49 protein-coding genes (1 of these 49 cut by a window edge) are annotated in these 56,907 nt (G+C 63.6%); 14 read left to right on the top strand and 35 right to left on the bottom strand.

Going from position 1 to position 56,907, the window contains the following annotated elements; genetic code table 11:
- Positions 1 to 37 precede the first annotated feature (37 nt).
- Positions 38 to 604, top strand: a complete 567-nt coding sequence (locus tag FJV83_RS10850; RefSeq protein WP_095773913.1) for an isoprenylcysteine carboxylmethyltransferase family protein — start codon at positions 38 to 40, stop codon at positions 602 to 604.
- A 27-nt stretch (positions 605 to 631) separates the two neighbouring features.
- Here the strand turns inward: FJV83_RS10850 and FJV83_RS10845 are convergent, their stop codons facing one another.
- From FJV83_RS10845 to ettA, 5 genes are all read right to left on the bottom strand, one after another.
- The gene (locus FJV83_RS10845; protein WP_142885093.1) at positions 632 to 1,048 is read right to left on the bottom strand and encodes a GFA family protein; all 417 of its coding nucleotides are present in this window, start codon (positions 1,046 to 1,048) and stop codon (positions 632 to 634) included.
- Between the two features lie 289 nt (positions 1,049 to 1,337).
- Positions 1,338 to 2,459 carry a beta-ketoacyl-ACP synthase III gene (locus FJV83_RS10840; protein ID WP_095790792.1) on the bottom strand — a complete coding sequence of 374 codons (1,122 nt, stop codon included), beginning with the start codon at positions 2,457 to 2,459 and terminating at the stop codon, positions 1,338 to 1,340.
- A gap of 131 nt (positions 2,460 to 2,590) precedes the next feature.
- Entirely contained in the window at positions 2,591 to 2,926 is a 336-nt protein-coding gene (locus FJV83_RS10835; RefSeq protein ID WP_095774030.1) for a hypothetical protein, read from the bottom strand.
- Between the two features lie 104 nt (positions 2,927 to 3,030).
- Positions 3,031 to 3,801 carry a trans-aconitate 2-methyltransferase gene (gene tam, locus FJV83_RS10830; protein WP_095790791.1) on the bottom strand — a complete coding sequence of 257 codons (771 nt, stop codon included), beginning with the start codon at positions 3,799 to 3,801 and terminating at the stop codon, positions 3,031 to 3,033.
- A gap of 46 nt (positions 3,802 to 3,847) precedes the next feature.
- Entirely contained in the window at positions 3,848 to 5,497 is a 1,650-nt protein-coding gene (gene ettA / locus FJV83_RS10825; RefSeq protein ID WP_142885092.1) for an energy-dependent translational throttle protein EttA, read from the bottom strand.
- Between the two features lie 255 nt (positions 5,498 to 5,752).
- Here ettA and FJV83_RS10820 point away from each other — a divergent pair, with 255 nt between their 5' ends.
- Entirely contained in the window at positions 5,753 to 7,039 is a 1,287-nt protein-coding gene (locus FJV83_RS10820; protein ID WP_095790789.1) for a GGDEF domain-containing protein, read from the top strand.
- A 43-nt stretch (positions 7,040 to 7,082) separates the two neighbouring features.
- Here FJV83_RS10820 and FJV83_RS10815 read toward each other — a convergent pair whose 3' ends face one another.
- Positions 7,083 to 8,090, bottom strand: coding sequence for a ribonuclease (locus FJV83_RS10815; protein ID WP_142885091.1), 1,008 nt, complete (start codon positions 8,088 to 8,090; stop codon positions 7,083 to 7,085).
- A gap of 184 nt (positions 8,091 to 8,274) precedes the next feature.
- Between FJV83_RS10815 and FJV83_RS10810 the strand changes: the two genes are divergently transcribed.
- The 3 genes from FJV83_RS10810 (at position 8,275) to FJV83_RS10800 (ending at position 12,149) form a co-directional block, all read left to right on the top strand.
- A complete protein-coding gene (locus FJV83_RS10810) occupies positions 8,275 to 9,204 on the top strand; it encodes an alpha/beta hydrolase (protein ID WP_142885090.1) in 930 nt (309 codons plus the stop codon).
- 123 nt (positions 9,205 to 9,327) lie between these two features.
- A complete protein-coding gene (locus FJV83_RS10805) occupies positions 9,328 to 10,503 on the top strand; it encodes a CaiB/BaiF CoA-transferase family protein (protein ID WP_095790786.1) in 1,176 nt (391 codons plus the stop codon).
- Positions 10,500 to 12,149 carry a thiamine pyrophosphate-binding protein gene (locus FJV83_RS10800; RefSeq protein WP_142885089.1) on the top strand — a complete coding sequence of 550 codons (1,650 nt, stop codon included), beginning with the start codon at positions 10,500 to 10,502 and terminating at the stop codon, positions 12,147 to 12,149. The genes FJV83_RS10805 and FJV83_RS10800 overlap by 4 nt, the downstream gene beginning before the upstream one ends.
- A gap of 44 nt (positions 12,150 to 12,193) precedes the next feature.
- Here FJV83_RS10800 and FJV83_RS10795 read toward each other — a convergent pair whose 3' ends face one another.
- Complete coding sequence (locus FJV83_RS10795) at positions 12,194 to 12,637, bottom strand: CHRD domain-containing protein (RefSeq protein ID WP_142885088.1); 444 nt, start codon at positions 12,635 to 12,637, stop codon at positions 12,194 to 12,196.
- A 152-nt stretch (positions 12,638 to 12,789) separates the two neighbouring features.
- Positions 12,790 to 14,073, bottom strand: coding sequence for a cystathionine gamma-synthase family protein (locus tag FJV83_RS10790; RefSeq protein WP_142885087.1), 1,284 nt, complete (start codon positions 14,071 to 14,073; stop codon positions 12,790 to 12,792).
- A gap of 121 nt (positions 14,074 to 14,194) precedes the next feature.
- Between FJV83_RS10790 and FJV83_RS10785 the strand changes: the two genes are divergently transcribed.
- Positions 14,195 to 14,653 (top strand): Lrp/AsnC family transcriptional regulator, encoded by a 459-nt coding sequence (locus tag FJV83_RS10785; protein ID WP_095773901.1) that lies wholly within the window; start codon positions 14,195 to 14,197, stop codon positions 14,651 to 14,653.
- Positions 14,654 to 14,710: 57 nt separating this feature from the next.
- Here the strand turns inward: FJV83_RS10785 and FJV83_RS10780 are convergent, their stop codons facing one another.
- From FJV83_RS10780 to FJV83_RS10760, 4 genes are all read right to left on the bottom strand, one after another.
- Positions 14,711 to 15,682, bottom strand: coding sequence for an ABC transporter substrate-binding protein (locus tag FJV83_RS10780; RefSeq protein WP_142885086.1), 972 nt, complete (start codon positions 15,680 to 15,682; stop codon positions 14,711 to 14,713).
- Between the two features lie 41 nt (positions 15,683 to 15,723).
- Positions 15,724 to 16,899, bottom strand: coding sequence for an ABC transporter permease (locus FJV83_RS10775; RefSeq protein ID WP_142885085.1), 1,176 nt, complete (start codon positions 16,897 to 16,899; stop codon positions 15,724 to 15,726).
- Positions 16,896 to 17,774, bottom strand: coding sequence for an ABC transporter permease (locus FJV83_RS10770; RefSeq protein ID WP_095773899.1), 879 nt, complete (start codon positions 17,772 to 17,774; stop codon positions 16,896 to 16,898). The genes FJV83_RS10775 and FJV83_RS10770 overlap by 4 nt, the downstream gene beginning before the upstream one ends.
- Positions 17,775 to 18,123: 349 nt before the next feature.
- Positions 18,124 to 18,915, bottom strand: a complete 792-nt coding sequence (locus FJV83_RS10760; protein ID WP_095773897.1) for an ABC transporter ATP-binding protein — start codon at positions 18,913 to 18,915, stop codon at positions 18,124 to 18,126.
- A 131-nt stretch (positions 18,916 to 19,046) separates the two neighbouring features.
- Here FJV83_RS10760 and FJV83_RS10755 point away from each other — a divergent pair, with 131 nt between their 5' ends.
- Positions 19,047 to 19,451, top strand: coding sequence for a cupin domain-containing protein (locus FJV83_RS10755; RefSeq protein ID WP_095773896.1), 405 nt, complete (start codon positions 19,047 to 19,049; stop codon positions 19,449 to 19,451).
- A gap of 17 nt (positions 19,452 to 19,468) precedes the next feature.
- On the opposite strand, the gene FJV83_RS10750 is transcribed toward FJV83_RS10755, so the two are convergent.
- Genes FJV83_RS10750 through FJV83_RS10725 form a run of 6 tightly spaced genes read right to left on the bottom strand, consistent with a single transcriptional unit; the run spans position 19,469 to position 24,713 of the window.
- The gene (locus FJV83_RS10750) at positions 19,469 to 19,846 is read right to left on the bottom strand and encodes a hypothetical protein (protein WP_245437623.1); all 378 of its coding nucleotides are present in this window, start codon (positions 19,844 to 19,846) and stop codon (positions 19,469 to 19,471) included.
- A gap of 31 nt (positions 19,847 to 19,877) precedes the next feature.
- Positions 19,878 to 20,249 carry a hypothetical protein gene (locus FJV83_RS10745; protein WP_142885083.1) on the bottom strand — a complete coding sequence of 124 codons (372 nt, stop codon included), beginning with the start codon at positions 20,247 to 20,249 and terminating at the stop codon, positions 19,878 to 19,880.
- A 2-nt stretch (positions 20,250 to 20,251) separates the two neighbouring features.
- On the bottom strand, positions 20,252 to 21,703 hold the full coding sequence (hydA, locus tag FJV83_RS10740; protein WP_095773893.1) for a dihydropyrimidinase: 1,452 nt from the start codon (positions 21,701 to 21,703) through the stop codon (positions 20,252 to 20,254).
- A gap of 59 nt (positions 21,704 to 21,762) precedes the next feature.
- Entirely contained in the window at positions 21,763 to 23,013 is a 1,251-nt protein-coding gene (locus FJV83_RS10735) for a Zn-dependent hydrolase (RefSeq protein ID WP_142885082.1), read from the bottom strand.
- A 9-nt stretch (positions 23,014 to 23,022) separates the two neighbouring features.
- Complete coding sequence (locus FJV83_RS10730; RefSeq protein WP_140889532.1) at positions 23,023 to 23,373, bottom strand: hypothetical protein; 351 nt, start codon at positions 23,371 to 23,373, stop codon at positions 23,023 to 23,025.
- 11 nt (positions 23,374 to 23,384) lie between these two features.
- On the bottom strand, positions 23,385 to 24,713 hold the full coding sequence (locus FJV83_RS10725; protein WP_095773891.1) for an aspartate aminotransferase family protein: 1,329 nt from the start codon (positions 24,711 to 24,713) through the stop codon (positions 23,385 to 23,387).
- Between the two features lie 227 nt (positions 24,714 to 24,940).
- On the opposite strand from FJV83_RS10725, the gene FJV83_RS10720 reads away from it, so the two are divergent.
- Positions 24,941 to 25,576, top strand: a complete 636-nt coding sequence (locus FJV83_RS10720; RefSeq protein WP_142877789.1) for a TetR family transcriptional regulator C-terminal domain-containing protein — start codon at positions 24,941 to 24,943, stop codon at positions 25,574 to 25,576.
- Positions 25,577 to 25,587: 11 nt separating this feature from the next.
- On the opposite strand, the gene FJV83_RS10715 is transcribed toward FJV83_RS10720, so the two are convergent.
- Positions 25,588 to 26,460, bottom strand: coding sequence for a helix-turn-helix transcriptional regulator (locus tag FJV83_RS10715; RefSeq protein WP_142885081.1), 873 nt, complete (start codon positions 26,458 to 26,460; stop codon positions 25,588 to 25,590).
- Positions 26,461 to 26,564: 104 nt separating this feature from the next.
- Here FJV83_RS10715 and FJV83_RS10710 point away from each other — a divergent pair, with 104 nt between their 5' ends.
- On the top strand, positions 26,565 to 27,404 hold the full coding sequence (locus FJV83_RS10710; protein ID WP_142885080.1) for an SDR family oxidoreductase: 840 nt from the start codon (positions 26,565 to 26,567) through the stop codon (positions 27,402 to 27,404).
- Complete coding sequence (locus FJV83_RS10705; protein ID WP_142885079.1) at positions 27,401 to 28,123, top strand: SDR family oxidoreductase; 723 nt, start codon at positions 27,401 to 27,403, stop codon at positions 28,121 to 28,123. Before FJV83_RS10710 ends, FJV83_RS10705 begins: the two co-directional genes overlap by 4 nt.
- Before the next feature lie 9 nt (positions 28,124 to 28,132).
- Here FJV83_RS10705 and FJV83_RS10700 read toward each other — a convergent pair whose 3' ends face one another.
- The 7 genes from FJV83_RS10700 to FJV83_RS10670 all read right to left on the bottom strand — a co-directional run bounded on the left by FJV83_RS10700 (position 28,133) and on the right by FJV83_RS10670 (position 34,061).
- A complete protein-coding gene (locus tag FJV83_RS10700) occupies positions 28,133 to 28,510 on the bottom strand; it encodes a DoxX family protein (RefSeq protein ID WP_142885078.1) in 378 nt (125 codons plus the stop codon).
- A 65-nt stretch (positions 28,511 to 28,575) separates the two neighbouring features.
- The gene (locus FJV83_RS10695; RefSeq protein ID WP_095773885.1) at positions 28,576 to 29,034 is read right to left on the bottom strand and encodes a carboxymuconolactone decarboxylase family protein; all 459 of its coding nucleotides are present in this window, start codon (positions 29,032 to 29,034) and stop codon (positions 28,576 to 28,578) included.
- A gap of 11 nt (positions 29,035 to 29,045) precedes the next feature.
- On the bottom strand, positions 29,046 to 29,570 hold the full coding sequence (locus FJV83_RS10690) for an Rrf2 family transcriptional regulator (RefSeq protein WP_142885077.1): 525 nt from the start codon (positions 29,568 to 29,570) through the stop codon (positions 29,046 to 29,048).
- A 105-nt stretch (positions 29,571 to 29,675) separates the two neighbouring features.
- Positions 29,676 to 30,989 carry an NAD-dependent dihydropyrimidine dehydrogenase subunit PreA gene (preA, locus tag FJV83_RS10685; RefSeq protein ID WP_095773883.1) on the bottom strand — a complete coding sequence of 438 codons (1,314 nt, stop codon included), beginning with the start codon at positions 30,987 to 30,989 and terminating at the stop codon, positions 29,676 to 29,678.
- A 12-nt stretch (positions 30,990 to 31,001) separates the two neighbouring features.
- Positions 31,002 to 31,844 (bottom strand): methyltransferase domain-containing protein, encoded by an 843-nt coding sequence (locus tag FJV83_RS10680; RefSeq protein WP_142885076.1) that lies wholly within the window; start codon positions 31,842 to 31,844, stop codon positions 31,002 to 31,004.
- Positions 31,845 to 31,849: 5 nt separating this feature from the next.
- Complete coding sequence (locus FJV83_RS10675) at positions 31,850 to 33,205, bottom strand: NAD(P)-dependent oxidoreductase (RefSeq protein ID WP_142885075.1); 1,356 nt, start codon at positions 33,203 to 33,205, stop codon at positions 31,850 to 31,852.
- A 121-nt stretch (positions 33,206 to 33,326) separates the two neighbouring features.
- Positions 33,327 to 34,061: a gamma-glutamylcyclotransferase gene (locus FJV83_RS10670; RefSeq protein ID WP_142885074.1), complete on the bottom strand. Its 735-nt coding sequence runs from the start codon at positions 34,059 to 34,061 to the stop codon at positions 33,327 to 33,329.
- Positions 34,062 to 34,227: 166 nt separating this feature from the next.
- On the opposite strand from FJV83_RS10670, the gene FJV83_RS10665 reads away from it, so the two are divergent.
- On the top strand, positions 34,228 to 35,004 hold the full coding sequence (locus tag FJV83_RS10665) for a VOC family protein (RefSeq protein ID WP_095790771.1): 777 nt from the start codon (positions 34,228 to 34,230) through the stop codon (positions 35,002 to 35,004).
- An 80-nt stretch (positions 35,005 to 35,084) separates the two neighbouring features.
- On the opposite strand, the gene FJV83_RS10660 is transcribed toward FJV83_RS10665, so the two are convergent.
- Positions 35,085 to 35,573, bottom strand: coding sequence for a hypothetical protein (locus tag FJV83_RS10660; RefSeq protein WP_095787694.1), 489 nt, complete (start codon positions 35,571 to 35,573; stop codon positions 35,085 to 35,087).
- A gap of 203 nt (positions 35,574 to 35,776) precedes the next feature.
- Between FJV83_RS10660 and FJV83_RS10655 the strand changes: the two genes are divergently transcribed.
- Positions 35,777 to 36,166, top strand: coding sequence for a DoxX family protein (locus FJV83_RS10655; protein ID WP_095791051.1), 390 nt, complete (start codon positions 35,777 to 35,779; stop codon positions 36,164 to 36,166).
- Positions 36,167 to 36,190: 24 nt separating this feature from the next.
- Here the strand turns inward: FJV83_RS10655 and FJV83_RS10650 are convergent, their stop codons facing one another.
- Positions 36,191 to 38,632 (bottom strand): FAD-dependent oxidoreductase, encoded by a 2,442-nt coding sequence (locus FJV83_RS10650; RefSeq protein ID WP_142887137.1) that lies wholly within the window; start codon positions 38,630 to 38,632, stop codon positions 36,191 to 36,193.
- A gap of 57 nt (positions 38,633 to 38,689) precedes the next feature.
- On the bottom strand, positions 38,690 to 40,228 hold the full coding sequence (locus FJV83_RS10645; RefSeq protein ID WP_142887138.1) for a trimethylamine methyltransferase family protein: 1,539 nt from the start codon (positions 40,226 to 40,228) through the stop codon (positions 38,690 to 38,692).
- A 216-nt stretch (positions 40,229 to 40,444) separates the two neighbouring features.
- Between FJV83_RS10645 and FJV83_RS10640 the strand changes: the two genes are divergently transcribed.
- Positions 40,445 to 41,035 (top strand): transglycosylase SLT domain-containing protein, encoded by a 591-nt coding sequence (locus tag FJV83_RS10640; RefSeq protein WP_095773876.1) that lies wholly within the window; start codon positions 40,445 to 40,447, stop codon positions 41,033 to 41,035.
- Positions 41,036 to 41,048: 13 nt separating this feature from the next.
- Here the strand turns inward: FJV83_RS10640 and FJV83_RS10635 are convergent, their stop codons facing one another.
- The 6 genes from FJV83_RS10635 to FJV83_RS10610 all read right to left on the bottom strand — a co-directional run bounded on the left by FJV83_RS10635 (position 41,049) and on the right by FJV83_RS10610 (position 55,728).
- Positions 41,049 to 43,370 carry an ABC transporter ATP-binding protein gene (locus tag FJV83_RS10635; RefSeq protein ID WP_095773875.1) on the bottom strand — a complete coding sequence of 774 codons (2,322 nt, stop codon included), beginning with the start codon at positions 43,368 to 43,370 and terminating at the stop codon, positions 41,049 to 41,051.
- A gap of 48 nt (positions 43,371 to 43,418) precedes the next feature.
- A complete protein-coding gene (locus FJV83_RS10630) occupies positions 43,419 to 44,576 on the bottom strand; it encodes an ABC transporter permease (protein WP_142887139.1) in 1,158 nt (385 codons plus the stop codon).
- A gap of 12 nt (positions 44,577 to 44,588) precedes the next feature.
- The gene (locus FJV83_RS10625) at positions 44,589 to 45,623 is read right to left on the bottom strand and encodes an ABC transporter permease (RefSeq protein ID WP_142887140.1); all 1,035 of its coding nucleotides are present in this window, start codon (positions 45,621 to 45,623) and stop codon (positions 44,589 to 44,591) included.
- A gap of 215 nt (positions 45,624 to 45,838) precedes the next feature.
- Complete coding sequence (locus FJV83_RS10620) at positions 45,839 to 47,491, bottom strand: ABC transporter substrate-binding protein (protein ID WP_095787691.1); 1,653 nt, start codon at positions 47,489 to 47,491, stop codon at positions 45,839 to 45,841.
- 253 nt (positions 47,492 to 47,744) lie between these two features.
- The gene (locus FJV83_RS10615; protein WP_142887141.1) at positions 47,745 to 53,798 is read right to left on the bottom strand and encodes a translocation/assembly module TamB domain-containing protein; all 6,054 of its coding nucleotides are present in this window, start codon (positions 53,796 to 53,798) and stop codon (positions 47,745 to 47,747) included.
- Between the two features lies 1 nt (position 53,799).
- The gene (locus tag FJV83_RS10610) at positions 53,800 to 55,728 is read right to left on the bottom strand and encodes an autotransporter assembly complex family protein (protein WP_142887142.1); all 1,929 of its coding nucleotides are present in this window, start codon (positions 55,726 to 55,728) and stop codon (positions 53,800 to 53,802) included.
- Between the two features lie 271 nt (positions 55,729 to 55,999).
- Here FJV83_RS10610 and FJV83_RS10605 point away from each other — a divergent pair, with 271 nt between their 5' ends.
- Positions 56,000 to 56,907 carry the 5' portion of an alpha-2-macroglobulin family protein gene (locus FJV83_RS10605; protein ID WP_142887143.1) on the top strand. Its footprint extends 4,591 nt past the window's final position, so the window shows 908 of its 5,499 coding nt (coding positions 1-908); its start codon is at positions 56,000 to 56,002; its stop codon lies beyond the right edge, outside the window.

Here is a 56,907-nt window from a genome sequence, read left to right as displayed (position 1 = left end):
ATCGCTTTCATGTTGGCGAGACACTGTGGAGGTTCTCATGCGCCCCGCGACGGCAATCGCGCTGCTCTGGCTGATCTGGGTGGTCACCTGGATTGCGGCCGCCATGTGGGCTGATCCGGCTCAAAAACGCGCCACCATCGGCGCAGAGGTCCGCTATCGCATCTTCTGGCTGGCAGGCACCGTCCTGCTGTTCGTCCCGGCGCACCGCTATGAAGGCAGGTTGAGATTGTGGACTCCGACCCTGGCGGAGGCCTGGGCCTGCATTGCCCTGATCGCCATCGGTCTCATCTTCTCGTGGTGGGCGCGTATTCATTTGGGCAGGCTGTGGTCGGCCTCGGTCACCGCCAAGGCAGACCACCGCGTGGTCGATACCGGCCCCTACGGCCTCGTTCGCCACCCGATCTACACAGGATTGCTGCTGGCGCTCCTCGCCACCATGATGGCGAAAGGCACTGTCTGGGGCATTGCTGGTGTCGCACTCCTCACCATCGGCATCGTCATGAAGGCAAGACTCGAGGAGCGCTTCCTGCGCGGCGAACTTGGCCCCGCCTATGACGACTACGCGCGGCGGGTGCCGATGTTGGTTCCCTTTACGCCGGCCTGACACGCCAAGGTGCGTTGGAACGACAGCTCAGCCCGATTTTTTCGCCCCGCTGCCTTGCCGGAAATGCTCGACGGCACCGTCGATTTGAACCCAATCATGTTTCGATTGCTCGAAGATCGACCGGACTGGCGGCGGACAGTTCGGGTCGGTCAGCGCCCCGACGGCGACGCCGATCATCATTGGCAGCCTGTCGGCTTTCCAATAGACCGTCGAGCCGCAGTTGGGGCAGAAGTAGTTGTGCACCTTCCCGCCGCTTGCCGCATCGCGGGTGAATCCCTTCGCGGTTCCGGAGATGGCAACGGCCTCGGCCGGATAAAAGGCGCCGACGCCGAAGGGGGCCCCGGTTCGGCGCTGGCAGTCGAGACAGTGGCAGGCGACAACCAGTTTTGATGGTCCTGCCAGCGTCAGCATGAGGGCACCGCAACTGCATCGGGCATCGACCATTGCAACTCTCCTTTTCTGGAAACGGGATCGCGTTGATCCAAGCTCGGATACCCCCGACACAGGCTGTGCGAGGGTCAAGTCAGGTTGAACGGCAGTGGAAAACGGTGAGAAGCGACCAAACCAGATGGTTTTCGAGAACCGGAGCGGAGCGTACTTAAGTACGTTAGCACCGGCCTACGCCGGCCGCAGCCTTAACTGCACGACCACTCATGACTGCTTCGGCCGGCGAAGGCCGGAAGCGCAGAAAGCCTTCGTTTGCAGGCCGGCATCACCTGAATATCGGCACACGTTAAAGCATCCGGATGAGAGCGCCGCCTATCGAATACCCCGCGCCAAAGGCGCAGATCAAGCCGAAATCGCCGGGTTTCATGTCGGCATGGTTCTCCGACAGCGCGACGATGGCGCCGGCGCCCGCCGTGTTGCCCAGCCGCTCCAGTACCATCGGCGCGCGATCGTTATCGACATCGTGGCCGAACGACAGTTTCAGGATCATCGCATTCATGCGCGCATTGGCCTGATGCAGCCAGAAGCGCCTGATCGCCTGCGGCGTCAGTCCGTGCTCGGCCAAGAATTCGACGATGAATTTCTGGCCGGCGACGGTGACTTCCTTGAACACCTTGTTGCCGACCTGTTTGATCAGATTGCCTTCCAGATTGATCATGTAGGGATCATCCTGGGCGGTGCGGGTGTGGTAGCCGAGATTGGTACGGATGTTGTTCGACATCTGCGTCCACAGCCGCGTGTCCAGCACCTCGAAGCGCCCCGGCCGTTTGTCGCCCTGGGCAAGCCCCTCCACAACCATCGACACCGAGGCGTCGCCGAAGATGAAATGCGTCTGCCGGTCGCGGAAATTGAGATGTCCGGTGATGATTTCCGGCGTGGTCACCAGGATGCGCTTGTGCGCGCCCGAGCGCACCAGATTGACCGCCATGTGAAGCGCGGCCGCCGCTGACGAACAGCCAAGTCCCATGTCGAAGCCGGCGCCGGTGGTGCCCAGCGCTTCCTGCATTTCGATTGCGATCGCCGGATAGGGCCGCTGGTGGTGAGAGGCCGAGCAGATGATCAGGTCGATCTGGGACGGTTCAAGTCCGGCATGGTCGAGCGCCTTCCTGGCCGAGGCGATGCCGAACTCGGCCTCCAGCGACAGCGCATCGTCGGGTCGCGCGGGAATGCGCGGCGTCATGCGGGTCGGGTCGAGAATGCCTTCGCGCTCGATGACATGACGGGATTTCACGCCCGAGGCGTGGACGATGAAGTCGCTGTCGGATTTCTGCAGCAGCGCCTCTCCGGTGCCCTGACGGCGCGCATTCTCCGTGTCGACCCAGCTGTTGAAGCTCTCGACCAGTTCTTCATTCGTGATGACAGCTTCAGGAATTTCAGCGCCGATGCCGCTGATGATGACGCGATGCATGTTTCAGTCCGTCCCATCCGCAGGCGTTGCGGCTTCATGTGGGCGCCGAAACGCTTCGGCGCAACACTTTTCTCATCCGGCCGGTTTACGCCGGCTTAAACCAAATGTTGAGGCGGACTTGAACCGGGATTTCACCAGGCGCACAGCTTGGTGTTGGTCTGCGGGTTGTTCCAGCAGGCGCCGTCGTCACGGCTGCGCACGAACTGCCCCGGCAGCGGCACGTTGCGGCGACCGAGATTGACATAGCCATAGGCAAAGCCCGGCCCGTCGATCTCCAGCACATAGGTCGGGTAACCCGGCGCCGATATCCGGAAACTGCCGGCATCATCGATCGTGCGGTAGCTGCACGGGAAATACCCATCATCCGACGTGAAGCAGCGCGCCCGCTTGGCTTGCGCCGAAACCGAGAACGCCACAAGGGCGGCCGCGCACACGCCGCCGCCATAAAGCAATCTTTTCAAACTCATCATTTCCCCCTGCCACGCGGCCATCATGGCCCCACGCGGTGAATTGGGCATGACGGCGAAACCGGCTCAAGCCACGGCAATCGACCGCAGGCGAAGCGGATAATCTAGCCGGCCCGCTTGGCGACAATGAAGATACGCGGGAAGCGCAGCAGCACCTTGCCGTTCGCCATTCTGGGATAGGCCTGTTTGACCTTGGCCGTGTAACTATCCAGGAACATCTTGCGCTCGTCGGCGTCCAGCGGATCGAGGAACGGCTTCAGCCCGGTCGATCTCACCCATTCGACGATCGCCTCGGCGTCGGCCAGGGGATGGTTGTAGGCCGTATGCCAGATATCCAGCCGGTCGGAGAGCGGCGACAGCAGGTCATAATAGAACGACACCGGCGGCAACGGTCCGCGCGCCGCACCCTTGAGCTTGTCGGCGAACGGCATTTCGGCGGCGGTTTCCCGCATCGCTTGATGCGAAGGCTCAAGCAGGTTGTCCGGCATCTGTACGGCCAGCGCGCCACCAGGCGCCAGAAAGCCCATCAGCCGCTGGAACACCGCCGGATGCGTGGGCAGCCACTGAAACACCGCGTTGGCGAAGATCACATTGACCGGTTCGGCCGGCTGCCATGTCGACGCGTCCGCCAGGTCGAAACTGACATTGGGCAGGCGTGCCCTCGCCTTCTCGATCATGTCGGGAGAGGTGTCGAAGCCACTCACCTGCGCATCCGGCCAGCGCTCGACCAGAAGCTCGGTCGAATTGCCAGGCCCGCAGCCTATGTCGACGACCCGGCGCGGGAAGTCGACCGGCACTTGCGCGGCCAGATCGCGCGCCGGCCGCGTGCGCTCATCCTCGAACTTCAGATATTGGGCGGCGGACCAATCAGCCATTTGAGCTCCTCACGTGGCTTTGAGAGTTCACCGCCCTAGCGATCCCCTACCGCGTCAGCCGCTTGTGCGTCATGCGGTGCGGCGCTGCCGCTTCCGCACCGAGGCGGCGCAGCTTGTCCTTCTCATATTCCTCGAAATTGCCTTCGAACCATTCGACATGCGCGTCGCCTTCGAAGGCCAGCATGTGCGTCGCCATGCGGTCGAGGAACATGCGATCGTGGCTGATGATGACGGCGCAGCCGGCATAGGCTTCGAGCGCGTCTTCCAGCGCTCCCAGAGTTTCGGTGTCGAGGTCGTTGGTCGGTTCGTCGAGCAGCAGGACATTGCCGCCGCCCTTCAGCATCTTGGCCAGATGCACGCGGTTGCGCTGGCCGCCCGAAAGGTTGCCGACTTTCTGCTGCTGGTCGCCGCCGCGGAAGTTGAAGGACGAGCAATAGGCGCGGCTGTTGATCTCGTGCTTGCCGAGCTTGATGATTTCGGCGCCGCCGGAGATTTCTTCCCACACGGTCTTGTTGGCATCGAGCGCGTCGCGGCTCTGGTCGACGTAACCGAGCTTGACCGTCTCGCCGATGCGCACGGTGCCCGCATCCGGCTTTTCCTGGCCGGTGAAGGTCTTGAACAGCGTCGTCTTGCCGGCGCCGTTCGGGCCGATGACGCCGACGATGCCGCCCGGCGGCAGCCGGAACGACAGGTTCTCGATCAGAAGCTCGTCGCCAAAACCCTTGTTGAGGCCTTCGACCTCGATGACGACATTGCCGAGACGCTCGCTCGACGGAATAACGATCTGCGTGTCGGTCGGCTTGCGGTTCTGCGACTGCTCGAGCAGTTCCTCGTAGGCCTTGATACGCGCCTTCGACTTGGTCTGGCGCGCCTTCGGCGAGGACTGGATCCATTCGCGCTCGCGCCAGATCGACTTCTGACGGGCGTCGTCCTCGCGGCCTTCCTGGATCAGGCGCTTGGCCTTGGCATCGAGATATTTGGTGTAGTTGCCCTCATAGGGAATGCCGCGGCCACGGTCGAGCTCGAGGATCCACCCGGTGACATTGTCGAGGAAGTAGCGGTCGTGGGTGATGATCAGCACCGAGCCGGGATAGTCGCGCAGGTGCTTTTCCAGCCACGCCGTGGTCTCGGCATCAAGATGGTTGGTCGGTTCGTCGAGCAAAAGCAGGTCGGGCTGTTCCAGAAGTAGCCGGCAGAGCGCCACGCGGCGACGCTCGCCGCCGGACAGGTTGGTCACTTCGGAATCGCCAGGCGGACACTGCAGCGCGTCCATCGCCATCTCGACCTGCTGCTCGAGATCCCACAGGTTGAGCCTGTCCATCTCGTCCTGCAGCTTGGCCGACTCGTCCGCCGTCTCGTCGGAATAATTCATCATCAGCTCGTTATAGCGCTCGATGATGGCGGTCTTCCTGCCGACGCCGTCCATGACGTTTTCAAGCACGGTCTTTGAGTTGTCGAGCTGCGGCTCCTGCGCCAGGTAGCCGACCGTGGCGCCCTCGGCCAGCCATGCCTCGCCCTGAAACTCCTTGTCGAGCCCGGCCATGATGCGCAGGATGGTCGACTTACCCGAACCGTTGGGTCCGAGAATGCCTATCTTGGCGTCCGGATAGAAGGACAGATGAACATTATCGAGCACCTTCTTGGTGCCATAGGCCTTCGACAGGCCGGACATGTGATAGATGAACTGGCGTGCCACGCGCGCTTTCCCTGAAAAACTGACTGAATTGTCGATTTGAATGGAGGTTGGCCGCTATGTAGGCGATGCGGCGGCGAACGGCAATCGCTTTTGCCGGATCAGGCTGAACACACGGGCAAGTGTGTGCTGACTACCGAAGTTTTCCGCGCTCACGAACCGCGTTGAAATCTCCGGTTAACTCTTCCGCGTCAAAACAGGATCGGGGTGGAATCGCTGGCTGGCCGCGATTCCAGTAGAGAAAGCGGATCGACGGCAGTGCTGAACAGTTTCCTGCTCCTTGCCGAAGCGGTCGTCTACTTCAGCGTCATGGTGACGCTGTTCCGCTTCCGCAAGCGCATTGGTCTCGGCGTCTTCGTCTGCGCGCTCGGCGTCATGCATTTCCTGGAAACCTATCTCGCCAGCGTCTTTTATGTCGCACTGCCGTTCGGCTTGGTCTCGCCGGGCTCGGCGGTGCTGTTTTCGGGCAAGCTGGTGATGCTGCTCCTGCTCTACATCAAGGAGGACGCCGCCACCGTGCGCCAGCCCATCTATGGCCTGCTGCTCGGCAATGCGGTGATGATCGGGCTGGTATTGCTCTTGCGCCTGCACGCCATAGCGCCGCTCCCCGACGGCAAGCTGCCCGATATCGGCTTCATCGACGAGATGGGCTGGTTGATGGTGTGGGGCACGACCCTCCTGTTCATCGACGCCATCCTGATCGTCCTGCTCTATGAAAGACTTGGGCGCACCCTGCGCAAGGCGCAGTTCGCGCGCATCCTGATCTGCGTCGCCTGCGTGCTGACCTTCGACCAGGCGGGCTTCTTCACCGCGCTTCATTTCGTCGCCGGCGCGCCGATCGCTGTCTTCTTCGGCGGCTGGTTCGCCAAGATGGCGGCGGCCCTGGCTTTCAGCGGCATGCTCGTGGCCTACCTCAGATGGTTCGAGGCCCGCGATATTGCGCTGCCGCGCGGGCTGACCGACATTTTCGAAACGCTGACCTATCGCGAGCGCTATGAAGCGCTGGTCGAGCATGTCGGCCGCGACGGCCTGACCGGCCTGCTGCATCGCGGCCGCTTCGACGCAGACGGTGAAGCCGCCGTCGAGCTCAGCCTGCGCACGGCGAAGCCCCTCAGCCTGCTGATCATCGATGTCGACCATTTCAAGTCGATCAACGACCGGTTCGGCCATGCCGAAGGCGACAAGGTGCTGAAAGCGATCGCGGCCCTGCTCCGCGAAGTGGCGAGCGCCGAAGACCAGGTGTTTCGCATCGGCGGCGAGGAGTTCGCCATCCTCAGTTCGCGCCCGCATCCGGTCGCCAGGCTGTTTGGCGAAAGCATCCGTTACGCCGTCAAGGCATCGCCCGTGGCCAGCCGCTTCGAGCTGACCGTCAGCGCCGGCGTTTCAACCGTCAGCGAAACGACGCGCTGTCTTGCCGATCTGTTCGCCCTCGCCGACCAGCGCCTCTACAAGGCGAAGTCGACCGGACGCGACCGCGTCGTCGGCGAGCCCGGCGGCCATGAGCCGGACGCCGCCATCGCCTGGACCAAGTCGGCGCAGTTCTGATCGAGGATTTCTCTGTCGCGCAATGCCGGCCAGCCGTCTGTGCTTACTGGAACCCGATCGCGTCGACGGTGCCTATCGGGCAACCGGCCTTGTTGGTCGGTACGGAAGCCAGCAACAGGTCCTTGAGCGAACTGTTCGGGCGGATCGGGCCGGCAAGGCCGAGCGTCAATTCACCGATCAGCCGCCGGCCGTTCGAGGGATCGATGACGCAGGACACCCGCACACGATCCCCGGCCCCGGCGCCGAAGGCCTGGTCGAAGGCGCCACGGATCTGGTCCGCCGTCAGCTTGCCGCCAATGGTCTTGGCGAAGAGCTCGCGCACCGGCGAGGCATTCACCTGTCGCATCAGGCTAAGCGCGTCGGAGAAGTATTCCTGCTGGTTCTTGCCGTAGCAGGTGCCGTGCTTGAACCATTCATGCCGTTCCAGCTGGGAGGCCGTGCCCGGCATCACCTGGTCGAGCTCCTTGCGGGTGCCGGCGTCCAGATTGACCGGCGGCAGATCCTTCCAGTGAGCAGGATTGTCGTTGGCCTTGTCGCTGGCCGCCACCTGGCAATAGAAATTGCCGTTCGGCTGCGGCCACAGCCCATGCAAGGTGAAGTTGGTGGCGTCGAACTCATTCGGGTTCTGCGCCCTGCATTCGGTCTTGCTCGACTTGGTCTCGCAAAAAGCCGGCTGCCAGCTCAGTGCGAAGACATATTCGGGCTTCCCCGAGGCGGCCGGCTTGCCTTGTCCGCCAGGTGCCGCAGGCGCTGTCGCGGCACTGCTGCCCGCCAGATGGCCGCAAGTGACTTTCACCCAGCGGCGCTCCGGATCGGCGCGCGGCACCAGGATCAGATAATGCGTCGGCGCGTCCTTGTTGCCGGCAAGCAGCTGGTAGCTCTGCCCAGCATCGGTCGAGACGTTGCCGGGGTTCTTGCCGTTCTTGATGGCTTGCGTTGCCGGACAGGCCGCATCGGCAACGAAGGTGCCGCTCATCTTGACTTCGGCATGCGCAGCATTGGCCAGCGATACCGCCAGCATAGCCAATCCGAAAACGACACCAATGCGCATGAGAAATCCCCGGCTGAGAAGTGGGCGACAGACTGAAGCTGTCTCCATGTCAGAATTGCGATATTTTGCGGGTCGAACGCAAGAAACATCGTCGCGCAAAAGCATTTGCTGTGGATTGACGCGTAACCGGCGGCGGCGCAAACAAAGCCAACAACGATAAAAACGAGGGGGAGAGCGGGCGGCCATGCCTTTCAATCAGCAACGCATGGTCCGCTCACCGACCGGCGCCGACCTCAATCTCCTCGTCAGCCGCGCTGAAGGCAAGCCGCGCGCGGTCGTCCAGATCAACCACGGCCTGGCCGAGCACGCCGCGCGCTATGCCCGCTTTGCCGATTTTCTCTCCGCGCGAGGTTTCCACGTCTATGTCCATGACCATCGCGGCCATGGCGCGACCAAGGCCTCCGATGCGCCGCTCGGCAAATTCGCCGACGAGGATGGCCCGGCCAAGGTGATCGCCGATGTCAATGCCATCCACGATCTCATCGCCGGCGAATGCCCGAACCTGCCGGTCATCCTTTTCGGTCATTCGATGGGCGCGTCGGTGGCACTGAACTACCTTTTGGAGCACTCCCCGCGCATCCATGCCGCCGCGATCTGGAACGGCAATTTCTCACAAGGGCGGCTTGGGCAGGTAGCGCTCGGCATTCTCGCCTGGGAGCGGATGCGGCTGGGCTCCGACGTCCCGTCCCGCCTGCTGCCGAAACTCACCTTTCAGGCCTGGGGCAAGGCGGTGCCCAATCACCGCACGCCGTTCGACTGGCTGTCGCGCGACGAGGCCGAGGTGGCGAAATACATCGCCGATCCGCTGTGCAGCTGGGATGCCTCCGTGTCGATGTGGCGCGACGTGGTCTCGATGGCGATCAACGGCGGCAAGGATGCCGCCTTCGCCGGCGTCCGGCGCGGCCTTCCCATCGCCGTCGTCGGCGGCGAGAAAGATCCCGCTTCGGACCATGGCAAGGGCATCATCCACCTTGCCAATCGCATGCGCGGGATGGGCTTTTCGAATCTCGTTTCAAAGGTTTACGCCGACACCCGCCACGAAAGCCTGAACGAGGTGAACCGCGATATCATCATGAACGATTTCGCCACCTGGGCCGACAGCGTGCTGAAATAGCGACCTGCATCCTTTTCGAACCGGCCCGTTGGCCTATTGCAAGGGCCGTGACAGCCGATGCCGGGCTTGATAGAGGCTCTGCTTTCGCGGCAATCATGGTGATTGCGGCAATCACGGTGATTTATGGCCGAACCACCCCTGAAAGGCGTCCGCGTCGTCGAACTCGCCCGCATCCTCGCCGGGCCATGGGCCGGGCAATTGCTTGCCGATCTCGGCGCCGACGTCATCAAGGTCGAAAGTCCCGATGGTGGCGACGACACCCGCAAATGGGGCCCGCCCTTCGTCATGAGCCATGACGGCGAGAACCTGTCGGCCGCCTATTACCATTCCTGCAACCGCGGCAAGCGCTCCATCGCTATCGATTTCTCGACGCCGGAGGGCGCCGAGACCGTGCGCCGGCTGGTCGCGACCTCGGATGTGCTGATCGAGAATTTCAAGCTTGGCGGCCTGAAGAAATACGGGCTCGACCATGACAGCCTGCGCAAGATCAACCCGCGCCTCGTCTATTGCTCGATCACCGGCTTCGGCCAGGACGGGCCCTATGCGCCGCGCGCCGGCTACGACTTCATCATCCAGGCCATGGCCGGCATGATGTCGATCACCGGCGAGGTCGGCCGCGAGCCGCAAAAGGCCGGCGTCGCCATCTCCGACATCTTCACCGGGCTCTATTCCGTCATCGCCATCCAGGCCGCGTTGCGCCATGCCGACCGGACCGGCGAAGGCCAGCATATCGACATGGCGCTGTTCGACACGCAGATCTCGGCGCTCGGCAACCAGAACCTCAACTATCTCGTCTCCGGCAAGTCGCCGGTGCAGATGGGCAACGCGCACATGAACATCGCGCCTTACGAGGTGGTGCCGGTCCGGGACGGCCACATTATCCTTGCGGTCGGCAATGACGGTCAGTTCGCCAAATTCTGTGCAGCGGTCGGGCTGGATGAACTGTCGACCAATCCCGACTTCGCCACCAATCCGGCCCGGGTCGCCAACCGGGTGAAGCTGCGCGAACGCATCGTCGAGGCGCTGAGCACGCTCGATCGCGACCCGCTGCTGGCAAGGCTGGAAGCGGCAAGCGTGCCGGCGAGCCCGATCAACACGATCGGCCAGATGTTCGCCGACCCGCAGACGATCGCACGCGGCATGCGGCTCGACCTCGACGACGGCCATGGCAATCTTCTGCCCTCGGTGCGCGCGCCGATGGTGATGTCCGGCACGCCCCTGGTCTATGAGCGCCCTTCGCCGCGCCTGGGCGAACACACCGACGAAATCCTTGCCGAACTGGAGAGATCAGCGAAATGAAGACCGGTGGACAACTGATCGTCGAGGCGCTGGAAGCGAACGGCACCGACCGCATCTTCTGCGTGCCCGGCGAATCCTATCTGGCGGTGCTCGACGCGCTGCACGATTCATCGATCCGCACCATCGTCTGCCGCCAGGAGGGGGGTGCCGCGATGATGGCCGACTGCCAGGGCCGGCTGACCGGCAAGCCCGGCATCTGCTTCGTCACCCGCGGCCCCGGCGCCACCAACGCGTCCGCCGGCATCCACATCGCCATGCAGGATTCGGTGCCGCTCATCCTGTTCATCGGCCAGGTTGCCAGCCATGCCAAGGAACGCGAGGCGTTCCAGGAGGTGGACTACAAGAAGTTCTTCGGCGACATCGCCAAATGGGTGGTCGAGATCGACGACGCCTCGCGCATCCCCGAATTCGTCACCCGCGCCTTCGCGGTCGCGACGTCGGGCCGGCCTGGCCCGGTCGTCATCTCGCTGCCCGAAGACATGCTGACCAGCGAGGTCGAGGCTCCGGAAGCGCTCCCCCACACGCCTGTCGAGACCTATCCCGGCGGGGCCGAACTCGACGCGCTGGAAATGCTGCTCAACGGCGCCAAGCGACCATTCGTCATCCTCGGCGGCACACGCTGGAATGAGGAAGCGGTTGCGCGCATGCGCGCCATATCGGAGACATGGTCGCTTGCCGTCGGCTGCTCTTTCCGCCGCCAGATGCTGTTCGACCATCTTCACGCGAACTACGCCGGCGACGTGGGCATCGGCATCAACCCCAAACTGGCGGCGCAGATCAAGGCGGCCGACGTCGTGCTGTTGATCGGCGGGCGCATGGGCGAGATGCCCTCCTCCGACTATACGCTGCTGAAAAGCCCCTACCCCGACCAGGCGCTGGTGCACGTCCACGCCGACGCCGGCGAGCTCGGCCGCGTCTACCGGCCGACGCTGGCGATCAACGCCTCGCCCGCCGCCTTCGTCGAGGCGTTTGCCAAGCGCAAGCCCGCCGGCACGCCATCCTGGTCAGCCGAGACAGCCAAAGCACATGCTGCCTATCTCGAATGGTCGACGCCGCCGCAGACGGGTCCGGGCGACGTGCAGATGGGCCCGATCATGACGTATCTGGAACAGGAGTTGCCGCACGACGCCATCTTCGCCAACGGCGCCGGCAACTACGCCACCTGGGTGCATCGTTTCCACCGCTTTCGCCGCTTCGGCACGCAGGCGGCGCCGACCTCCGGCTCGATGGGCTACGGCACCCCGGCCGCGGTCGCCGCCAAGGCGCTTTATCCGGATCGCACCGTTATCGCCTTTGCCGGCGACGGCTGCTTCCTGATGAACGGCCAGGAGTTCGCCACCGCCGTGCAATATGACCTGCCGATTATCGTGATCGTCGTCAACAACGGCATTTACGGCACCATCCGCATGCATCAGGAACGCGAATATCCCGGCCGCGTCGTCGCCACCGATCTCAGGAATCCCGACTTCGCGTCGCTGGCACGCGCCTATGGCGGCCATGGCGAGACGGTCGAGAAGACGGCGGATTTCGCGCCGGCCTTCGTGCGAGCCCGCGCCAGCGGCAAGCCGGCCATCGTCGAAATCAGGCTCGACCCCGAAGCGATCACGCCAACCCGCACGATGACGCAGATCCGCGACAAGGCGTGATCCAAAAAAGGGGCGGTCGCCCGCCCCTTTTTAAGCGATTTCCGCTACTTTGCCGCCTCGATCTGGCCGCGGATCTCGCCATCTTTGTTGGCGGCGGTGTGGACGTTGACATAATAGTTGCCCGCTGCCAGGTCGGCGGCCTGCGCGTCCGTCAGCGTTGCCGAACCCTTGATCGGGCTCTTGAGCTTGCCTTTGAACGGGATGACCGGATCGGCGTTCGCACCCATCGCAGCCGGGCCGTGAATATGCGCTGCCGTCGCCGGTCCGCTAAGGCCGGAATATTTGACGTTCCAACTGAGTTTCTTCTTGGTGGTGTCGAAGGTGAGCGTGGCGGTGCCTTTGCCCTTGGTGGTGACGGGCGGGTTCTGCTGGCCGCCATCGAGCGTTGCCTTGTACTTCACCACCTCGGCTATTGCTGGCGAGGCGAGCAGGAAGGCGGTCGATACGGCCAGGGCCGAAAGCACCGGCAGGAAAGAATATGTGCGCATGAAGAACCTCCGATTGGCTGCCGCATGCGTCGCTGCTCCCCCGGGCGCGCGCATGCCTCAACTGCAACGGCTGGGCGACGCAATGTTTCCATGAACACGGATTTGTGAAGACAGGGCGATCGCTCGCGCCTTCCGGCGTCCCGAGAGAGAAGTCAGGCCGACGCCAGCGCCTGCGTCAGGTCTGCGATCAGATCGTCCGGGTGCTCGACACCGATCGACAGCCTGACCGTGGTCTCCAGCACACCGATGCGCTGGCGCACGTCGAATGGAATGCCGGAATGGGTCATGGCGGCCGGATGGCTGGCGAGCGACTCGGTGCCGCCGAGACTTACCGCCAGCTTGAAGATCTGCAGGGCGTTGAGAAACGCGAAAGCCGCCTTCTCTCCGCCTTTGATGTCGAAGGAGAAAGTCGAGCCGGCGCCGCTGCATTGCCTCACATAGGCGCGCCCCGCCGGCGTATCCTCGCCCAGGAACGGCAGATAATGCACCTTCTCGACCTTGGCATGATCGCGCAGGAATTCGGCGACCAGGCGCGCATTGTCGTTGGCCCGCTCCATGCGGATCGACAGCGTCTCCAGCGAACGGCCGAGCATCCAGCAGGAATGCGGGTCGAGTTGCGTGCCAATCGCGCCGCGCAGCGCCTTGATCGGCTTAGTGACCGCCTTGCTGCCCATGGCCGCACCCGCGATCAGGTCGGAATGGCCGCCGACATATTTGGTCAGCGAATAGACGGAGACATCGGCCCCGTGCTCGATTGGCCGCTGGAACACCGGACCGAGCAGCGTGTTGTCGCAGACGATGATCGGTGTTGACCCTTGGCTCGCCCCAATCTCGTCAGCGATCGTCCGCATCAGCGCGATATCGACCAGGCTGTTGGTCGGATTGGACGGCGTCTCGATCAGGACGACTGAAACACGCCCCTTCGCCACCGAGGCATCGGCGGCTGCCCGAACCGCCTTCTCGTCGACACCATCGGCGAAACCGACGGCGCCGATGCCGAAGCCGGACAGCGTGCGCGTCAAAAGCGTCTCGGTGCCGCCATAGAGCGGCTGCGAATGCAGGATGACATCGCCCGGACGGGCATAGGCGAGCAGTGTCGTCGCGATCGCCGACATGCCGGAGGAAAACAGGATACAGGCGTCCGTCCCTTCATAGATCGCTAGCCGGTCCTCGACGATCTCGCTGTTGGGATGGTTGAAGCGCGAATAGACGAGACCCGACGCCGTGCCGCTCGGCGGTTCCTTGCGGCCGGACGTGTAGTCGAAGAAGTCGCGCCCCTCTTCCGCCGATTTGAACACGAAGGTCGAGGTCAGGAACACCGGTGGCTTGACCGCGCCTTCCGATAGCTGCGGATCGAAACCATAGCTCAGCATCAGCGTCTCCGGATGGAGCTTGTGGTTGCCGATATGGGTTTTCGACGGGCGTGGCGCGGTCATGGCTTTTCCTGCTTTCGAGGGATGTCGCCCCGCAATTTATGCGATCCCGATCAGCCAGTCCTTGCTATTCTCGGGCTCACATGGCTGCATGCCGGCAACAAACTGCCTAAAGAGAGCAAAAATGCAGCAGAAGATAGCCGATGATTTCGACCTCAGGATTCTGCGCGAACTGCGGGCCGACGCCCGCATCACCAACAACGACCTCGCCGAGCGCATCGGCCTGTCGCCATCGCCTTGCCTGAGGCGCGTGCGGCGGCTGGAGGAGACGGGTGTGATCAAGGGTTACACCACGCTGGTCGATCCCGCCGTCTTCGGCTGGAGTATGGTCGCCATCGCCACAATTCGGCTCAGCCGGCAGAACGAGGACGAGATCGTCATGTTCGAAGAGGCGATCCGCGGCTGGGAAGAGGTGCTGGAATGCCACCTTGTCACCGGTTCGCGCGACTATGTGCTGAAGGTGGTGACCGGCAGCCTCGAACAGTACGAGCGCTTCATCAAGGAAAAGATCGCGCGGCTGAAATGCGTCGCCTCAATCGAGACCAGCTTCGTCATGAACACCATAAAGGAACGGCGCCTCTGAGGGCGCCGCTCCATTTTACGTTTGAGCATGACCTTTGCGGGATCACGCTCTGCAGGGTTACTTGATCGCCTTGTCGGTGATCGCGGTCGTGTAGGCGCCTTTCGGCTCCTTGGTGATGATCTTCTGGTCGAGCAGCGCCTTGGCGGTGCGCTCGTAGGTCGCCGGATCGAGCTTGCCGTCGGCATTGTCGATCAGCTTGGCGACTTCGCTCATCATGCGCTTCTGGTGGTTCTCGTCCTGGCCGCCGCCATCCATGACGATGCCTGCGGCCTCGTCATTGTTGTCGACGGCGTATTTCCAGCCCTTCATCGAGGCGCGCACGAAACGCACCATCTTGTCTGCGAAAACCGGATCCTTGAGCTTGTCTTCCGACGCATAGAGCCCGTCCTCGAGCAGGTCGTTGCCCATCGCCGAATAGTTGAAAACGGTCAGCTGTTCCGGCTTGTAGCCGGCGTCGATCAGCTGCCAGTACTCGTTGTAGGTCATGACCGAGATGCAATCCGCCTGCTTCTGGATCAGCGGCTGCACGTCAAAGCTCTGCTTGAGGACGGTGACGCCGTCCTTGCCGCCATCGGTCTTGAGGCCGAGCTTGTTCATCCAGGCATAGAACGGATATTCATTGCCGAAGAACCAGACGCCCAGCGTATGGCCCTTGAAGTCTGCCTCGGTCTTGATCGGCCCGTCCTTCGGGCAGACCAACTCCATGCCGGCCTTCTTGAAGGGCTGGGCGATGTTGACCAGCGGCACGCCCTTTTCGCGCGCGGCGAGCGCACCGCCCATCCAGTCGACGATGACATCGGCGCCGCCGCCGGCGATCACCTGCTCGGGCGCGATATCGGGGCCACCCGGCTTGATGTCGACGTCGAGGCCTTCTGCTTCATAGAAACCCTTGGCCTTGGCGACATAGTAGCCGGCAAACTGGGCCTGCGTGACCCATTTCAGCTGCAACGTCACCTTGTCGGCGGCCATTGCCTGGAAGGCGGCGAGCGACATCGCGCCGGCCAGAACTGGAATGACAAGTCTTTTCATGTTTTTACCCTCTGAAGTTAGCACCCTTAAACCCACCGCCCCTATCCACCACGGACAGAGGGATGCCAAAACGTGACGGCTCTTTCGACAAGAGCTACCACGCCATAAAAGACCGAACCCGCAAGTGCTGCAACTGCGATTTCGGCCCAGACCATGTCGATGTTCATCCGCCCGACCTCGGTCGAGATGCGGAAGCCCATGCCGACGACGGGCGTGCCAAAGAACTCGGCGACAATGGCGCCGATCAGCGCCAGCGTCGAGTTGATCTTCAGTGCGTTGAAGATGAAGGGAGCGGCGGCCGGCAGCCTGAGCTTGATCAGTGTCGGCCAATAGCCCGACGCGTAGGTGCGCATCAGGTCGCGCTCCATATGGCCTGATGCGGCGAGCCCGGCGACCGTGTTCACCAGCATCGGGAAGAACGTCATGATGATGACGACCGCCGCCTTGGACTGCCAGTCGAAGCCGAACCACATGACCATGATGGGCGCCACGCCGATGATCGGCAGCGCCGAGACCATGTTGCCGATCGGCAAAAGCCCACGCCGCAGGAACGGCACGCGGTCGGCGAGGATGGCGGTGATGAAGCCGGCGCCGCTGCCGACGACATAGCCGAAGATCACCGCCTTGAAGATGGTCTGGCGCACATCGGCGCCGAGCACCGGAAGCGAACCGGCGATGCGCGCGCCGATGGCGCTTGGCGGCGGCAACAGGATGAAGGGGATGCCGGCGCCGCGCGTCACCGCTTCCCAGATGATCAGGATCCAGGCGCCGAAGATGGCGGGGATGACCAGGCGAAGGGCGATCCTGGCCCACTTCTCAATGGGCTGCAACGATGACAGCACTGCCACGCCTCGCCAAGCGAGCAGCCAAGCGCTGGTCAGGAGCAAAAAGTATGGCGCCAGCGTCGCAAGGTTGATCCCAAGCACCCAGGCCGCAATCAAGGCCATGAGATATGGAACCAACACTTCACCTTCGAAATTGCCAATCCCGCGGATCAACAACCAGGCGACTAGATGTGCGCCGATAAGGAGCACCAACGCTTCGACGGCGGGGGCCAACCTGATCATCGAGATCAAGCTAGTCAACACAGCCAAGCTGATCATCGGCCCCCAACTTTGCCAATAATTTAAGCCAGCATTGGGATCCTTAAAGACAACGGCAATCAAGCAAAGCAGAATAGCCAGCACGGCTTGCCAGGAGGGTTTCAGCCAGTTCATGCCGGCCTCCCGCCCATGGCGCGATCGACGATGCGCCCGGCAATGCCGACCACCATGACCAGCAGTGCCGCCACGATCGAACCCGCGACCAGCGCCGACCAGATGTCGATGGACTGGCTGTAATAGGCGCCGGCAAGCAGCTTGGCGCCGATGCCGGCGACAGCACCTGTCGGCAGTTCGCCGACGATGGCGCCGACCAGGCTTGCCGCCACCGCCACCTTCATCGAGGTGAACAGGAACGGCACCGAGGCCGGCACGCGCAGCTTCCAGAAGGTCTGCGAGGCACTGGCATTGTAGGTGTGCATCAGGTCGAGATGCATGATCTCGGGCGAGCGCAGCCCTTTCACCATGCCGACCGTCACCGGGAAGAACGACAGATAGGTCGAGATCATCGCCTTCGGGATCAGCCCGGTGATGCCGATCGCCGCCAACACAACAATGATCATCGGCGCCACCGCCAGGATCGGAATGGTCTGCGAGGCGATGATCCACGGCATCAGGCTGCGGTCGAGCGTCGCCACATGCACGATGCCGACGGCGATGATGATGCCGAGCGCGGTGCCGAAGGCAAAGCCGAGCAGCGTCGACGACAGCGTCACCCAGGCATTGTAGACGAGGCTGCGGCTCGAGGTGATGGGCCGCAGAAACGTGTTCTCGAAGAAGTTCACCGCCACCTGATGCGGCGCCGGCAGCGTCGGCTTCGGCTGCGCCAGCGTCTTGCCGATGAACTCGACGGCGCCGGGCGTTTCGTTGGCCCGGGTGTCGAGATCGCGCTGGAACGGCGCATTGAGGATGACGGCGAAGACATACCAGAGCACGACGACGCCGGCGAGGATGGAGGTCACGGGGACGAGCTTGTCGCGGAAGCTATCCATCTAGAGCTGCCCTTCTCCTCTCCCCGCCGGGGAGAGGGTGGCCGGAGCGAAGCGAAGGCCGGGTGCCTTCGTTTTCGCTGCCGCGACGTTCGTTCTCTTCGTCATCCTAGGGCGGAGCAAGGAGCGAAGCGACGCGGCGCAGACCCTAGGATCCATGCCGTTACCTCGACGCTCCAAAGCGGTGCGGAACATGGCTCCCTGCGTCTCGCGCTGCTTGGCGGGTATTCTCAGCCGTTTGCGCTCTCCGACCGACGTCACGGCATGGATCCTAGGGTCTACGCAGGCTGCTTCGCGCCTGCTCCGCCCTAGGATGACGAAAGCGTAGGGGGCCGCTTGCTTGCCAGGCCGCTCAATCATCATAGCTGTGCCCTGCCCTCAACCCATCGCGCACGCGGGCAGCTATCGCCAAAAACTCCGGTGTCTCGCGGATGTCGAGCGGCCGCTCCTTCGGCAGCGTCGATTCGATGACATCGCTGACGCGGCCCGGGCGCGGCGACATGACGACGATGCGCGTCGACAGATAGACCGCTTCCGGAATGGAGTGGGTGACGAAGCAGATGGTCTTGTTGGTCCGCCCCCACAACTCCAGCAATTGCTCGTTGAGGTGGTCGCGCACGATCTCGTCCAGCGCGCCGAACGGTTCGTCCATTAGCAGCAGGTCGGCGTCGAAGGCCAGCGCTCGGGCGATCGAGGCGCGCTGCTGCATGCCGCCGGAAAGCTGCCAGGGGTATTTCTTCTCGAAGCCCGAGAGGTTGACGAGATCGAGCGTGCGCTTGATGCGTTCCGCCTGCTCCGCCTTCGACAGGCCCATGATCTCCAGCGGCAGCGCGACATTGCGCTCGATGGTGCGCCACGGAAACAGGGCGGCTGCCTGGAAGACATAGCCATAGGCGCGTTTCCCGCGCGCCTGCTCCGCCGTCATGCCGTTGACCGAGATCGTGCCTGATGTCGGTTTCTCCAGATCGGCGATGACGCGCAGCAGCGTGGTCTTGCCGCAGCCCGACGGTCCGATGAAGGAGACGAACTCCCCCTTGCCGATCGTCAGGTCGACATTGGACAGTGCCTGGACGGGGCCGTCATTGGTCTGGAAGGTGAGGCCAAGTTTGCTTGCCGCGACAACGGCTGGCGAAATCCCTGTCATCGGCCGCTGCCTGCCTGTTCCCGCCAAAGGGGCGTCGGCCGGAATCCGATTGCTTTTATCGCGATGTTGTTTTCCACTCGCCCTGTCCCATTGGCCCTGTTCCACGCAAATCGACGCCCGGAGTTTCCCCGATGTCGCCCAAACCCACTTGTCATCTTATCCGCCCAGAAAGCACTTATGAAGGCAAGCAGGGACTGACCTATTTCTCCGGCATCGCCACGGAGTCGGTCGGCTCCTCCGGCATCTGCATGCACGTGCTCACCATGCCGCCCGGCGCCCGTGCCAAGGCGCATCTGCACGAGAACCATGAAACGGCGATCTACGTGCTCTCCGGCGAGGTCCATACCTGGTATGGCGACCGGCTCGAACACCACATCGTCGTCAAGGCCGGCGACCTCTTCTACATTCCGGCCGGCGTGCCGCATCTGCCGGCCAATCTGAGCAACGCCCCGTCCTCGGCCGTCATTGCGCGCACCGACCCAAACGAACAGGAGAGTGTCGTCCTGCTGCCGGAACTGGATGCGCTGGTCGCCTGAGCTCGACGGGATCGCCGTCATTTGCACCGCGAGACTTCCCCCATCACATTGCCGTCCGCATCCGTGATCGTCAGCTTCCTGGTGTTCCTGGCGCTGCGCTTGATGGTGAAATTGGTCGGCTCCTGTCCCTCTTCGCCTTCCGCCTCGCATGTCGCCGTCACCACCAGCGATCCGTCAGCCTGCGCTTGCGTCTTCGTGAACGTGCAGGCGCTGGCGGCGGTAATCAATTCCTTGTCGGTCAAAAGCAGCATCTTGTCGGCGGCGACTTCCTGGCCATTGCGGTTGATGCAGCCATATTTGTCGCCATAGGGTTTCGACAGATCAATGCTTGCCGCGGAAGCTTGTCCCGCCGCCAGCACAAGCGTCATCGCAACAGACAAACCGAAACCGCGCATGCTCATCCCCCAGATCCCAGTGCTCATAACATCACGAACATGACCGCAGCGGCCCCAGTTCCTCAAGACCGGGAATGGCCACGAAGAAGCCATCCGCACCCTCGTTGGTGACCACGATTGTTTCGATCGCCGTTCCCGCCTCGCCTTCGGCGGAACAGGTCGAACGCAGCGATTGCGGACCCGGCACCGGGGTCAATTGCTGCTCGAACCGGCAACCGCTGCCATAGGTCTCGATGCCTTCCGCGGTCAACAGGATATAGGCATCACTGTTCTGGTAACCGGCCTTGATGCCGGCACAGCCGACATCATTGCCCCACGAGCCAGCCAGCACGCCAGCCGCGGACGCCGGGCCACCGGCAACCGCCGCCAAGACCATCGCGATGAGCGCGGCCGAACGCGCCAAGCCTAAACCCCCGTCGCCGGGATGCCCGTGCGTTCCACCTTGCGCGGCGCGGTGATCTCTTTCCACGTCGACAGGGCCCGGTTGACCGCGGCGTTCGGCTCGCGGCCGACGAACTGGCCGTGGCCGGGCTTTGCCTTCACCTCGGCCTCCTCGATCGACAATTCGCCGCGCGAGAAGACGAAGCGCGGCAGGCCGGTCACCTCGACGCCCTCAAACACATTGTAGTCGATCACCGACTGCTGCTTCTTGGCCGAAATCGTCTTCTTGCGCTTCGGATCCCAGACGATGATGTCGGCATCAGCCCCTTCGACGATGGCGCCCTTCTTCGGATACATGTTGAGGATCTTGGCGATGTTGGTCGAGGTCACAGCGACGAACTCGTTCATCGTCAGCCGCCCGGTGTTGACGCCCTTGGTCCACAGCACCGGCAGACGGTCCTCGAGGCCGCCCGTGCCGTTGGGGATCTTGGTGAAATCGCCGACACCGAAACGCTTCTGCTTGGTGGTGAAGGCGCAATGGTCGGTCGCCACCACCTGCAGCGACCCGGCCTGCAGGCCTGCCCACAGCGAATCCTGGTGCAGTCTGTTGCGGAAGGGCGGGCTCATGACGCGGCGCGCCGCATGGTCCCAGTCCTTGTCGAAATACTCGCTCTCGTCGAGCGTCAGGTGCTGGATCAGCGGCTCGCCGAACACGCGCATGCCTTTCTGGCGCGCCCGCCGAATGGCCTCATGCGCCTGCTCGCAGGAGACATGCACGACATAGAGCGGCACGCCGGCCATGTCGGCGATCATGATGGCGCGATTTGTCGCCTCGCCTTCCACTTCCGGCGGCCGCGAATAGGCATGGCCCTCCGGGCCATTGTTGCCGGCGGCGAGCAGTTTCTGCGAAAGTGCGGCAACCACGTCGCCATTCTCGGCATGCACCAGCGGCAGCGCGCCAAGGTCGGCGCAGCGCTGGAACGACGCATACATCTCGTCGTCGTCCACCATCAGCGCGCCCTTGTAGGCCATGAAGTGCTTGAACGAGGTGATGCCCTTGTCGACAACGGTCGCCATCTCGTCGAACACCTGCTTGCCCCACCAGGTGACCGCCATGTGGAAGGAATAGTCGCAGGCAGCTTTCGACGTCTTGTTGTCCCACATCTGCAAGGCTTCGAGCAGTGACTGCTGCGGCGCCGGCAGGCAGAAATCGACCACCATGGTGGTGCCGCCGGCAAGGGCTGCCCGCGTGCCGGATTCGAAATCGTCGGCCGAATAGGTGCCCATGAACGGCATTTCGAGATGGGTGTGCGGGTCGATGCCGCCCGGCATGACATAGCAGCCGGTGGCGTCGTACTCATGGTCGCCATGCAGGTCGGAGCCTATGGCGACGATCTTGCCGTGCTTGACTAGCACATCCGCCTTCCACGTTCGGTCGGCGGTGACGACGGTGCCGTTCTTGATGACTTTGGTCATTTTCTTGTTCCCTTGTTCTCTTCGCGCTTCTTTGCGAGCGGCGTTTGGAATCTCTAGGCTTACTCCACGATGACGGCGGTCTCCACCACCGCGTGGAACAGGACGTCGGCGCCGGCGCCGGCCCATTCCTTGGTGATTTCCTCGGCCTCGTTGTGCGACAACCCGTCGACGCACGGGCACATCACCATGGCGGTCGGCGCGACGCGGTTGATCCAGCAGGCGTCGTGGCCTGCACCGGAGACGATGTTGCGGTGCGTATAGCCGAGCCGATCGGCGGCATCGCGGATGGCCTTCACGCAGCCGGCATCAAAGGTGACCGGATCGAAATGGCCGACCTGCTCGACCTTGTACCGGATGTCGAGCGCCTCGCAGATCGTGTCGATGCCTTCGCGGACGCGCGCATCCATGGCGTCGAGCACTTCCTTCTCGGGCGAGCGGATGTCGATGGTGAAGACGGTGCGGCCGGCGATGATGTTGCGCGAATTGGGATAGGCTTCCATGTGGCCGACCGCGCCGACGGCATCCGGCTGGTAGTCCATGGCGATCTCGTGCACCAGCTCGATCACGCGCGCCATGCCGAGACCGGCATTGCGGCGCTTCGGCATCGGCGTGGAGCCGGTATGGGCTTCCTTGCCGGTCAGCGTCACCTGCAGCCATTTCAGGCCCTGGCCATGGGTGACGACGCCAATGTCGATGTCTTCGTCCTCGAGGATCGGCCCCTGTTCGATATGCAGTTCGAAGAAGGCGTGGATCTTGCGATCGCCGACCTTCTCGGTGCCCTTCCAGCCGATGCGCTCCAGTTCCTCTCCGAATTTCTTGCCGTTCTTGTCCGTGTGCTCATAGACGTCTGCCTGGTCGAGCACGCCGGCGAATACGCCCGACGCCATCATCGCCGGGGCAAAGCGCGCGCCTTCCTCGTTGGTCCAGTTGGTGACGACGATCGGGTGTTTCGTCTTGATGCCGAGATCGTTGAGCGAGCGCACGATCTCCAGGCCGCCGAGGACGCCCAGCACGCCATCATATTTGCCGCCGGTCGGCTGCGTATCGAGATGGCTGCCGACATAGACCGGCGGCAGGCTGGGGTCGGTGCCTTCGCGGCGGGCAAACATCGTGCCCATCTCGTCGACGCCCATTTCGAGCCCGGCATCATCGCACCAGCGCTTGAACAGATGCCGGCCCTCGCCGTCTTCGTCGGTCACGGTCTGGCGATTGTTGCCGCCGGCAATGCCAGGGCCGATCTTCGCCATTTCCATTATCGAATTCCACAAACGGTCTGAATTGATTCGCAGATTCTCGCCGGGTGCGGCCATATAAAATTCCTATGCTGTAAGTTCATCAAGAAACATCTGTGCCAAGCGCGGCTCGCCAGGTTGGTTTGGTCCGTGCGCAGCCCGCAGTTCATTCAGGCGTTGCATCGGGGCAAACATATCCGCAAAACCCAATCTCTCTCGAACTGACGCAAGCTCGATGCCAATCCTCTCAAGCTGCTTTGCACTTTCAGGCATATGCCGTTCTTCAAGATGTGCCGGAACAATGCCACTGTTCTGGTGAAACAGACCCCACCGTCCGCGGGCACAGTCGCCAAGCGCGAGAATCAAGGCGTCAGTGTAGGCAGCCTCAAGCGACTGCCTTTCCTTATCCAATGATGCTTCGCGCTTAGCAGAACCCATTCGCGCTTTCCCTAGTCGATCGACCTCAGCACTTCACGCACATGGTCGATCAGTTCGTTGATCTGGCCCTTGGTGATGATCAGCGGCGGCGACAGCGCGATGATGTCGCCGGTGGTGCGGATCAGCGCGCCGCGCTCGAACGCCTTGACGAAGGCCGAGAAGGCCCGCTTGGTCGGGCTGCCGGCGATCGGCGCCAGTTCGATCGCGCCGATCAGGCCGATGTTGCGGATGTCGATGACATGCGGCTCGCCTTTCAGCGAGTGCAGCGCGTCCTCCCAATAGGGCGCCAGTTCCTCGCCGCGGGTGAGCAGGCCCTCTTCCTTGTAGGTGTCGAGCGTGCCCAAGGCCGCGGCGCAAGCGATCGGGTTGCCCGAATAGGTGTAGCCGTGGAAGAACTCGATCATATGCTCGGGGCCGGTCATGAAGGCGTCGTGGATTTCCTTCTTCACGAACACCGCGCCCATCGGGATGACGCCGTTGGAGACGCCCTTGGCGGTGGTCATGATGTCGGGCGTGACGCCGAAATAGTCGGCCGCGAACGGCGCGCCGAGACGGCCGAAGCCGGTGATGACCTCGTCGAAGATCAAAAGGATGCCGTGCTTGGTGCAGATTTCACGCAGCTTCTGCAGATAGCCCTTGGGCGGCAGGATGACGCCGGTGGAGCCGGCGACCGGCTCGACGATGACCGCTGCGATGGTTGAGGCGTCATGCAGGGTAACAATGCGCTCCAGTTCGTTGGCGAGCTCCGCGCCATATTCCGGCACACCCTTCGAGAAGGCGTTCTTTTCCGGCAGATGCGTATGCGGCATATGGTCGACGCCGCCGAGCAGCGTGCCGAACATCTTGCGGTTGGAGACGATGCCGCCGACCGAGATGCCGCCGAAATTGACGCCGTGATAGCCGCGCTCGCGGCCGATCAGACGGGTACGGGCACCCTCGCCCTTCATGCGATGATAGGCGATCGCCATCTTCAGCGCCGTCTCGACCGATTCCGAACCCGAATTGGTGAAGAAGACATGGTCCATGCCCTTGGGCGCGATGTCGACCAGGCGGTTGGCCAGCTCGAACACGATGGGATGGCCCATCTGGAAGGCCGGCGCGTAGTCGAGTTCGGCGGCCTGGTGCTGGATCGCCTCGGTGATCTTCGGCCGGCAGTGGCCGGCGTTGACGCACCACAGACCGGCGGTGCCGTCGAGCACCTTGCGGCCATCGCTGGTCGTGTAGTGCATGTCCTTGGCGGACACGAACATGCGTGGCGCCTGCTTGAACTGCCGGTTTGCCGTGAACGGCATCCAGAATGCACTGAGATCGTTCGGCGTGACTTTCAGCCGGTTGGACATGACCAAGACTTCCCCTTGTAACCTGTTTCGGTGCGTCCAACGCTTGGTCTTTGCGCCGTTTTCATGCTACGCAAATTTTTGACCGATTGGACAAACGTTAGCACCGCCCTGTCGGCGGTCAAGGGATTACTAGCGGAAATGCGGCTCCTGAAGTGCGTTCCACAGCCTAGGGAAAAACTGGTCCAGAGAATTGGTCCAGATGACCGCCAACATGAGGGTTCGCAACGGTGAACACCGGCACGGAAGCCCCTCGCCGCACCCGCATCCAGCAGGAAAAGCGCGAACTCATCCTCGAGGCCGCGCTCGAAGTGTTCTCCACCCATGGCTTCCGCGGCTCGACCATCGACCAGATCGCCGAAGCCGCCGGCATGTCGAAACCGAACCTGCTCTATTACTTCCGCCGCAAGGAGGACATTCACGAGACCTTGATGCTGCGCCTGCTCGACACCTGGCTTGCGCCGCTGCGCGAACTCGACGACATCGGCGATCCCCTGACCGAGCTCAGGAGCTACATCAGGCGAAAGCTCGAAATGGCGCGCGATTTCCCGCGCGAGAGCCGGCTGTTCGCCAACGAAATCCTGCAAGGCGCGCCGCGCATCATGCCGCTGCTGGCTGGCGATCTGAAGACGCTGGTCGACGAGAAGGCCACCGTCATCAAGGGCTGGATGCGCGCCGGCAAGATCGCCCGCACCGACCCCTGGCACCTGATCTTCTCGATCTGGGCGACGACGCAGCACTACGCCGATTTCGACGTCCAGGTGCGCGCCGTGCTGGGACCGAACCGTGGCGGCGACGGGCGCTTCGAGGACGCGGCAAGATTCCTGGAGCAGTTGTTCCTGGATGGGCTGAAGCCGAAGGGCTGACCCCCGCCGGCTCAGGCGCTACGCCGCTCGGCCGGAAGCGCGTCCAGCAAGGATTGCAGCTTGGCAATCGAGTTCTGCTCGGCGAGCGGCGTGTAGACGACCAGCCTCATGTCAGAACCATCGTCGATCGACAGGCTCATATGCTCGAATGTCATCGCACCCGCAACGGGGTGCCGCAGGTGCTTCAGCCCGGTCAGTCTTCGTGCCACGTCCCTCAGGGGCCACCAGTCACGGAACTCGGGGCTCGAGCGCATCATAAGCGCGATCAGCCGGTCGAAATCGGGATCACCGACATATTTGGCGCTCTCCGCGCGAAACGACGCGAGCACCACGCGGGCGAGTTCTTCCCAGTCGACCAGCAAACGGCGGTGGTGCGGGCTGGTGAACACCATGTGGACGATGTTGCGGGCGTCACCCTCGAGAAGGCCATAGTCGCCGAACACCGCCACGGCCGCGTCATTCCAGGCCAGCACGTCCCAGCGTCGGCCAACGACGTAGGCGGGTTGCAGGACGAGGCTTTGCAACATGTGCAGCAAGGGACCATCGGCCTTTTCCGGCGCGGCGACGCGGCGCTCCGGCTGCTGACGCCCGGCAAGGATGAACAGGTGCCGCTTCTCGACGGCGTCGAGGCGCAGCGCCTCGCTTAACGCCGTCAGCACCTCCACGGAAGGCCGCACGTCCCTGCCCTGTTCCAGCCAGGTGTACCAAGTGGTGCCGACGCCGGCGATCATCGCCACCTCTTCGCGGCGCAGGCCCGGCGTGCGGCGCCTGAGGCCGGTCGAGATGCCGGTCGCCGAGGGTGTCAGCCTTTCGCGCCGCGAGCGCAGGAAAGCGCCAAGCTCGCGCCGGCGGCTGTCTTCAGCGGAATGGGAGTGAGCATCCATGCTTCTTATTATAGCAGTATTGATACCAGGATAAAGTTTGAACTGTTTGAGATCGGCCAGACGTCCCATCTTGCGTTCAGAGCAGCAGACAGGAGGCTCTGGACATGGACCTGAAAGACAAGACAATCCTCATCACCGGCTCGACCGACGGCGTCGGCCGCGTCGTCGCGCAACGGCTGGGTGCCGCCGGCGCCCGGGTGCTGGTGCATGGCCGCGATGCGGCGCGCGGCAAGGCAGCGGTCGCCGAGATCGAAGTCGCCGGCGGCAAGGCCGAATTCCTCGCGGCCGACCTTGCTTCGCTGGCCGAAATTCGCCGCCTCGCCGAGGCGGTACGTGCCCGGACGAACCGGCTCGATATCCTCATCAACAATGCCGGCATCGGCACGGCAGGCGCCAAACGGCAGGTCAGTGCCGATGGCTACGAACTGCGCTTCGCCGTCAACTATCTCGCCGGTTTCCTGCTGACCTCGGAGCTTCTGCCGCTGCTGAAGGCCAGCGCTCCGGCGCGCATCGTCAACGTCGCCTCGGCCGGCCAGCAAGCGATCGATTTCGGCGACGTGATGCTCACCCACGGCTATAGCGGCGTGCGCGCCTATTGCCAGAGCAAGCTGGCGCAAATCCTGTTCACCGTCGATCTGGCGGAAGAGCTGAAAGGCACCGGCGTCACCGTCAACGCGCTGCATCCGGCAAGCTACATGAACACCACCATGGTCCGGCAGGCCGGCGTGACGCCATGGAGTTCGGTCGAGACCGGCGCCGAAGCCATCGTCAACCTCGCCGCCGCTCCCGCGCTCGAAGGCCGCAGCGGCCTCTATTTCGACGGACTGCGCGAAGCCCGCGCCGATGCCCAGGCCTACGACGCCAGGGCACGGCAACAATTGCGAAGCGTCAGCCTCGACCTTGTCGGCCCGGCCTCCTCAAAATCCAGGGAACAGCACTCATGACCAACAGAACCGAACACACAGTCATCATCGGCGGCTCATCCGGCATCGGCCTGGCGACCGCGCGAAAACTGCTCGGCCCGGGCATGAAGGTGACGATCACCGGGCGCAACCAGGACAAGCTCATCGGCGCCTGGAAGAGCCTCGGCGGCGCCGCCGACAAGGCCGCGTTCGATGCGTCGAAGCCGGACGAGGTCCGCCAGTTCTTCGAGCGCCTCGGCCCGTTCGACCACCTCGTCCTGGCGGCCAGCGGCGGCAAGGGCCTTGGCCCGTTCGAGACGCTTGACCTTGCCGATCTCGGCAGCGGCGTCGACGAGAAGGTGCGGCCGCAACTTTCCTGCCTGCAGGCGGCCTTGCCGACGCTGAACAAATCGGGCTCGGTCACCTTCATTTCGGCGGTGTCGGCTCAGGCCACAATGCCTGGCATCGCCGGCATCGGCGCCATCAACGGCATGCTCTTGACCGTGGCGCCGATCCTCGCGGTCGAACTGAAGCCCTTGCGCGTCAACGTCGTGGCGCCCGGCGTCATCGACACGCCGTGGTGGGACTTTTTACCCGACGACCAGCGGCAGGCGGTCTTTGCCGAATATGCCGGCAAGACGCCTGTGGGCCGCATCGGCCGCGCCGAGGACGTCGCCTCCGCGATAGCCTTCCTCGTCTCGAACGGCTTCATGACCGGCCAGGTGCTGACCTGCGATGGCGGGTTGCGGTTCGCGGCCTGAGTTAGACCCTCAGAGCGTCTGCGCGATCAACGTCAGGAAACCGCCGCCCAGCGCGACATTGCCGACGAAGCCGTTGATGCGCGCCGCGCGGTCCGGGCCCTGATGGTCCCAGAAATTGTGGAACATCGGCGTGGCGACGATCAGGAACAGCACCAGCACCGCGCAGGCGAGTGCCGTCCACAGGCCGGCCATCACCAGGACACCGGCGATGATCTGGAGCACAATGCCGGCCCACAGCGCAAGCCGCGCTTGCGGCACGCCGCGCGCGGCCATCAGCGCGGTCAGGAAAGCGGCGTTCAGGATATTGCGCAGGCCGGCGAAGACAAAGGCGCCGCCAAGCACCAGGCGGCCTACAAACAACAAGATCGATGGCAAATCGGTAGGCATAAAACACCCCCTTTGAAAAACAATCGGAGCGCCGCCTCCTCGACGGCGCTCCAATGGCGACAAAATCAGGCGGCCTTGGCGGCCGGCATCGGATGAATGGCCTGGAACGGGATGCACAGCCGGTTCCAGGTGTTGATCATGCCGAGCGCGACGGACAGCTTGACCAGTTCCTCTTCCGAGAAATGCTCAAGCGTGCGGGCATAGAGCTCATCCGACACACCATTGTTGGCGATCAGGGTCACCGCCTCGGTCCAGGCGAAAGCGGCGCGCTCGCGTTCGGAAAACAGCGGCGATTCCTTCCAGGCCGCGACGAGATAGAGCCGCTGCTCGGTTTCGCCGTCGCGCCGCGCCTCGCGGCTGTGCATCTCGACGCAGAAGGAACAGCCATTGATCTGCGAGGCCCTGAGCTTGATCAGATGCAGCAGGCTGGCCTCCAGCCCGCATTCGTCGACCGCCTTGTTGAGCGCCGATACCGCCTTCATGATCTCCGGCGCCTTGGCGAAAAACTGCATCCTCTGTTTCATCTGATATCCTTTCACATCTGCTTTGGCGGGGTTGAACTGGATTTCTGCGGCCGCTGGTGGCGCGCCACGAAGGCGCAGCTCGCGGCAAAGGATCTGGGATCGCCTTCCGCCGCGTAGTCCGCCACGATGTCGGACAGCTTCACTTCAGCAAGCGCGGCCCGATAGGCGCGCTCGGCCTTGAGCATCGCGGCATTGATGCCGCAGGGTTTGACATAGGCCGAGGCATCGATCTTGACCGGCCCGTTGCGGCGGATTTCGCCGCAGCGAAATGCGGGTTCGCGCCCTTCTATGGCCAGCACGATATCGAGCAGGGTGATGCCTTCGGCCGCCCGCGCCAGCCGGTAGCCGCCAGCCGGCCCCGGCACCGATTCAAGAATGCTGGCGGCGGCCAGCATGTTGAGATGCTTCAGCAGATAGCTGGGCGACAGTCCGAAACACTCGGCGAGAGCAGCACCCGGCATGGTGCTGTTGCCCTCGACGCTCGCAAGCGTGGCCGCGCAATGGATGGCCGCCTCAACGCCCTCGCCCAGCTTCATGATGCCGATTTCCTATTCATGGATACTATTTATCGTGGATAATTGTTGTCCGCAATAGGAAAAAGAAAAACGGCACCCGAAGGCGCCGTTTTTGCGTGTCTGTGGCTACTCCGCGGCCACCTTGGCCATCGGATTGTTCGGATGCGTCGTCCAGTTGGCGTAGATCGGCGACACCGGCTTGCCGGTGCGCTGGTCCATGACGCCGGCAGCCAGCGGCTCCATGGAGATGCAGTTCTCGACCGGGCAGACATTGACGCACAGATTGCAGCCGACGCATTCGGCCTCGATCACCTCGAAGTGTCTCACGCCATTGACCACGCTGGTGATGGCCTGGTGCGAAGTGTCCTCGCAGGCGATGTGGCAGCGGCCACACTTGATGCAGGCGTCCTGGTCGATATGCGCCTTGGCGACATAGTTGAGGTTGAGATACTGCCAATCGGTGACGTTGGGCGTGGCGCGGCCGATAATGTCGTCGAGCGAGCGGTGGCCCTTCTCGTCCATCCAGTTTTCCAGACCGGCGATCATCTCCTGCACGATCTTGAAGCCGTAGGTCATCGCCGCTGTGCACACCTGCACGTTGCCGGCGCCGAGCGCCATGAATTCAGCGGCGTCGCGCCAGGTGGTGATGCCGCCAATGCCGGAGATCGGCAGGCCGTGTGTCTCCGGATCGCGCGCGATTTCGGCCACCATGTTCATGGCGATGGGCTTCACCGCCGGGCCGCAATAGCCGCCATGCGAGCCTTTGCCGTCGATGGTCGGCATCGGCGCGAAACTGTCGAGGTCGACACCGGTGATCGAATTGATGGTGTTGATCAGCGACACCGCGTCGGTGCCGCCGGCATGTGCCGCCCGCGCGGGCTTGCGGATATCGGTGATGTTGGGCGTCAGCTTGGTGATGACGGGCATGCGCGTATACTGCTTGCACCAGCGCACCACCATTTCGATATATTCCGGCACCTGGCCGACGGCCGCGCCCATGCCGCGTTCCGACATGCCGTGCGGGCAGCCGAAATTGAGCTCGATGCCGTCGGCCCCGGTCTCCTCGACCAGCGGCAGGATGGCTTTCCAGCTTGCCTCTTCGCAAGGCACCATGATCGAGGCGACGAGGGCGCGGTCGGGCCAGTCCATCTTGACCTGCTTCATCTCGCGCAGGTTGGTCTGCAGGTCGCGGTCGGTGATCAGTTCGATGTTGTTGAGGCCGAGCAGGCGCCGGTCGGCGCCCCATATCGCGCCATAGCGCGGGCCGTTGACGTTGACGACCGGCGGGCCTTCCTCGCCCAGCGTCTTCCACACCACGCCACCCCAGCCTGCCTTGAAGGCGCGGATGACGTTGTAGGCCTTGTCGGTGGGCGGTGCCGAGGCCAGCCAGAACGGATTTGGCGATTTGATGCCGACGAAATTGTTGCGGAGGTCTGCCATGACAGGTCCCTTTCAGCCGAGACGAAGAAGCAGTTCAACGGGTGCGAGAATGCCGCCTTCAAGCGCGGCGGTGACATTGGCGATCTTGGTGCCGGCGTCTTCGCCCATGACGAGGCCGACGCCGGGCGGCGGCTTCTTGCCTTCCGCTTGCGCGGCGGCCATCCGGGCACGTATCGCGGCGAAGAATTCGACGGCGAAAGCACCGCGCCGCCGCTCGGCGACGACGGAGAAGCCGGAAGCCGTGGCAGCCGAGCGATAGTCGTCGGGCGTGGCAACGAAGGACATGCTCTCATCCGATGCCCATGGCAGCGGATAGGTCAGCGCGCCATCCTTGAGCCGCATCACGTCGTAGACGGCAAAGACGCCGCCCGGCTTGAGCACACGCGCGGCCTCGCTCATCAGCTTTTTCTTGTCAGGAAGGTTCATGCCGACATGCAGGATCATGGCCGCGTCGAAGCTGGCATCGGCGAATGGCATGTCCAGCGCACTGCCTTGCACGAAGTGCGTCCTGTCGACCATGCCCGCGCGCTTCGACAGGCTGGTCGCGATGTCGACATAACTTTGCGTAAGATCGATGCCGGTGACGTCGGCGCCGGCTTCGTTGGCGGCAAAACGGGCGGGACCGCCCACCCCCGATCCGATATCGAGCAGCCCGGCTCCCGGCTTCAAACCCATCTGCCCGATGAGTTCCCTTGTGGCGGCGATGCCGCCAATGTGGAATTCGTCGACCGCCTCAAGATCGCCGGCGCGCAGATGGGCAATGTCCACCCCGGTATCGGCGAGCGCGGCAAGGATGCGCTGCTCGAGGCCCGCTATGTCGTAGTGACGGGCGATGCCCGGTTCCACCGTGGCCATGATCCTTATCCCTGCGTCAGACTCCTGTGCATGCTCTCGGCAGCGTCACGGCCCTGCGCGACCGCCGAAACGGTCAGGTCGTCGCCGCCAAAGATGCAGTCGCCGCCGGCCCAGACTTTCGCCAGCGAGGTGCGCCCTTCCCCATCGACCTTTATACGCCCGGCTTCGAGCTCGATCGAGGCCTCGCTGCCGTTGAGCGCGGCCGGGATAAAGCTCTGGCCGATCGCCTTGAACACCTGGTCGGCGACAAGCGTCAGCGTCTCGCCGGTACCGGCAAGCTTGTCGCCCTTCAATGCCGTGTATTCGAGTTCGATGCCCGACACCTGGCCGGCGTCGGTGATCACCCGCTTCGGCTGCAGCCAATGGCGGATGGTGACGCCATTGGCGGCGGCCAGGTCCTGCTCGAACTCCGAGGCGTTCATGTGCTCCTGGCCGCGCCTGTAGCAGATCGTCACCTCCTCGGCGCCGAGCAGCTTCGACTGCACGGCGGCGTCGATCGCCGTCATGCCGCCGCCGATGACGACGACGCGGCGGCCGACAGGCAGGCTGGCGAGATCGCTGGCCTGGCGCAGCTCGGCGATGAACTCCACCGCATTGGTGATGCCGGCGGCATCCTCGCCATCGGCGCGCAGCGCGTTGACGCCGCCAAGCCCCATGCCGAGGAACACCGCATCGTAGTTGCGGATCAGGTCGGAGAGCTGGTAGTCGCGGCCGAGCGCCTTGCCGTTCTGGATGTCGATGCCGCCGATCGCGGTGACATAGTCGACCTCGGCCTGGGCGAAATTGTCGACGCTCTTATAGGCGGCGATGCCGTATTCGTTGAGGCCGCCGGCCTTCGGCCGCGCCTCCAGTATGGTCACGTCATGGCCATGGCGGGCTAGCCGGTGCGCAGCGGCAAGGCCGGCCGGGCCGGCGCCGACCACGGCAATGGTCTTTCCGGTCGGCTCCGGGCGCGCGTAGAACTGCTTGTTCTCGGCCATCGCGACATCGGTGGCGTAGCGCTGCAGGCGGCCGATCTGCACCGGCTTGCCTTCCGCCACCTCACGCACGCAGACCTCTTCGCACAGCGTCTCGGTCGGGCAGACGCGGGCGCACATGCCGCCCAAAATGTTCTGATCGAAGATGGTCTTGGCCGAGCCGATCGGATTGCCGGTCGAGATCTGGCGGATGAACAGTGGAATGTCGATCGAGGTCGGACACGCGTTCATGCACGGCGCGTCGTAGCAGAAATAGCAGCGGTCGGATTCGACCAGCGCCTCGTGGTGATCGAGCGGCGGATGCAGGTCGGAAAAATTGTCCGCATACTGCTCGGCTGGAAGCCGGCCGCCGACGATACCTTCCTTGAACTGGCCTTCTGGCATTGTCAGTTCCCCTTGTTTTCGTTTTGGGGAAGGCTAGCACGTTTTATTTTTTTATCAATTGGTCAATTTTTGGCACAAGCTGCTGAAAAGGCTAGATAAAAACATGATTTTTTCACTCATGTTATGCCGTGGACGGCTGCTCTTGCCTGGGTGCACCGCCCTGGTCGACCGGCCGGCCGTGGAGGGCCCGGACCTCGTCCGCGACCAGTTCCTGCAGCCGCCACAGATTGCGATCATGGATGCCGAACGCTTCGAGATGGCTGACCGTGTTGTAGAGATATTCGGCGCCGGAACCGATATGGCCGCAGGCCCTGGCCAATATGCTCGCCACTCTGTCCAGCGGCTGGCCCAGCGACGTTCCCCTGCCCTTCACGCCAACCCAGAAACCGAGTGCGCGGAGCGCGCCTTGCGCCGTATGCACAGGCAGCCACCTGACCGAGCTGACGCTCTCATGGTCGCTGATCTCGCGGCGCAGCAGCTTTTCGATCCGCGCCGGCTTTTCACCCTCCGGCAAACGGTAGATCACGCCGTTGCAGCGACCGCCGCGTTCGAGCGCCATCATCAGCCCCGGCTGCGCGGCACTGCCGCGCCAGCGCACCATGTCGAGGCAGAAAGAGCGGTGCCAGCCGAAGGCCGTGGCGAGCCGTTGCTCGACCGATTCGAATTCCGGCTTCCAGATCAGCGAGCCATAGGCGAACACCCAAAGCGGCCCCTCGTCCGCTTCGCCGGACAGCCGCAATGCAAGCGTCTGGAAATCCCCGTCCTTCAGCTCCGTCCAGCTCGGATCCGGGCCGGGATCGGCCTCTTCCCTGTGGCACAGTGCGACAAGCTCCGGCGTGAGCGACATCTGGCGCATGAACAACCCCCTTGCCGTAGAGAAATCGAAAATCGAGGGGCACGCAACCGGGAACGCATGTCATGGGCAGGCATTATTGTCCGGGGCGGTTGTCGGATTTGCGCAGCCAGGATCGTCCTGCGGTGGATCGGACAACGATCGATGCCGAACGGTGAGGAGACCGACCATGCCGAAATCCCCAATGCCCTTCTTCTGGTACGAACTGATGACTTCAGACCTCGACGCCGCCGAAGCCTTCTACACCAAAGTTGTCGGCTGGACGGCGCAGCCCTTCGACAAAGCGCCCGGCATGCCGCGCTACATCGTCATGAATGTCGGCGAGCGTGGCGTCGGCGGGCTGATGACGATGCCAGAGGACGCAGCCAAGATGGGTATGCCGCCCGCCTGGCTCGGCTATATCCACACCAAGGATGTGGACGCGTCGACCAAAGCATTGAAGGCGGCTGGCGGAGCCGTCCACCGCGAGCCCGACGACATCCCGGGCGTCGGTCGCTTCGCCGTCGTCGCCGACCCGCAAGGCGCGACCTTCATGTTCCTGCAGCCCAACGGCCCCGACCAGCCTGTCGTACCGGCCAGCACGCCCGGCCATATCGGCTGGCACGAGCTGTACACATCGGATTGGAAGGCGGCGTTCGATTTCTATTCCGACCAGTTCGGCTGGGTCGATGCCGGCGATTTCGACATGGGCCCGATGGGCACCTACCAGACCTTTACCGCCGGCCCCGAATCCGGTGGCGGTATCATGAACAAGCCTGAACAGATCCCCGTCCCGGTCTGGCAGTTCTATTTCAACGTTCCGGCCATTGACGCGGCCGCAAAGCGCGTCACCGACAATGGCGGCAAGATCCTGATGGGACCGATGGAGGTCCCCGGCGGCAGCTGGGTCGTGCAGTGCCAGGACCCGCAAGGCGCGCATTTCGCGCTGATGGCGCCGGTGCGCTGACGGAAACAGACAACGCCACCACGAAGCGACGGCCTTTCATCTCACCACCGATGAAAGGCCGCATTGCTCTGCGTGCCGCCCTATTCCGGCGTCAGCACCGCGACCTTCAGCTCGGCCTTTTTCGCGCCGCTGAACTGGACGGTGGCCGGGCCGGCAGTGAGCTTGAAGCGTACGCTCTTGCGGATGCCGGGGCAGGTTTTCACGCCGCTATAGCCCGCCGACTTGATGGCCTTGCCGTCCTGGATGACATCGATCCAGGCCTCGCCTGACAGGCTGATCTGAATGGCTCCTCCGGCTGGCACCTCCACGCTGGCGACGGCACCGAACGTGCCCTCTGCCGGCGCGCGCTCGGGCGGCAACGTAAAACCGGCTTTCTCCGCCGGAACCAATGCCAGGTCCGCGGCAGCACCGACGGCCAGCTCCGCTCCAGCGGGCGTTGCGGGCGCCGCGGCAAACAGCGCCTGTTCCCGCGTCACAGGCCACTTGAAGGCCTCGCAACCGGCGTCCTCGGCCATGGCGAAGCTGGTGCCTGCAAGGAGTGCGAATAGACTGATGACGACTTTTTTCATGGCAAGGGAACCCACAGGTTTAGAGTGTCCATCTCAAATACAACCATGGCGATATAAATGCAACCCTGACGAGAACGATATGAAAGGGCATGCCGGAGAACATTTCCAATCACCGATTGTTGATGGCGCGCCATGGGAAGTGAATGGTCCATCGCCGGACCATAATCTATGGCCGGACCGGGAGGGTGAAAATGGAGTTTCAGATGAAGCTTTTCGAAGGCCTCTCCAGATACCAGCCGCAGGCGCTCGGTGTGCTGCGCATCATGACCGCGCTGCAGTTCATCGAGCATGGCAGCCAGAAACTGTTCAACTTCCCCGCCAGCGCCGAGCCTCACGTCCTCACCGGGCTAACGACGGCCGCCGGCATCCTCGAATTCGCCGGCGGCATCCTGCTGGCGCTTGGCCTGTTCACTCGCCCGGTCGCGTTTCTGCTGGCCGGCGAAATGGCGATCGCCTATTTCATGGCGCACTACCCGCGCGACTTCTTCCCGGCCAACAATGGCGGCGACGCGGCGATCTCCTTCTGCTTCATCTTCCTCTATCTGGTCTTCGCCGGTGCCGGCGCCTTCGCGCTGGACAATCGCAAAGCTTGACGCTCGCCATGCGGGAGTGAACCTTCACCCCCGCATGCGCTCAAAATTCGCGTCGAACAGCGGTGTCGCCTGGATGCGCGCCGCATGGCGCTTGCCCAGCAACTCGATTTCGAAGCCGTCGCTCTCCTCGGCGATCTCCTTCGGCACATAGCCGACGGCGACGGACTTTTTCGAATGATGGGCGTAGCCGCCCGACGTCACCCAGCCGCGCACCGCGCCGCCGAACCAGATCGGTTCGTCGCCGATGACATCGGCATCGTCGGCCTCGACAATGAAGGCACGCAGCCGCAATTTTCCGCCTTGCTTGCGCTCGGCCAGCGCCGCCGCCTTGCCGATGAAATCGGCTTCCTTGCCATAGGCGACGAAGCGGTCGAGACCGGCTTCGAGCGGCCCGTAGATCGGCCGGTATTCGCGCCCCCATGAGCCGTAGTTCTTCTCGAGCCTGAGCGCATTGAGCGCGCGCGAGCCGAACAGGCCGATGCCGAACTCCGCGCCTGCCGCCATCAGCGCATGATAAGCCGCGCGCTGATATTCCGGCGCCACCCAGATCTCATAGCCGAGATCGCCGGTGTAGCTGACGCGGCCGACCAGGCACGGCGCCATGCCGATATCCATCCTGGCCACCGCCATGAACGGGACGGCCACGTTCGAAACATCGGCGCGGCTGACCTTGGCCAGCACCTCTCGCGCCTTCGGGCCGGCAATGGCAAGGCCGGTGAGTTTCGCCCCCAGCGCCTCGATATGAACCGAGCCGTCGCCAGGCAGATGCTGCTCGAACCAGCGCATATGATACTGCTCGGCGATGCCGGAGCCGGCGAGGAACCAGCCATCCCCATCTCGATCTGGAGGGCCCAGGTTGGCCAGCGTGAAATCGCCGATCAGCCTGCCGTCGTCCTTCAGCATCGGCGCCAGCGTCATGCGGCCAGGCTTGGGCAGTTTACAGGCGAGCATGCGGTCGAGCCAGGCAGCCGCCCCCTCGCCCGTCACCTTGTATTTGGCGAAGCTCGAAATCTCCGCCAGGCCGACGCCGTCGCGCACCGTCGCGACCTCTCTGGCGACATGTGAGAAATCACTGGAACGCCGCCAGGAGAACTCGTCCTTGACGCCTTCCGGCGCGTACCAGAGCGGCACTTCCAGCCCATAGGCGACGCCAAACTGCGCGCCCTTGGCCGACAACAGATCGTAGACCGGCGTCGTCTTGAGCGGCCGTCCGGCCGGCAGTTCCTCATTGGGGAAGCGGATCGAAAAGCGCCTGGAATAGTTCTCGCGCACCTTGGCGTTGGTGTAGGCCATCGTCGCCCAGTCGCCATAGCGCGCCACGTCCATGGCCCAGATGTCGGCGCCGGGGTCGCCCTCGATCATCCAGTTGGACAGCGCGAGACCGACGCCGCCGCCCTGCGAAAAACCGGCCATGACACCGCAGGCGACCCAGAAGCCCGGCAGGCCGCGTACCGGCCCGACCAGCGGGTTGCCGTCGGGCGCGAAGGTGAAAGGCCCATTGATGATTTGCTTGATGCCCGTGTTCTGGAAGGCCGGGAAATGCCGGAACCCGACCTCCAGCGACGGTGCGATGCGGTCGATGTCGGGCGCCAGCAATTCATGGCCGAAATTCCAAGGGGTCTGGTATTCGGACCACGGCTTGTTGGCTTTCTCATAGGTGCCCATCAGCATGCCGCCGCGCTCCTGGCGCAGATAGAGCTCGCCGTCGAAATCGACCGCATGGATGATCTCGGTGCCGGTCTTGGCGTTCCAGGCGGCGACTTCCGGCATGTCCTCGGTGATCAGGTACATGTGCTCCATGGCCAGCACCGGCAATTCGAGCCCGACCATGCGGCCGACCTCGCGCGCCCACAGGCCGCCGGCATTGACGACATGCTCGGCCACCACCTCGCCCTTGTTGGTGATGACGCGCCATAGGCCGTCGGGCCGCCGCACAATGTCCTCGACCTTGGTGAAGCGCTCTATTTCCGCCCCAAGCTTCCGCGCGGCCTTGGCATAGGCGTGGGTGACGCCGGAGGGATCGAGATGGCCGTCCTCCTTGTTGCGGACGGCGCCGACGAACTGCTTGGGGTCGAGCAGCGGCATCAGCTCGGCCGCTTCTGTCGCCGAGATCACTTCCAGATCGATGCCGAGATAGCGGCCCTTGGCGACGACACCGCGCAGCCAGTCCAGCCGCGCTTCGGTCGCGGCGAGCAGCACGCCGCCGGTCAGGTGCACGCCGGTCGCCTGACCCGACAGCTCCTCGATCTCCTTGTAGAGGCTGATCGTGTATTTCTGCAGCTTGGCGACGTTGGGGTCGCCATTGATCGTGTGCATGCCGCCCGCCGCGTGCCAGGTCGAGCCGGATGTCAGCTCGTCGCGCTCCAGAAGCACCACGTCGGTCCAGCCATGGCGGGCCAGATGGAACAGCACGGAACACCCGACGACACCGCCGCCAATGACCACGACCTTTGCATGCGATTTCATGGATTTTTCTCTGATATCAGTGAGTTGGATGGGTAAATGGATTCAGGATGGGAGGCATCACGGCTCGCCCTGCCCGATCGCTTCCTTGCGCCTGGCCACGTAGGCTTCGAGCGCCTCGCGCACGGCGACATCCATCGCCGGCTCGACATAGTCTTCCAGCGCCTTCTTCCACAGCCGCGTCGCGCGCGCTGTTGCATCGAGGCTGCCGGCCTCCTGCCAGGCTTCAAAATTCTGCCAGTTGGACAGGATCGGCTGGTAGAAGGCGGTGGCGTAGCGCTCCAGCGTGTGCGGCTCGCCGAAGAAATGGCCACCGGTCGGCACCGCCCCCAGCGCCTCGACGGCGAGTTCGGCCTCGTCGACCACGATCGGCCGCAGGAACTCCATCATGTGCTGGATCATCTCGACATCGATGATGAACTTTTCGAACGACGCCGTCAGCCCGCCCTCCTGCCAGCCGGCGGCGTGATAGACGAGATTGCCATGACCGAGCACCGCGCCCCACAGCGCCATCAACGTCTCATAGGCGCCTTGCGCGTCGGCCGCATTGGAGGCCGAGCCCGGCGTCGTCCGGTAGGGCAGCCCGTAGCGCCGCGCCAATTGCCCGGAGGCGATATTGGCCTTTGTGTTCTCCGGCGTGCCGAAGGCCGGTGCACCGGACTTCATGTCGACATTGGAGGTGAAGGCGCCATACATGACAGGCGCGCCCGGCCGCACCAGTTGCGTCAGCACGACGCCGAACAGTGCCTCGGCATTCTGCTGCGCCAAGGCACCCGCCAGCGTCACCGGGCTCATCGCCCCCATCAGCGTGAACGGCGTCACCGCCACCGACTGGCCGAACTCGGCCATGGTCATCAGCCCTTCGGCCATCATCTCGTCGAAGCGGCGCGGCGAATTGACCGAGATGATGGTGGCGATGCCCGGATCGTCGCGCAGCTGGTCCAATGTCAGGCCGCGCGCGATCGCCATCATCTCGATGCCGTCCAGCGCCCTGCCCCGGCCGATCGCCGAGACATGAAAGCTCTTGTCGGTCAGCGTCAGATTGGTGAAGTAGGTATCGAGATGGCGCGAATTGGCCGGCAGCTCGACCGGCGCGCAGACCTGGTTGCCGAGCATGTGAACGCAGTTGAAATTCTGCGCCAGCCGGGTGAGATCGGCATAGTCGCGCAGATTGCCGGCGCGGCGGCCACGCTCCATGTCGTGCACGTTGGGCGGGCCGGCAACCAGTGTGAAATTGATGGTGTTGCCGCCGAGATGAATTGTGTTGGCCGGGTTGCGCGGCGTCAGCGTATAATTGGAGTGCGTCGTCTTGAGCGCCTCGTCGACCATGCCGCGATCGATGCGGACATTGGCCGAGGCGTGATCGACCCTGGCGCCCGCCTGCTCGAACAGCGACAGCGCCCGCGGGCTCATCACCTCGATGCCGAAATTCTCCAATATATGCATTGAGGCCTGGTGGATCGCCTCGACCTGGTCTGGAGACAGCAACGCCATCGGCGGATAGGGATTGGTCACCCGCCTTTGCGGCAGTTGCGGGATGGGCGCCGGCCCCCGGTTGCTGGTGCGCTCGGCGCCGCGCTTGCGTCTTGGTTCGCTCATGCCGGCATCAAAGCCTTGGCAAACCAGGCAGGCTGTCAGAAATGCGCCGTTTACGGGCGTGATTTTAGCCAAGGCGGCATTTACGCAGTGCCATTTTATAAAAAGCGGCAGAAAGAGTCGGGATGTCTACAGGGCTTTTTCGCGAGCGCTCGTGACCGCGAGGCGTTAACGGCGGCAGCAAGATTCCTTTTATGATTTCGGCCTATTGCTCATCCGATGCGTAGGTCGAGTTTTAGTAAAATTGTAGCGGTTGGCGTGTTGCTGGCACTTTCGGCCTGCGCGACCGCGCCCAGTCACATCAACAATGTCTGTGCCGTCTTCGACCAGAATGACGGCTGGTTCGACAACTGGCAGTCCGCGGCCGAACGCACCGCGCAGAAATATGGCGTGCCGGTCCCCGTGCTGATGGCGACGGTGCGCAAGGAATCCGGCTTCAAGAGCAATGCCCGGCCGCCGCGCACCAAGCTTCTCGGCTTCATTCCCTGGAAGCACGTCTCGTCGGCCACCGGCTTCTCGCAGGCGCTCGACGGCACATGGTCGCAATATCAGCGCGAAACCGGCAACTGGGCGGCGCGGCGCAGCAGATTCGCCGATGCCGTCGACTTCGTCGGCTGGTATCATTCCAAGACGGCAGACAGCTACGGCGTCGCCCGCAACGATACCTACAATCTCTACCTCGCCTATTATCTCGGCTGGACCGCCTACGGCCGCGGCAACCGCGGTGACGCCGGCGTACAGGGTTACGCCCGGGCCACCGACAAGATGGCGCGGGACTATGAAGCGCAGTTGCGGCAGTGCGGAAGCTGACACTCAGCCTGGGTTAGTGCCGCCTTGTCGTATCCTTCGGCTTTGAAACGCCGGTTTCGGAAACCTCGTCGCGGATTTCGTGTCGACGGGCTCGCAGGACGGCGTCCGCGTCCTCGACGGCCTTTCCGGTCGCGTCGGCTTTCGCACTGGCGTTTTTGCCGCTCGGACGCGCCGGCGGCGAACCGGCAAAGCCTGGACCTTCGCCCTGCACCGCGTCGTCCGGCACGCCCTCATGCGCGGCATGCTCCTTGTCGAACTTGATCACCGGCTCCATCTTGGCCAGCACGTCGTCGGCAAGCCAGCACAGGCTCATATGGCCGTCGCCGAGATGCTTGACCGGCGGCACCTTGGTCTCGCACAGATTGTCCGGCACCAGCTTCTTGTACCCGCAGCGTGTCTGGAACGGGCAGCCGGTCGGCGGGTTCATCGCCGAGGGGATGTCGCCTTCGAGCACGATGTGCTTTTTCACCACGCTGGTGTCGGCAATCGGGATCGCCGACAGCAGCGCCTCGGTATAAGGGTGATAGGGCGGCGCGAAGATCTGGTCGGTCGTGCCTTGCTCGACGATATAGCCGAGATACATGACGACGACGCGGTCGGCGATATAGCGCACGACCGACAGATCGTGGCTGATGAACAGCATCGTCGTCTTGTTCTTGCGCTGTATGTCCATCAACAGTTCGGTCACCGCCGCCTGCACGGACACGTCGAGTGCCGAGACCGGCTCGTCGGCCACCACCACCTTGGCATCGCCGGCAAAGGCGCGCGCCACGCCGATGCGCTGCTTCTGACCACCGGACAACTGGCGCGGCTTGCGGGTCTCGAAGGCGCGCGGCAGCTTCACCAGGTCGAGCAATTCCAGCATGCGCTTGCGGCGGTCGGCGACCGTCTTGCCGACATTGAATTTCTCCAGCGTGCGGATGATCTGCGACCCGACCGAATGGCTGGGGTTCAGCGTGTCGAACGGGTTCTGGAACACCATCTGGATCGACGACACGGTTTCGACGCTGCGGCTCTCGATGCCGGTCGACTGGATCTGCTTGTTGCCCAGCGTCACCGTGCCGGCACTTGCCGTCTCCAGCCCGAGCAGCACCTTGGCCAGCGTCGACTTTCCGCAGCCGGATTCGCCGACGATGGCGACGGTCTCGGACTCGCGCGCCATGAAGGAGATGGTCTCGTTGGCCTTGACGACGCGGCCCTCGCTCGAGCCGAACACCTCGCTGCCGCCGACCTTGTAGTATTTCCTGAGATCCTCGATCTTGAGCACCGGCGCGCCGGGCACGACGCGCTCATTGACCTTCTTGGCGCCGGGCGGCAGCGCCTCCCAGTCGATCTCGTTGAAGCGTACGCAGCGCGAGAAATGGCCTTCGTGGCCGGCGACCTCGACCATCGGGATTTCGGCGGCGTTGCAGACGCCCTCGACGAAATGGTGGCAGCGCGGACCGAAATTGCAGCCCTTCGGCCGCTCATGCGGCAGCGGCAACTGGCCGGGAATGGAGATCAGCGGCCGCGAATTCTTGTCGGCGCCCGGCAGCGGGATCGAACGGAACAGCCCTTGCGTGTAGGGATGGCGCATCCGGTCGAACACGTCCTTGATCTTGCCGGTCTCCACCGCCTCGCCCGAATACATCACGGTGATGCGGTCGCAGGTCTCGAGGATAAGGCCGAGATTGTGCGACACGAAGATCATCGACGTGCCGAACTTCTCGCCCAGTCCCTTGACCAGTTCGACGATGCCCGCCTCCACCGTCACGTCGAGCGCCGTCGTCGGCTCGTCGAGCAGAAGCAGTGCCGGCTTCGACAGCAGCGCCATGGCAATGACGATGCGCTGCTGCTGGCCGCCGGAGAGCTGGTGCGGATAGGAGCGCATCATGCGCTCGGGATCGGGCAGCTTGACGGCACGCACCATTTCGAGAGAGCGTTTGTAAGCCTCTTCCTTCGACACCTTGTCGTGGATAAGCGGCACTTCCATCAACTGCTGGCCGACCTTCATTGCCGGATTGAGACTGGCCATCGGCTCCTGGTAGATCATCGCGATCTTGTTGCCGCGGATGGCGCGCAGCTCCTCCTCGGAGAGCTCGCCCATGTCCTTGCCCTGGAACTTGATCCTGCCGCCGACGATCTTCCCGATGTTGGAAAGGTCGCGCATGATGCCGAGCGACACGGTCGACTTGCCGCAGCCGGATTCACCGACGATGCCCATCGCTTCGCCGGGCATGACCGTGCAGGAAAAATCCATGACCGCCGGTATTTCGCCCTTGCGGGTGAAGAAGGAGATCGACAGGTTTTCGATCTCGATGATCGGCTCTGCGGGATTTCGAACTGCCTCGTTCATGGGTCGCTCCAATCCAAATTCTACCAGATGCGGGCCGGAGCCCGTCAATCAGTCTTTCATCGATTGTTCACGCAGCGAGTCGGCCAAAAGGTTGAGCCCCAGCACGAACGACATCAGCGCGATCGTCGGCGGCAGCGCCGGATGGATGAAGGAGCGCAGCAGCCGGCTGGCATCCTTGATCGCCGTGCCCCAGTCGGGGCTTTCCGGTGCCAGGCCGAGGCCGAAATAGCCCAGCGTGCCGAGCAGGATGGTGGTGTAGCCGATGCGCAGGCAGGCATCGACGATCAGCGGTCCGCGCGCATTGGGCAGGATCTCCCAAAGCATGATGTACCAGGGCGATTCACCACGCGTCTGCGCCGCCGCCACATAGTCGCGCGTCTTGATGTCCATCACCAGGCCGCGCACGATGCGGAACACGCCGGGGCTGGAGGCAAACACCACCGCCACGAAGATGTTGAGCTGGTTGGGATCGATGTGGACGATGTGCAGCGGGTCCTTGTCGAAGACAAGGCCCAGATAGATCCAGCCGCCTAAGATCAGCGTCAGGCCGAGCAGGATGTACAGCCGGTCTGGCCGGTTCTTGTAGCGCGTCCAGAACAGCACGCTGAAGAAGATGATCGGAAACAGGAAGAACACGCCGGCCATGGCATAGGGGATCGGCGTGTCCATGATGCCCGGCGTCACCAGGAGGTAGAACAGCAGGATGACCGGGAAGGCCAGCACGAGATTGGCCAGGAACGACAGCACAGTGTCGATCTTGCCGCCGTAATAGCCGGCGGGCAGGCCAAGCGTGATGCCGACCATCAGCGCAAAGCCGGTCGCCGCCGGCGCGATGATCAGCACGATCTGGCTGCCATAGACCATGCGCGAAAACACGTCGCGTGCCAGCTTGTCGCCGCCGAACAGATAGACAAGCCCCGATTGCGGCTCGATGGCGCCGGGCAGCATGTCCTTCATCACCGGGACCTGGGCCAGCGGATCGAAAGGCGAGATGGTCGATGCGAAGATTGCCGTGAACAGCCAGAACAGGCAGATGCCGACGCCGACAATGCCGACGCCGCTGTCGAACAGCTGTCCGTAGAGCGCCAGCCTCTTCTTGTAGGCGAAGCTCGCACCCATGACGATGATGAGCGCAATCCAAACCGGCCAGAAGCGCGACAGCACTTCGAGAATGACGCTGAAGGCACTGATATATTGGACCTGCATCCGCTTCGCCCCCTACTGAACTCTGATACGCGGATTGAGAAACGCGTAGCCGACATCGGAAATGAGCTGTGTGATCAAGACGATGAACACCGAGACCAGCGAGCAGCCAAGCAAAAGGTCGATGTCGTTGTTGCCGGCGGCCTCGACCAGCGTGTAGCCGAAGCCCTGGTAGCGGAACATCACCTCGACGATGACGACGCCGGTAAGCAGCCAGGGAAATTGCAGCATGATGACGGTGAACGGTGCGATCAGCGCGTTGCGCAGCGCATGTTTCACCACCACGCCGCCGAAGGAGAGACCCTTCAACCGGGCGGTGCGGATATATTGCTGCGTCATCACTTCGACCATCGAGGCGCGGGTCATGCGGGCGATGTAGCCGATGCCGTAGATCGCCAGCGTCATCACCGGCAGGGTGAAATTGTAGAAGGTGATGCCCTGGCTTGCGGACGCTGCCGAACCGTTCAACCAGCCGAGCCATGAGGCGAAGATGACGGTGAAGATGACGCCCGACACATATTCGGGCGTCGCCGTCGAGGCGATCGAGGCCACCGAAAGCACCCGGTCGGTTCGCGATCCCTCGCGCATGCCGGCCAGGATGCCGATCAAGAGCGATACCGGCACCATCACCGCCAACACACAGAACATCAGGATGCCGGTGGCGCCAAGTGCCGGGAACAGCTTGGAGGCGACGGTCGTCTTGAACTTGGTCGAGCAACCGAAATCCCCTTCGAGGACGCCGGAGAAGGTTGGTACGACCGGATCGTTGCAGAAAGTGAAACGCTGCGTCGGCTTGCCGGTTGCCGGGTCGGTCACCGGCTGCTTGGGCAGCAGGCCCAGCCACTGTCCGTAGCGGACGAAGAAATTCTGCCGGTAGCCATGGTTGACCAGCCAGTCCTCCAGCTGTTCGGCCGAAGTGTGCATTTCCGTCTGGCTGATCGCCAGCTTCTTCAGGTTGGGTTCGAGGTTGATCAGGAAGAAGACGATCATCGTCAGGCACAGCATCGTCAATGCCATGGTGCCGAGACGCCTGAGAACGAAAGAAAGCATGGCGGCCCCCTGCCGATGGGGTGGGTTTTGAGCCTGCTTCAAACCTCGCCTGCCGTCACCGGCGGACTGGCCGTCAAACGGGCCCTCGAATGCGATCAACCCTGTTTTTATCGCATGGCCTTTGCGGGTGAGTCCGTATTTTTTACGGACGAACCTGCAATGGCGACGCGGAGAGGGAGGGAAAGGGGCATTGCCCCTTCCCCCGGCCCGATCGATCAGGCCTGATCGAGCCAGACCTTGCCGTAGTCGCGCTCGAAGGTCGGATGCATCTTGTAGTTTTGCACCGCCTTGACCGAGTGGCTGTAGAGCTTGCGCCAGTAGGGCTGGATGATGATGCCGGAAGCCTGCAGGATCTGCTCGATGTCCTTCATCATTTCCTTGCGCTTGGCAGCGTCGGCAACGGCGAGTGCAGCGTTGAGCTTGGCGTCCCAATCCGGATTCGACCACGCTGCCTCGTTCCAGGCCTCGCCGGTGCGATAGGCGATGGCCAGGACCTGCACGCCGAGTGGGCGCATATTCCAGTTGGTCATGGACAGCGGATACTTCGTCCAGTCGTTCCAGAACGTCGAACCCGGCAGCACGGTGCGCTTGACCTTGATACCGGCGTCGCGCAGCTGGGCGGCGATCGCGTCGCCGGTGTTCTTGTGCCAGTCCTCGTCAACGGTGATCAGCTCGTGTTCGAAGTCGGCCTGGCCGGCCTCCGCCATCAGCGCCTTCGCCTTGGCCGGATCACGGGCAACCTTGGGCAGCTCGTAATATTCCGGATGGATCGAGCAGACATGGTGGTTTTCGGCGACCGAGCCGGCATTGCCGTAGCCGAGCTGGAGGACGACATTGTTGTCGACCGCCAGTTGCAGGGCGTTACGCACCTTCTGGTCGCCATAGGGCTTGTTGTTGACGTTGGTGCGGCAGACGATGGTCGAAGCCGTGACAACCTCCGACTTGACCAGGTCCATCTTGTCGAGGATCGAGACATAGTCGGCCGACGTTTCGAAGTTGGTGTGCACTTCGCCAGCCTCGAATGCGCTGACCATGGCCGCCGGATCGGTGCCGTAGTCGATGAATTCGATGCCGTCGAGAAACACTTCGCCGTCCCACCACTTGTTGTCTTCGCGGCGCTTGTAGACGACTTTCTGGCCGACGTCGTAAGAGACGAGCTCGAACGGACCGGTGCCGATCGGGCAGGCCTTGAAGTCGCCGCCCTTCTCGTCGAAAGTCTTGTGCACGATCAGGCCGGGATAGTCGCACATGTTGGGAATGAGCGCGATGTCAGGCTTGGCGAGCTTGAGTACGACCGTGTGGTCGTCCGGCATGCTCACGGCGCTTTCGTCGAGCTTGTCATCCTTGACCAGCGAGCCGAGACGGCCGGGCATCGAGTTGCCTTCGGCCTTCTTGTCGGCCCAGCGCTTCAGGTTGAAGACGACGTCAGAGGCTGTGAAGGGGTCGCCGTTCGACCAGGTCACGCCCTTGCGCACATGCAGCGTGTACTGGGTGGCGTCGTCGTTCACGTCCCAGCTTTCCAGCAGATAAGGACGGAACGTATATTCGCTCGTGTACTTGACCAGTGGCTCGAGCGCCTGGCGCTCGGCATTGGCAATTTCCGACCAGTCGGCCTTGCGAGGATCCTTGGGATCCTTGATCCACTGCGCGACCTTCAGCGTGCCGCCTTTCTTGCCTTTTACCTCTTCTGCCCTTGCCGGCGTCGGATCGGCGAGACCGAGAAGACCATAGGCCATCGCCGTCGAGGCGCCGAAGACGCTTGCCATGGCCAGGAATTCGCGGCGATCAACCTTACCTGCCTTGGCTTCTTCGGCCATGGCCAGGATGTGATCCGGAACGCGATCGCCATTACTCTTGTAGATTGTCATGACTAACTCCCATTGTTGGCTTTCCGCCGATTAACATTCCGCATCCAGGCCCTGATGTCAAAGACGGCTTGGATTGGGAACATGTTGGCGAATGTGCAACTTTGAAAAGGGAGCGGTACGCGCGATAGCGACAGTCTTGACGCAAAATTGCTAGTGCGCCCAGATTTCGCCAAAATCCACTCAGGGCGATTAAACTGAGACATTGGCACGGGTTACGACAGCGCCAGTCCCGGCAATGGTGAGGGCCAGTCCCTCAATATTCCTTTTCGTAGAAGATTCCGCCCTTGGCCTCGCCGGCGTCCGTCGCCTCGCCACGCAACTTGACGCCACGCCCGACATTGAGGTCGATGGTCGCCTTGCCCGAGCCCGGCTTGTCGCCCTTCTGGATGGTCACATAGGTGCGGTCGTTGAGGTATTTGCCGGCCGAGACCGCCGTGCCGCCCTTGTCGTCGGTGGTGACGTCGAGATCGTCGACGCCGATGGCGCTGCGCAGGTTCTCCAGCAGCGACGTCGAGCCACCGACGCCAGCCAGTTGGCCGGCCGCCTCGGCCAGCTGCGCGATCTGCAGCGGCGACAGGTTCGACATGGACCGGCCGAAGATCAATTGCGCCAGCACCTCGTCCTCGGGCAGCGCCGGCACCGAGGAGAAGGTGAATTTCGGATTGGTCGCCTCGCCCGACACCACGATGGTGACGGTGGCGCTGGCCGTCGTCGTGGTCGCCGTCAGGTTGAGATAGGGCACCAGCGAGCCTGAGAAACCGACCGTACCCTCGGTGAAGGTCAGCCGCTTGCCCAGGATCGACAGCCGGCCACGCTGCAAGGTGAAGGTGCCGACGGCCTGTGGCGACGAGGCCGGGCCGGTCAGCCTGAGCGAGCCGCCCAGTTCGGCATCGACGCCCCTGCCCTGGATGAAGATCTGGTTCGGCGCATTGACGGTGACGTCGAGCGCAAGCCCGCTGCCGCCGCTCTTGCCCGACGTCGTTGCCGGGCGCAGCGCCTTGTCCTGCGCGCTGACGGCGCCGGGCGCGTTCTTGTGCTTGACGTCGAGCGCCGAGAGCGAGCCCGGCAACTTATCCGGAACCGTGATGACGGTCTTGGCGAGATTGACGGCGCCGGCAATCGCCGGTGCCGATACCAGCGGCCCCTTGATCGTCAGGTCGCCGCCGAGATTGGCGGTCACCACGCGTCCGTCCGTATAGCGCCCGTCGGTGAGCTTGATCGACAGGTCGGCCGGAAAACCTTGCGCCGGGTTGATGCCGACCGTGCCGCTGGCCGACAGGCTGCCGCGCGTCGACAATGTTCCGGTCAGGCGGTTGATCCTGGCGACGCCGCCGCCGATCGAGACATCGGCCGCGAGATCGTTGACGGCCAGGCCCGAGCGGGCATCGACCAGCCGCGCGCCCGATGTGCTGACACTACCGCCGACGACAGGCGACGTCGCCGGGCCGCGCACCTGGACATTGACCGTGGCTGTTCCCGACAGCGACAAGCCCTGCGCGGCAAGCTTCTGGCTGAGCATGCCGAAGGGCACGGCACCATTGAAGTCGAGCACCAGCGCCGGCGTGCCCGCCGTCGTCACCGTGCCGCCGCCCTTGAGGCCAAGGCCGGCGCCATCGCTGACATTGGCGTTGAAGGTCAGCTTGTTGCCGGCAAAGGTACCGGAGGAGGCAACGCCGACCGCGCCGACGCCGGCGCCTCGGGTTTGCGACGTCTGCACGCCGGCCGCGTCTATGTTGAAGGCTACGGAAGGGCTCGCCGGCGCGCCGGTCACCTTCACCGTGCCGGAAATCGAACCGGCGGCATCGAGACCCGGCGAGAAACCGTTGGCGAGCGACATCGGCACCTTCGCCAGCGCCGCGTTGATGTCGAGCGCCTGCCCGACCTTGCCGGTCACCGTCGCCGTGCCGCCGCCAAGGTTGAGCACCAGCCGGTCCAGCGTCGTCGTGCCGTTGGCGATGCTGACCGTCGAAGCCTGGGCGATGGCCGCCTTGATGCCCTGGACGGTCGCCTGGCCGGAAGCGAGTTCGATGGTGGTCGTGCCATTGGCCACCTTCACGCGGCCGGCCGCCTTGGCCGGAATGCCCTTGACCGTGGCGCCACCGGAAAAGCCGGTCCAGTCGCCGTCGCGCTTCAGATCGACATCGATGCCGCTGATCACGGTGCCGCCCGATTTGACGGTGTCGGCGCGGATCTTGCCCGAGGTCACCGGTGCGGCGAGATAATTGGCGATCAGCGCATCGATGGAAACCGCCTTCGCCTGGAGATCGCCGCGCGTGATCGAGGCGGTGGCCGCCTTGATGGCGACCTGAGGTGCGGCACCGTTCTTCGTGAAGGCGATCGTGCCGCGCACGTCGCCCTCCGCCTTTTCCAGCGCCAGCGCGGCGAGCGGGCCGATATCGGGCAGGTCGAGCGAGATGGTGCCTTCGGGTACGAACTTGTCGTCCAGCGCCAGATCGCCGGAAATCCGGTTCTTGCCGAGCGACAGGAGCAGGCCGTTGATGGCGCTCTTGCCGTCCGCCGTCGCCAGCACCGCGCTGCCTTGCAAGGCTTGTCCCGCGACATTGCCGGTCAGTTGCACGTTCGCGGCCGGGTTGGCGGCATCCGCCTTGCCGGTAGCCGTGAGCTTCAGTCCGGTGATCTCGCGCTCCGCCACCAAAAGCCGATCGCTGTTGACCGTCAGCGACAGATCGGGGGCGATGGCCGGGCCCTGTGCGTTCAGCGCAAAGGCAATGGCGCCCTTGGCGTCCTTCGACAGCGGCGAGATGTCGGCAAGGGCGCCGGTGATGTCGGCGGCCAGCTTGTTGTCGGCAAGGCTCGCCCGCCCTTGTGCGGTCAGTCCGCCCGAGACCAGCTTCAACCCATCGAGATTGATGCTGCCGTTGGGATCGCGCTTCAGCGTGGCGCTGATCTGCGCGCGCTCGCCAAGCATGCCGCGCGCCGCCGCCGGCAAGGCCGATGACGGGGCATCCGCACTCAGCTTCAGGTCGATGGCGCCATCGCGCAACGACACCTGCCCGGCGACCTGGCTGTTCAGCGCATCGCTCTTGAGCGAGCCGCTGTCGATGGCTATGCCGTCCGACGTCAGCCGGGCGTTCAGCGCGGCCGTCACCTTGCCGGCGATCAGCGGTGCGATAACGGCATTGTCGAGACCGACCTTGTCCACCGACACCGTGCCGGAAACCTGTCCGGCGCGGTTCTTGAGATCGAACGCATCCGAATGCAATGCCAGGACAAGCCCGTCCACCTTCGCCGGGCTGGTGGTGACCGAAGGCAGGATCGCGGAGACGTCCAGGCGGGCTCGCGCGGTCTCGCCCGCCGCCTTGGCCGACAAGGACCGTATCTCGATCTTCACCGGGCTCGCGGCGCTTCCGACCGTCAGCGGCAGGCTCGGTCCCGACGATGTAAGGTCGAGGGCAAAATCGCTGGCGCCGTTCGGATTGATGGTGCCGGAGGCCTCGCCGGAAATCTTGTCGCCGGACAGCGTCGCATGGTCGAGGACGACGCCGCCGGCCAGGGTGTAGGTGCCGGCCGCGTCGACCGCGAGCGACCCGAGCCCGGCCTGGCGGGTCTGGCTGGTTTCGACGCCTGCAAGCTGTGCGTTGAACCGAACTTCGGGGGCAGCCGGCGTTCCAGTCACTTGCGCAGCGCCGCCGAGCATTCCCACCGCATCGAGCGCGGGGGCAAAATCATTGGCCAGGGCCGCCGGCAGCGCGGAAAACTGTGCGGCGAGATCGAGCGTCTGGCCGGCGTTGCCCGACAGCGTCACCGAACCGCCGCCGACATCGAGCGCCAGCTTCTCGATGCTGGTGGTGCCGTTGGCGATGGTCAGGGTCGAGGGTTCAGCGATTGCCGCCTTGATGCCGCGAACCGTGGCTTCGCCCGAAGCAATCTCGACGCTGGTGGTGCCCTCAGCAATCTTGACCCGGCCGGCGGCGGTCGCCGGAATGCCTGCTATGGTGGCGCCGCCGGTGAAATTGGTCCAGTCGCCGTCGCGCTTCAGGTCGACGCCGATGCCGCTGATCTCGGTGGCGCCCGAGGTGACGCTGTCGGCCTTGATGGTGCCCGAGATCGCCGGCGCCTTGAGATAGTTGGCGATCAGCGCGTTGACGGCAATCGCCTTGGCCGTCACTTCGCCACGCGCGACAGACGTGCTTTTCGCATCGATGGTGACGGAGGGTGCGTCGCCGTCCTTGGCAAAGAGGATGGTGCCGTTGATGTCGCCGGTCACGGCCTGGCCGGCGAGTGCCGCCAGCTGGTCGATTGCCGGTGCGGCGAGCGTCAGCGTGCCGAGCGGCATGAACCTGTCATCGAGCACCAGGTCGCCGGAAACCTTGTTGTCGCCGAGCGAGACCAGGAAACCGTTGATCGAGCGCTTGCCCTCGCTGGTCACCAGCGCCGCCTTGATATCGAGCGGCTGGTCGTTGACCGATCCGGTCAGCGAAACATCGGCCGAGGGGCTCGCTATGTCCGCCTTGCCGCTTGCCGTCAGCTTGATCGCCTTCACCGTGCGGCCCGAGGCGGTCAGGCTGTCGCTGTTGGCGGAGACGGTGAAATCCGGGGCCGTCCTGGCGCCGCTTGCCGACAGCGCGAAATCCACACCGCCGGCAACCGGCACGCCGACCGTCGGCGACAACACCGACACGTCGCCCAGTTTGCCCTTGATGTCGGCCTGGATATCCGTGCCTTGCATGCTGGCGGTGCCGCTGGCGCTAAGCGATCCGGAGGTCAACGAGATCGAGTTGGCGGCAAAGGCTCCTTGTGGATCGCGCGTCGCGGCGGCCGAGAACTTCACCCGTGCGCCAAGCACCGAGGCGATCTGCGGCGGCAAGGCCGTCGCCACGGCGTCGGCGTTCATTTTGAGCCGCATCGACAGGTCGGCAAGTGCCACCGTCGCCGTCAGCGAGGCATTGAGCGCATCGGAGCGCAGCGTGCCCTGGTCGATGGCGATGGCGTCCTTGCTCAGCGATCCGGCGAGGTCGACATCGACCTTGCCGGTGATCAGCGGCGCCAGCGTCGCCACGTCGGTCTTCAGCCCGCCCGCCGCCAGCTTCACGGCGACCGGCCCAGCGCGGTTCTGAATGTCGAAGCCGTCGGAATGGATCTGTGCCGAAATATCGTAGAGCTGGGTACCGCCCGCCACCACCGAAGCCAGCGAGGCACCGATATCGATGATCGGCGCCTTGCCGTCGCCGAAGGCGCGGGCGGTGGCGTTCCTGATCGCGACAGTGATCGGTTGCGCCGCGCTTCCCACAACGATCTGCACCGGCGCGCTTTTGGCGGCGATTTCGACCGACAGATCGCTGGCGCCGGCGGGGTCGGCGATGCCGGTGGCTGTGCCATGGATCGCGTCGCTTTCGACGCTGGCCCGGTCGACACTGATGCCGCCGGCCGATGTCGCGGTGCCCGCGACATCGAAGCTGGTCTTGCCGGTAAACAGCGGCCTCAGATTTTCCGGCAGGAAGGGCGCGAACTCGCCGTCGCCCTTGGCCTCGACGTGGTTGCCCTTGTCGGTGAGTTGATGACGGCCCGTCAGTTGCGTGACGATCTTGCCGTCGACCATGAATGTGGCGATGCCATTCCAGTTGGCCAGTGGTCCGGTGCCCGAGACCGCTATGTCGACCGGCGGCGTATCGGGCAGCTTGAGCAGATTGGCGATGATGCCGCCGGCCGGCTCCGATGCCTTGAGGTCAAGGTCCAGCCTGTTGTCTGCCGGCGCAAAGTGGATCTTGGCGGCGACATTGCCTTGCTTGCCGTCATGGCGGGTGACGTTGAGCACCGTCTCGACCGCCAGCGGCGCCGCGTCAGCCTTGAGCATCCCCTTGGCGGCGAGTTCGGCGATGCCGCTGCCGGCCAGTTGCTGGCCAAGCACGATTTCCGGCAGGTCGATCTCTCGGATGTCGATGGAAACCGGCAGCGTCGCCGTGCCGCCCTGCGCCGGCGGCTGCGTGCCGGCCACAGGCAGGCGTGCCAGTTCGATGCGCTCAGCGGCTATGCGGCCTGCACTGAAGCTTTTCGACAGCAGCGCCAGCGGCGACCAGTCGACGGCGACCTTGCGCGCCACCAGCCAGGCGCCCTGGCGGTCTTCCAGCACCACATGGTCGACGCTGAGCGCGCCCGACCAGATGCCGTCAATGCCGCTGACCGTGATCTTGCGGTCGTCGTTCGAAGCCAGCCGCGAAATGATGCCGGCGAGATTATCGCGTCCGCGCTCAGTCTTGGTCAGGACAACGAGCGCGCCGATCGCGCCCGCGACCACGATCAGCAGCGTGTAGAGGACAATGCGAAGGATGCGCCACACCGTCTTCATGTCAGAACGCCTGCCCGATGCCGGCATAGATGCCGAAATGCGGATCGCCGGGATCGCGGTTGAGAGGCACGGCCGCATCGATGCGCAGTGGCCCGAACGGCGTGACGTAACGCAGGCCGACACCGGCGCCGACCTTGACGTCGGAGAAGTTGGGAACCGACTTGGTCGACACCGTGCCGGCATCGACGAACGGCACGATACCGATCGTATCGGTGACGGCTATGCGCATTTCGACCGAGGTCTCGAAGAAGGACAGGCCGCCAATCGGCTGGCCGGTGAAGTCTTTCGGGCCTATGCCCTGATAGGCATAGCCGCGCACCGAACCGCCACCACCGGAGTAGAAGCGCCGGTCGGCCGGAACGTTCTGCAGCCCGGTGCCGACGATCGAGCCGACGGCGACGCGCTCGGCCAGCACGAATTTCGAGGCAGTGTCCAGCGACTGATAGGCCGATCCCTCGCCCTTCAGCTTGAGGAAGGCCGCACCGCTCAGAATGTCGTAGCTCGGCTCGGCATAGGCCAGCACCCGGAAGCCCCTGGTCGGGTTCAGCCTGCTATCCCTGTTGTCATAGACATATTGCAGGGGAACGCTGGCGATGAGGTAGGTGTGCTTGCCGAACGCATCCGTGATCCTGGAATAGTCGAGCGCCACTTCCGCCGAGACCGTCTGCTTCTTGTCGAGTTCATAGGACAGGCCGGTGCTGCCCTTGACCGAGAAATGGTCATACGCATCCGGATGCTCGAGCACGGTCTTGAAGCTGGCAAAGAACTTCGACGCCGGCCCGATCACGCCGGGTTTCTCGAACATGATGCCGGCATTGTAGTTCAGCTCGGACAGGTTGTTGCTGCCGATGCCGCTGATGGCGCCATCAATACGCAGCTTTTCCGCGTGACCAAACAGGTTGCGGTGGCCCCAATAGCCCTCCAGGCCCAGCCCTTCCGTGTTCGAGAAGGTGCCGCCAAGGCCGAAATAGCGCGGCTTGCGCTCGCTGACCTGGACGTCGATCGGGATGTTGCCGTCGGCATCGAGCTTGTCGGCTTCCTTGAACGTCACGCTGTTGAAGACTTCCAGCGCCAGCAGCCTGTCGCGTGCGTCGCTGATCTCCTGCGGCGAATACTGCTTGCCGCGCTTCAAGCCCGTCATGTATTCGGTGAAATCGCGGTCGACTTTCTCCGTGCCCTCCACCGTGGTCGCGCCATATCCGGCGACCGGCCCGGCCGCGACCGTCAGCGTCACGTCGAGCGTCGAGGTGGCATGGTCGGCGACGATCTGCCGGTCGGTCACCTTGGCCAGCGGCCGGCCCTGCTCCTTCAGCGTCCGCACGATCAGCGCCTCGGCCTTGAGCACCGCCCCCGACCCGGCGTCGCCGCCCGATATCAGACCGTAATCGGCGCTCATCAGCCCCGCCGCATCGCCCTCCAGCCTGATGTTGCCGAGTGTGAATTTCGGGCCGGCGGCAATATTGATCGCCACCGGAATCGGCTGCGGACCCTTGAATTCGGCGTCCGGCGGCAAGTCGTCGAGCGGCTTGCCGTCGATGGTGATGGTGACCACGCCTTCGTAGCGGGCATCGGCGTAGAGGGCGGCGACCAGTTGTTCCCTATCGCTGCGCGCCTTGGCCATCAGCCCGAGCGAACCGGAAACCGGCCGGTCCTCATCGCCCTTCAGCGCCGAGGCGTTTTCGAGCTTCTTGACCAGATCCTTGTCGGCATCGGGCGCTGTGATGGTCACGGCATAGCGCAGCGGATCGACGATATCGGCGTCCTCGTCGTTGGACGATCCCCACAGCTTGATGCCGAAAAGCTCGAAAGCGGCCGCAGGCCTTGATTCGGCAACCAACGCGGTTGCGCACATCATGGCCAAGAGCAGGGCGCGCGGAAGCACGCGCCCTGGCGCGATCCCTCCTGACATCTGCTCTTCATGCGCCGGCATTAAGACAACCTAGGTTACAAAACTAAAATTGGAATGAAGTTCTGAAGCGCTCGTAAAGGGGCCACAATCCAATTGTCTGAAATAGGACGGGCTTGGAATTCACACCTTTTGCGTCGCCGCAAGAATGCGTGATCCCCTGTCCTATGGAGGTACTACCGGTCATCGGCCGGAAAGGAAACCGTTGGCAGGCGGAACCCTGCCGCGTCCTGAGTTGACAAGCTTGACTGGAGCTTGAACATGCCTGGACGTCTGCAATTGTCTGGAGGGTGTAATGGCAATGCGCGCGGCTCGTGGTCTGTCAATCCTGATCCTTCTCTTCTTCGCCTGGGCCAATGTCTTGGCCTGGAACGGTGTCGCGCAAGCGGCCGAGGCCCGGCGAATCGCAACGACGGACAATTCCGACTATTTCGGCTTTGATCTCAGATCCGATCAGAATGTCACCCTCGACCAGTGCAAGACGACATGCCTTGGCGATCCGGCCTGCCGTGCCTTCACCTACAACACCAAGGCCAAATGGTGCTTTCTCAAATCCGACTACAACCAGCTCAAGTCCTTCAATGGCGCGATCGCCGGCAAGGTCGTCAACATTGACGGCGATCCCGATATCGGCGCGCCGCCGGAACTGACCTTCTTCCCCAACTGGATGGCCGACCAGGCCCAGCAGTACCGCAACAGGCTGCTTGGCCCGGCCTTCGACAAGCCGACCGAAGGCATGGCCGCCCTGATCAACTCGGCCGAACAGGCCGTGCTGACCGGCAACCATCGCTCCGCCATGCAGAAATACGAGGCCGCGGTCTCGGTGATGCCCGACGATGGCCAGCTCTGGCTCAACCTGGCGCGTGAAACGCTGGCCGTGCAGCCCGCCACCAACACCTCCGAAGCGTCTACCTTGCCGATGAACGCCACTTCGGCCGCCTTCAACGCCTATAAGCTCTTGCGCACCACCAAGACGCGCGCGGACGTGCTGGCGCTGCTTGGCGCCGGCCTCGACAAGCGTGATCTCTACCGCCCGGCGCTGCAGGCCTATGAGGCGAGCCTTGCGCTCGTGACGTCGCCGGCCGTGCAGGCCGACTATGCCGATCTCAAGGCCCGCAAGGGTTTCCGTGTCGTCGACCACAGCATCGATGCCGACACCAGCGCGCCCCGCATCTGCGCGCAATTCTCCGAGGAACTGGTCAA

It is taken from the genome of Mesorhizobium sp. WSM4307 (assembly GCF_007003945.1).
GTDB lineage: Bacteria > Pseudomonadota > Alphaproteobacteria > Rhizobiales > Rhizobiaceae > Mesorhizobium.
This window is presented reverse-complemented; position numbering and strand designations above follow the sequence as displayed.

Excerpts from the sequence above, each read along its gene's own strand:
- FJV83_RS10850 (WP_095773913.1), top strand. The coding sequence starts at position 38 with ATGCGCCCCGCGACGGCAATCGCGCTGCTCTGGCTGATCTGGGTGGTC.
- FJV83_RS10845 (WP_142885093.1), bottom strand. The coding sequence starts at position 1,048 with ATGGTCGATGCCCGATGCAGTTGCGGTGCCCTCATGCTGACGCTGGCA.
- FJV83_RS10840 (WP_095790792.1), bottom strand. The coding sequence starts at position 2,459 with ATGCATCGCGTCATCATCAGCGGCATCGGCGCTGAAATTCCTGAAGCT.
- FJV83_RS10835 (WP_095774030.1), bottom strand. The coding sequence starts at position 2,926 with ATGAGTTTGAAAAGATTGCTTTATGGCGGCGGCGTGTGCGCGGCCGCC.
- tam (WP_095790791.1), bottom strand. The coding sequence starts at position 3,801 with ATGGCTGATTGGTCCGCCGCCCAATATCTGAAGTTCGAGGATGAGCGC.
- FJV83_RS10815 (WP_142885091.1), bottom strand. The coding sequence starts at position 8,090 with ATGCGCATTGGTGTCGTTTTCGGATTGGCTATGCTGGCGGTATCGCTG.
- FJV83_RS10810 (WP_142885090.1), top strand. The coding sequence starts at position 8,275 with ATGCCTTTCAATCAGCAACGCATGGTCCGCTCACCGACCGGCGCCGAC.
- FJV83_RS10805 (WP_095790786.1), top strand. The coding sequence starts at position 9,328 with ATGGCCGAACCACCCCTGAAAGGCGTCCGCGTCGTCGAACTCGCCCGC.
- FJV83_RS10800 (WP_142885089.1), top strand. The coding sequence starts at position 10,500 with ATGAAGACCGGTGGACAACTGATCGTCGAGGCGCTGGAAGCGAACGGC.
- FJV83_RS10795 (WP_142885088.1), bottom strand. The coding sequence starts at position 12,637 with ATGCGCACATATTCTTTCCTGCCGGTGCTTTCGGCCCTGGCCGTATCG.
- FJV83_RS10790 (WP_142885087.1), bottom strand. The coding sequence starts at position 14,073 with ATGACCGCGCCACGCCCGTCGAAAACCCATATCGGCAACCACAAGCTC.
- FJV83_RS10785 (WP_095773901.1), top strand. The coding sequence starts at position 14,195 with ATGCAGCAGAAGATAGCCGATGATTTCGACCTCAGGATTCTGCGCGAA.
- FJV83_RS10780 (WP_142885086.1), bottom strand. The coding sequence starts at position 15,682 with ATGAAAAGACTTGTCATTCCAGTTCTGGCCGGCGCGATGTCGCTCGCC.
- FJV83_RS10775 (WP_142885085.1), bottom strand. The coding sequence starts at position 16,899 with ATGAACTGGCTGAAACCCTCCTGGCAAGCCGTGCTGGCTATTCTGCTT.
- FJV83_RS10770 (WP_095773899.1), bottom strand. The coding sequence starts at position 17,774 with ATGGATAGCTTCCGCGACAAGCTCGTCCCCGTGACCTCCATCCTCGCC.
- FJV83_RS10760 (WP_095773897.1), bottom strand. The coding sequence starts at position 18,915 with ATGACAGGGATTTCGCCAGCCGTTGTCGCGGCAAGCAAACTTGGCCTC.
- FJV83_RS10755 (WP_095773896.1), top strand. The coding sequence starts at position 19,047 with ATGTCGCCCAAACCCACTTGTCATCTTATCCGCCCAGAAAGCACTTAT.
- FJV83_RS10750 (WP_245437623.1), bottom strand. The coding sequence starts at position 19,846 with ATGCGCGGTTTCGGTTTGTCTGTTGCGATGACGCTTGTGCTGGCGGCG.
- hydA (WP_095773893.1), bottom strand. The coding sequence starts at position 21,703 with ATGACCAAAGTCATCAAGAACGGCACCGTCGTCACCGCCGACCGAACG.
- FJV83_RS10735 (WP_142885082.1), bottom strand. The coding sequence starts at position 23,013 with ATGGCCGCACCCGGCGAGAATCTGCGAATCAATTCAGACCGTTTGTGG.
- FJV83_RS10730 (WP_140889532.1), bottom strand. The coding sequence starts at position 23,373 with ATGGGTTCTGCTAAGCGCGAAGCATCATTGGATAAGGAAAGGCAGTCG.
- FJV83_RS10725 (WP_095773891.1), bottom strand. The coding sequence starts at position 24,713 with ATGTCCAACCGGCTGAAAGTCACGCCGAACGATCTCAGTGCATTCTGG.
- FJV83_RS10715 (WP_142885081.1), bottom strand. The coding sequence starts at position 26,460 with ATGGATGCTCACTCCCATTCCGCTGAAGACAGCCGCCGGCGCGAGCTT.
- FJV83_RS10710 (WP_142885080.1), top strand. The coding sequence starts at position 26,565 with ATGGACCTGAAAGACAAGACAATCCTCATCACCGGCTCGACCGACGGC.
- FJV83_RS10705 (WP_142885079.1), top strand. The coding sequence starts at position 27,401 with ATGACCAACAGAACCGAACACACAGTCATCATCGGCGGCTCATCCGGC.
- FJV83_RS10700 (WP_142885078.1), bottom strand. The coding sequence starts at position 28,510 with ATGCCTACCGATTTGCCATCGATCTTGTTGTTTGTAGGCCGCCTGGTG.
- FJV83_RS10695 (WP_095773885.1), bottom strand. The coding sequence starts at position 29,034 with ATGAAACAGAGGATGCAGTTTTTCGCCAAGGCGCCGGAGATCATGAAG.
- FJV83_RS10690 (WP_142885077.1), bottom strand. The coding sequence starts at position 29,570 with ATGAAGCTGGGCGAGGGCGTTGAGGCGGCCATCCATTGCGCGGCCACG.
- preA (WP_095773883.1), bottom strand. The coding sequence starts at position 30,989 with ATGGCAGACCTCCGCAACAATTTCGTCGGCATCAAATCGCCAAATCCG.
- FJV83_RS10680 (WP_142885076.1), bottom strand. The coding sequence starts at position 31,844 with ATGGCCACGGTGGAACCGGGCATCGCCCGTCACTACGACATAGCGGGC.
- FJV83_RS10675 (WP_142885075.1), bottom strand. The coding sequence starts at position 33,205 with ATGCCAGAAGGCCAGTTCAAGGAAGGTATCGTCGGCGGCCGGCTTCCA.
- FJV83_RS10670 (WP_142885074.1), bottom strand. The coding sequence starts at position 34,061 with ATGCGCCAGATGTCGCTCACGCCGGAGCTTGTCGCACTGTGCCACAGG.
- FJV83_RS10665 (WP_095790771.1), top strand. The coding sequence starts at position 34,228 with ATGCCGAAATCCCCAATGCCCTTCTTCTGGTACGAACTGATGACTTCA.
- FJV83_RS10660 (WP_095787694.1), bottom strand. The coding sequence starts at position 35,573 with ATGAAAAAAGTCGTCATCAGTCTATTCGCACTCCTTGCAGGCACCAGC.
- FJV83_RS10655 (WP_095791051.1), top strand. The coding sequence starts at position 35,777 with ATGAAGCTTTTCGAAGGCCTCTCCAGATACCAGCCGCAGGCGCTCGGT.
- FJV83_RS10650 (WP_142887137.1), bottom strand. The coding sequence starts at position 38,632 with ATGAAATCGCATGCAAAGGTCGTGGTCATTGGCGGCGGTGTCGTCGGG.
- FJV83_RS10645 (WP_142887138.1), bottom strand. The coding sequence starts at position 40,228 with ATGAGCGAACCAAGACGCAAGCGCGGCGCCGAGCGCACCAGCAACCGG.
- FJV83_RS10640 (WP_095773876.1), top strand. The coding sequence starts at position 40,445 with ATGCGTAGGTCGAGTTTTAGTAAAATTGTAGCGGTTGGCGTGTTGCTG.
- FJV83_RS10635 (WP_095773875.1), bottom strand. The coding sequence starts at position 43,370 with ATGAACGAGGCAGTTCGAAATCCCGCAGAGCCGATCATCGAGATCGAA.
- FJV83_RS10630 (WP_142887139.1), bottom strand. The coding sequence starts at position 44,576 with ATGCAGGTCCAATATATCAGTGCCTTCAGCGTCATTCTCGAAGTGCTG.
- FJV83_RS10625 (WP_142887140.1), bottom strand. The coding sequence starts at position 45,623 with ATGCTTTCTTTCGTTCTCAGGCGTCTCGGCACCATGGCATTGACGATG.
- FJV83_RS10620 (WP_095787691.1), bottom strand. The coding sequence starts at position 47,491 with ATGACAATCTACAAGAGTAATGGCGATCGCGTTCCGGATCACATCCTG.
- FJV83_RS10615 (WP_142887141.1), bottom strand. The coding sequence starts at position 53,798 with ATGAAGACGGTGTGGCGCATCCTTCGCATTGTCCTCTACACGCTGCTG.
- FJV83_RS10610 (WP_142887142.1), bottom strand. The coding sequence starts at position 55,728 with ATGCCGGCGCATGAAGAGCAGATGTCAGGAGGGATCGCGCCAGGGCGC.